General features: G+C 72.7%; 53 protein-coding genes and 1 tRNA gene (1 of these 54 only partly in view). 22 read left to right on the top strand and 32 right to left on the bottom strand.

Translation table 11 applies throughout. From position 1 onward, the window contains the following. The 3 genes in view from ACF1CT_RS21490 to ACF1CT_RS21480 are tightly spaced (at most 27 nt apart) and all read right to left on the bottom strand, a layout consistent with a single transcriptional unit that may run on beyond the window. A protein-coding gene (locus tag ACF1CT_RS21490) for a DMT family transporter (RefSeq protein ID WP_391785504.1) crosses the window boundary here: on the bottom strand, positions 1-792 show its 5' portion. Its footprint begins 198 nt before the window's first position; the window shows 792 of its 990 coding nt (coding positions 1-792); the start codon lies at positions 790-792; the stop codon falls past the left edge of the window. Between the two features lie 27 nt (positions 793-819). Next, positions 820-1533, bottom strand: a complete 714-nt coding sequence (locus tag ACF1CT_RS21485) for an ArsR/SmtB family transcription factor (protein ID WP_391785503.1) — start codon at positions 1531-1533, stop codon at positions 820-822. Between the two features lie 15 nt (positions 1534-1548). Next, positions 1549-2223 (bottom strand): TetR/AcrR family transcriptional regulator, encoded by a 675-nt coding sequence (locus ACF1CT_RS21480; protein WP_391785502.1) that lies wholly within the window; start codon positions 2221-2223, stop codon positions 1549-1551. A 66-nt stretch (positions 2224-2289) separates the two neighbouring features. On the opposite strand from ACF1CT_RS21480, the gene ACF1CT_RS21475 reads away from it, so the two are divergent. The 3 genes from ACF1CT_RS21475 to ACF1CT_RS21465 all read left to right on the top strand — a co-directional run bounded on the left by ACF1CT_RS21475 (position 2290) and on the right by ACF1CT_RS21465 (position 4606). Next, on the top strand, positions 2290-3441 hold the full coding sequence (locus ACF1CT_RS21475) for an acyl-CoA dehydrogenase family protein (RefSeq protein ID WP_391785501.1): 1152 nt from the start codon (positions 2290-2292) through the stop codon (positions 3439-3441). Between the two features lie 112 nt (positions 3442-3553). Next, positions 3554-3844 (top strand): YiaA/YiaB family inner membrane protein, encoded by a 291-nt coding sequence (locus tag ACF1CT_RS21470; RefSeq protein ID WP_391785500.1) that lies wholly within the window; start codon positions 3554-3556, stop codon positions 3842-3844. Between the two features lie 135 nt (positions 3845-3979). Continuing rightward, positions 3980-4606 carry a TetR/AcrR family transcriptional regulator gene (locus ACF1CT_RS21465; protein ID WP_391785499.1) on the top strand — a complete coding sequence of 209 codons (627 nt, stop codon included), beginning with the start codon at positions 3980-3982 and terminating at the stop codon, positions 4604-4606. A gap of 93 nt (positions 4607-4699) precedes the next feature. On the opposite strand, the gene ACF1CT_RS21460 is transcribed toward ACF1CT_RS21465, so the two are convergent. After that, on the bottom strand, positions 4700-5161 hold the full coding sequence (locus tag ACF1CT_RS21460; protein ID WP_391785498.1) for a MaoC family dehydratase: 462 nt from the start codon (positions 5159-5161) through the stop codon (positions 4700-4702). A 372-nt stretch (positions 5162-5533) separates the two neighbouring features. On the opposite strand from ACF1CT_RS21460, the gene soxR reads away from it, so the two are divergent. Continuing rightward, positions 5534-6007, top strand: a complete 474-nt coding sequence (gene soxR / locus ACF1CT_RS21455; RefSeq protein WP_391785497.1) for a redox-sensitive transcriptional activator SoxR — start codon at positions 5534-5536, stop codon at positions 6005-6007. 113 nt (positions 6008-6120) lie between these two features. On the opposite strand, the gene ACF1CT_RS21450 is transcribed toward soxR, so the two are convergent. Beyond that, positions 6121-6732 carry a hypothetical protein gene (locus tag ACF1CT_RS21450; RefSeq protein ID WP_391785496.1) on the bottom strand — a complete coding sequence of 204 codons (612 nt, stop codon included), beginning with the start codon at positions 6730-6732 and terminating at the stop codon, positions 6121-6123. Positions 6733-6959: 227 nt separating this feature from the next. Here ACF1CT_RS21450 and ACF1CT_RS21445 point away from each other — a divergent pair, with 227 nt between their 5' ends. Continuing rightward, entirely contained in the window at positions 6960-9785 is a 2826-nt protein-coding gene (locus ACF1CT_RS21445) for a penicillin acylase family protein (RefSeq protein ID WP_391785495.1), read from the top strand. A 71-nt stretch (positions 9786-9856) separates the two neighbouring features. Here the strand turns inward: ACF1CT_RS21445 and ACF1CT_RS21440 are convergent, their stop codons facing one another. Further along, positions 9857-11131 carry an exo-beta-N-acetylmuramidase NamZ domain-containing protein gene (locus ACF1CT_RS21440; protein ID WP_391785494.1) on the bottom strand — a complete coding sequence of 425 codons (1275 nt, stop codon included), beginning with the start codon at positions 11129-11131 and terminating at the stop codon, positions 9857-9859. A 427-nt stretch (positions 11132-11558) separates the two neighbouring features. Between ACF1CT_RS21440 and ACF1CT_RS21435 the strand changes: the two genes are divergently transcribed. The 5 genes from ACF1CT_RS21435 to ACF1CT_RS21415 all read left to right on the top strand — a co-directional run bounded on the left by ACF1CT_RS21435 (position 11559) and on the right by ACF1CT_RS21415 (position 19224). Then, on the top strand, positions 11559-12218 hold the full coding sequence (locus ACF1CT_RS21435; protein ID WP_391785493.1) for a DUF1707 domain-containing protein: 660 nt from the start codon (positions 11559-11561) through the stop codon (positions 12216-12218). 266 nt (positions 12219-12484) lie between these two features. After that, complete coding sequence (locus ACF1CT_RS21430) at positions 12485-13252, top strand: SDR family oxidoreductase (RefSeq protein WP_391785492.1); 768 nt, start codon at positions 12485-12487, stop codon at positions 13250-13252. A gap of 326 nt (positions 13253-13578) precedes the next feature. After that, the gene (locus tag ACF1CT_RS21425; RefSeq protein ID WP_391785491.1) at positions 13579-14181 is read left to right on the top strand and encodes a TetR/AcrR family transcriptional regulator; all 603 of its coding nucleotides are present in this window, start codon (positions 13579-13581) and stop codon (positions 14179-14181) included. Between the two features lie 109 nt (positions 14182-14290). After that, a complete protein-coding gene (locus ACF1CT_RS21420) occupies positions 14291-14455 on the top strand; it encodes a hypothetical protein (RefSeq protein WP_391785490.1) in 165 nt (54 codons plus the stop codon). A 104-nt stretch (positions 14456-14559) separates the two neighbouring features. After that, positions 14560-19224, top strand: coding sequence for a HEAT repeat domain-containing protein (locus ACF1CT_RS21415; RefSeq protein WP_391785489.1), 4665 nt, complete (start codon positions 14560-14562; stop codon positions 19222-19224). A gap of 61 nt (positions 19225-19285) precedes the next feature. Here the strand turns inward: ACF1CT_RS21415 and ACF1CT_RS21410 are convergent, their stop codons facing one another. From ACF1CT_RS21410 to ACF1CT_RS21375, 8 genes are all read right to left on the bottom strand, one after another. After that, entirely contained in the window at positions 19286-20500 is a 1215-nt protein-coding gene (locus ACF1CT_RS21410; protein WP_391785488.1) for an acyl-CoA dehydrogenase family protein, read from the bottom strand. A gap of 4 nt (positions 20501-20504) precedes the next feature. Next, positions 20505-21527 (bottom strand): phosphotransferase family protein, encoded by a 1023-nt coding sequence (locus tag ACF1CT_RS21405; RefSeq protein WP_391785487.1) that lies wholly within the window; start codon positions 21525-21527, stop codon positions 20505-20507. 118 nt (positions 21528-21645) lie between these two features. Continuing rightward, positions 21646-21957, bottom strand: a complete 312-nt coding sequence (locus ACF1CT_RS21400) for a DUF202 domain-containing protein (RefSeq protein WP_391785486.1) — start codon at positions 21955-21957, stop codon at positions 21646-21648. Continuing rightward, the gene (locus tag ACF1CT_RS21395; protein ID WP_391785485.1) at positions 21954-22349 is read right to left on the bottom strand and encodes a YidH family protein; all 396 of its coding nucleotides are present in this window, start codon (positions 22347-22349) and stop codon (positions 21954-21956) included. The genes ACF1CT_RS21400 and ACF1CT_RS21395 overlap by 4 nt, the downstream gene beginning before the upstream one ends. Before the next feature lie 150 nt (positions 22350-22499). After that, on the bottom strand, positions 22500-23021 hold the full coding sequence (locus tag ACF1CT_RS21390; RefSeq protein WP_391785484.1) for an NUDIX domain-containing protein: 522 nt from the start codon (positions 23019-23021) through the stop codon (positions 22500-22502). 33 nt (positions 23022-23054) lie between these two features. Next, a complete protein-coding gene (locus ACF1CT_RS21385; protein ID WP_391785483.1) occupies positions 23055-23828 on the bottom strand; it encodes a glucose 1-dehydrogenase in 774 nt (257 codons plus the stop codon). A 29-nt stretch (positions 23829-23857) separates the two neighbouring features. Further along, positions 23858-24487, bottom strand: a complete 630-nt coding sequence (locus ACF1CT_RS21380; protein WP_391785482.1) for a TetR/AcrR family transcriptional regulator — start codon at positions 24485-24487, stop codon at positions 23858-23860. 216 nt (positions 24488-24703) lie between these two features. Further along, a complete protein-coding gene (locus ACF1CT_RS21375; protein ID WP_391785481.1) occupies positions 24704-25597 on the bottom strand; it encodes a DMT family transporter in 894 nt (297 codons plus the stop codon). Between the two features lie 296 nt (positions 25598-25893). Here ACF1CT_RS21375 and ACF1CT_RS21370 point away from each other — a divergent pair, with 296 nt between their 5' ends. The 3 genes from ACF1CT_RS21370 (at position 25894) to ACF1CT_RS21360 (ending at position 30546) form a co-directional block, all read left to right on the top strand. Further along, positions 25894-27549, top strand: coding sequence for an FAD-binding dehydrogenase (locus tag ACF1CT_RS21370; RefSeq protein WP_391785480.1), 1656 nt, complete (start codon positions 25894-25896; stop codon positions 27547-27549). 90 nt (positions 27550-27639) lie between these two features. Beyond that, positions 27640-28641, top strand: coding sequence for a LysR substrate-binding domain-containing protein (locus ACF1CT_RS21365; RefSeq protein WP_391785479.1), 1002 nt, complete (start codon positions 27640-27642; stop codon positions 28639-28641). A 132-nt stretch (positions 28642-28773) separates the two neighbouring features. Beyond that, entirely contained in the window at positions 28774-30546 is a 1773-nt protein-coding gene (locus ACF1CT_RS21360; protein ID WP_391785478.1) for a serine/threonine protein kinase, read from the top strand. A gap of 128 nt (positions 30547-30674) precedes the next feature. Here ACF1CT_RS21360 and ACF1CT_RS21355 read toward each other — a convergent pair whose 3' ends face one another. From ACF1CT_RS21355 to ACF1CT_RS21320, 8 genes are read right to left on the bottom strand one after another with little or no spacing between them, the layout of a single operon-like run. After that, a complete protein-coding gene (locus ACF1CT_RS21355) occupies positions 30675-31676 on the bottom strand; it encodes an amidohydrolase family protein (RefSeq protein ID WP_391785477.1) in 1002 nt (333 codons plus the stop codon). A 2-nt stretch (positions 31677-31678) separates the two neighbouring features. Next, complete coding sequence (locus ACF1CT_RS21350; protein WP_391785476.1) at positions 31679-32200, bottom strand: 3-hydroxyanthranilate 3,4-dioxygenase; 522 nt, start codon at positions 32198-32200, stop codon at positions 31679-31681. After that, positions 32197-32652, bottom strand: coding sequence for a RidA family protein (locus tag ACF1CT_RS21345; protein WP_391785475.1), 456 nt, complete (start codon positions 32650-32652; stop codon positions 32197-32199). The genes ACF1CT_RS21350 and ACF1CT_RS21345 overlap by 4 nt, the downstream gene beginning before the upstream one ends. After that, positions 32652-33416, bottom strand: a complete 765-nt coding sequence (locus ACF1CT_RS21340; RefSeq protein ID WP_391785474.1) for a 2-keto-4-pentenoate hydratase — start codon at positions 33414-33416, stop codon at positions 32652-32654. The genes ACF1CT_RS21345 and ACF1CT_RS21340 overlap by 1 nt, the downstream gene beginning before the upstream one ends. Then, entirely contained in the window at positions 33413-34444 is a 1032-nt protein-coding gene (dmpG, locus tag ACF1CT_RS21335) for a 4-hydroxy-2-oxovalerate aldolase (RefSeq protein WP_391785473.1), read from the bottom strand. The genes ACF1CT_RS21340 and dmpG overlap by 4 nt, the downstream gene beginning before the upstream one ends. Beyond that, positions 34441-35469 carry an acetaldehyde dehydrogenase (acetylating) gene (locus ACF1CT_RS21330; RefSeq protein ID WP_391785472.1) on the bottom strand — a complete coding sequence of 343 codons (1029 nt, stop codon included), beginning with the start codon at positions 35467-35469 and terminating at the stop codon, positions 34441-34443. Before ACF1CT_RS21330 ends, dmpG begins: the two co-directional genes overlap by 4 nt. Continuing rightward, positions 35466-36296 (bottom strand): 2-keto-4-pentenoate hydratase, encoded by an 831-nt coding sequence (locus tag ACF1CT_RS21325; protein ID WP_391785471.1) that lies wholly within the window; start codon positions 36294-36296, stop codon positions 35466-35468. Before ACF1CT_RS21325 ends, ACF1CT_RS21330 begins: the two co-directional genes overlap by 4 nt. Next, on the bottom strand, positions 36293-37768 hold the full coding sequence (locus ACF1CT_RS21320; RefSeq protein ID WP_391785470.1) for a 2-hydroxymuconic semialdehyde dehydrogenase: 1476 nt from the start codon (positions 37766-37768) through the stop codon (positions 36293-36295). The genes ACF1CT_RS21325 and ACF1CT_RS21320 overlap by 4 nt, the downstream gene beginning before the upstream one ends. Positions 37769-38045: 277 nt before the next feature. Here ACF1CT_RS21320 and ACF1CT_RS21315 point away from each other — a divergent pair, with 277 nt between their 5' ends. Continuing rightward, entirely contained in the window at positions 38046-39395 is a 1350-nt protein-coding gene (locus ACF1CT_RS21315) for an MFS transporter (protein WP_391785469.1), read from the top strand. Further along, positions 39392-40630 (top strand): carboxylesterase family protein, encoded by a 1239-nt coding sequence (locus ACF1CT_RS21310; RefSeq protein ID WP_391785468.1) that lies wholly within the window; start codon positions 39392-39394, stop codon positions 40628-40630. Before ACF1CT_RS21315 ends, ACF1CT_RS21310 begins: the two co-directional genes overlap by 4 nt. 56 nt (positions 40631-40686) lie before the next feature. Here the strand turns inward: ACF1CT_RS21310 and ACF1CT_RS21305 are convergent, their stop codons facing one another. The 3 genes from ACF1CT_RS21305 to ACF1CT_RS21295 form a co-directional block, all read right to left on the bottom strand. After that, positions 40687-41136: an ASCH domain-containing protein gene (locus ACF1CT_RS21305; RefSeq protein WP_391785467.1), complete on the bottom strand. Its 450-nt coding sequence runs from the start codon at positions 41134-41136 to the stop codon at positions 40687-40689. 273 nt (positions 41137-41409) lie between these two features. Next, positions 41410-42807: a GntP family permease gene (locus tag ACF1CT_RS21300; RefSeq protein ID WP_391785466.1), complete on the bottom strand. Its 1398-nt coding sequence runs from the start codon at positions 42805-42807 to the stop codon at positions 41410-41412. 11 nt (positions 42808-42818) lie between these two features. Continuing rightward, positions 42819-43328, bottom strand: a complete 510-nt coding sequence (locus ACF1CT_RS21295; RefSeq protein WP_391785465.1) for a gluconokinase — start codon at positions 43326-43328, stop codon at positions 42819-42821. 145 nt (positions 43329-43473) lie between these two features. On the opposite strand from ACF1CT_RS21295, the gene ACF1CT_RS21290 reads away from it, so the two are divergent. Further along, positions 43474-44175, top strand: a complete 702-nt coding sequence (locus tag ACF1CT_RS21290; protein WP_391785464.1) for a FadR/GntR family transcriptional regulator — start codon at positions 43474-43476, stop codon at positions 44173-44175. A gap of 130 nt (positions 44176-44305) precedes the next feature. Here the strand turns inward: ACF1CT_RS21290 and phsA are convergent, their stop codons facing one another. After that, positions 44306-46207: an O-aminophenol oxidase PhsA gene (gene phsA / locus ACF1CT_RS21285; protein ID WP_391785463.1), complete on the bottom strand. Its 1902-nt coding sequence runs from the start codon at positions 46205-46207 to the stop codon at positions 44306-44308. Between the two features lie 273 nt (positions 46208-46480). Between phsA and ACF1CT_RS21280 the strand changes: the two genes are divergently transcribed. Both ACF1CT_RS21280 and ACF1CT_RS21275 read left to right on the top strand, forming a co-directional pair. Then, positions 46481-47566: an S-(hydroxymethyl)mycothiol dehydrogenase gene (locus ACF1CT_RS21280; RefSeq protein ID WP_391785462.1), complete on the top strand. Its 1086-nt coding sequence runs from the start codon at positions 46481-46483 to the stop codon at positions 47564-47566. Continuing rightward, positions 47566-48195, top strand: coding sequence for an MBL fold metallo-hydrolase (locus ACF1CT_RS21275; protein WP_391785461.1), 630 nt, complete (start codon positions 47566-47568; stop codon positions 48193-48195). The genes ACF1CT_RS21280 and ACF1CT_RS21275 overlap by 1 nt, the downstream gene beginning before the upstream one ends. Before the next feature lie 66 nt (positions 48196-48261). Here the strand turns inward: ACF1CT_RS21275 and ACF1CT_RS21270 are convergent, their stop codons facing one another. The 5 genes from ACF1CT_RS21270 to ACF1CT_RS21250 form a co-directional block, all read right to left on the bottom strand. After that, the gene (locus tag ACF1CT_RS21270) at positions 48262-49197 is read right to left on the bottom strand and encodes a pseudouridine synthase (protein ID WP_391785460.1); all 936 of its coding nucleotides are present in this window, start codon (positions 49195-49197) and stop codon (positions 48262-48264) included. A gap of 163 nt (positions 49198-49360) precedes the next feature. After that, complete coding sequence (locus ACF1CT_RS21265; RefSeq protein ID WP_391785459.1) at positions 49361-50209, bottom strand: putative RNA methyltransferase; 849 nt, start codon at positions 50207-50209, stop codon at positions 49361-49363. Between the two features lie 657 nt (positions 50210-50866). Beyond that, positions 50867-51865, bottom strand: a complete 999-nt coding sequence (gene gap / locus ACF1CT_RS21260; protein WP_391785458.1) for a type I glyceraldehyde-3-phosphate dehydrogenase — start codon at positions 51863-51865, stop codon at positions 50867-50869. Between the two features lie 104 nt (positions 51866-51969). After that, positions 51970-52926 carry a GlxA family transcriptional regulator gene (locus tag ACF1CT_RS21255; protein WP_391785457.1) on the bottom strand — a complete coding sequence of 319 codons (957 nt, stop codon included), beginning with the start codon at positions 52924-52926 and terminating at the stop codon, positions 51970-51972. A 93-nt stretch (positions 52927-53019) separates the two neighbouring features. Beyond that, a tRNA-Leu gene (locus tag ACF1CT_RS21250) sits at positions 53020-53104 on the bottom strand. Between the two features lie 181 nt (positions 53105-53285). Between ACF1CT_RS21250 and ACF1CT_RS21245 the strand changes: the two genes are divergently transcribed. From ACF1CT_RS21245 to ACF1CT_RS21235, 3 genes are all read left to right on the top strand, one after another. Then, positions 53286-54611 (top strand): M20/M25/M40 family metallo-hydrolase, encoded by a 1326-nt coding sequence (locus ACF1CT_RS21245; RefSeq protein ID WP_391785456.1) that lies wholly within the window; start codon positions 53286-53288, stop codon positions 54609-54611. 185 nt (positions 54612-54796) lie between these two features. Beyond that, positions 54797-55030: a chaplin gene (locus ACF1CT_RS21240; RefSeq protein ID WP_391785455.1), complete on the top strand. Its 234-nt coding sequence runs from the start codon at positions 54797-54799 to the stop codon at positions 55028-55030. 138 nt (positions 55031-55168) lie between these two features. After that, entirely contained in the window at positions 55169-55906 is a 738-nt protein-coding gene (locus ACF1CT_RS21235) for a chaplin (RefSeq protein WP_391785454.1), read from the top strand. Positions 55907-55973: 67 nt separating this feature from the next. Here the strand turns inward: ACF1CT_RS21235 and ACF1CT_RS21230 are convergent, their stop codons facing one another. Continuing rightward, the gene (locus ACF1CT_RS21230; RefSeq protein WP_391785453.1) at positions 55974-56162 is read right to left on the bottom strand and encodes a DUF5703 family protein; all 189 of its coding nucleotides are present in this window, start codon (positions 56160-56162) and stop codon (positions 55974-55976) included. A 47-nt stretch (positions 56163-56209) separates the two neighbouring features. Between ACF1CT_RS21230 and ACF1CT_RS21225 the strand changes: the two genes are divergently transcribed. Further along, complete coding sequence (locus ACF1CT_RS21225; RefSeq protein ID WP_391785452.1) at positions 56210-56869, top strand: hypothetical protein; 660 nt, start codon at positions 56210-56212, stop codon at positions 56867-56869. The last annotated feature ends 129 nt before the right edge of the window (positions 56870-56998 follow it).

Genomic DNA, 56998 nt, shown 5'->3' with positions numbered 1-56998 from the left:
GGGCACCGCGTAGGTGGTGGCGCCCATCCGCCCCGCGGTGGTCCGGGCGAGCGCGTGGGCCCAGGTGGTGAACGCCAGCGCGGTCGGGAAGAGCCCCAGGTAGACCATGTTCAGCGTGGCCGACAGGGGCGCCCCGGCGGCCTCGGAGACCAGCGATCCGGAGAACGGCAGACAGCCCACGGTGCCCACCAGACACCCGAACGTGGTGACCTGCAGGGCCGAGCCGTGCCGCAGCGCGGGCTTCTGGCCGACCACCCCGGCCGCGTACGCCACCGCCGCCAGGACACAGAGCCCCACCCCCGGCACCGAGGCGTCGTCGTTCCCCGACATCGACAGACCGACCACGACGGCCCCCGCGAACGACACCGCCATGCCCGCCAGCAGCCTCCTCGGCAGTGCCTCACCGAGCACGCGGGCACCCAGCAGGGCGATGAGCAACGGGCCGATGTTCACCACCATCGCCGCCGTGCCCGCGTCGACCAGCCGCTCGGCCCGGTTGAGCACCACGGTGTAGAGGCCGAACCAGAGCAGCCCGGACCACAGGATTCCCGGCCACGCGGCCCTCGGCGGAAACCCCTCGCGCCTCAGCAGTACGAGCGTGCCGAGTGCCAGCGAGCCCGCGAGCAGCCGGCCGAGCGCGAGTGCGCCGGGCGAGTAGGCCGCGCCCGCGCTGCGGATGGAGACGAAGGCGGAGGCCCACAGCAGGACGGTGGTGCAGGCGGCGGCGGTGGCCCGCCCGTCACGACGGGGCACGGTCCTGGCCGCCGTCTCGGAGTTCGTCGTCATGGCCATGAACGTAGGGCCGGGACGCTTCGGTCCTCACCGAAGCATGGACGGCTCGATGCCGAGGTGTTCGCGCAGCGCCCGCTCCCCGGCGGCGGTCGCCCGCACCGCTCGTCCCGTCCCGATCCGGACGCACCACCGGGCGTCCAGCGCGTGACGGCACAGCGCGGCACCCGCGAGCCCGGCCAGGTGCGGCCTGCGCTCGGTCCAGTCGAGACAGCCTCGTACCAGCGGACGCCGTGACCGCGGCTCCAGGACGATGCCCAGGTCCGTGAACCAGCCGACGCCGTCGGGGGTGAGCGCGAAACCGGTGTCCCGTTCCAGCAGGCCGCGCGCGGACATGGCGTCCGTGATCGCGATGCCGATCCGGCCGGCGAGGTGGTCGTAACAGGTGCGGCCGCGGGCCAGCGCGCTGTCGGCGCCCGCCGCGCCCAGGGAGCGCGGCGCTCCGGCGCGGGAAGCGGGGACGACCCGGGCCGCCAGGTCCTCGACGAGGTGCGCGGCCCGTTCGTCGGCGAGCCGCAGATAGCGGTGGCGGCCCTGGCGTTCCTCGGCCAGCAGCCCGCCCGCGACGAGCTTGCCGAGATGCTCGCTGGCGGTGGACGGCGCCACCGAGGCGTGCCGGGCCAGCTCGCCCGCGGTCCAGGCGCGGCCGTCGAGCAGGGCCAGGCAGAAGGCCGCACGGGTGTCGTCGGCGAGCAGCGCGGCCAGGGCGGCGAGCCGGGGCGCGGCCGGATCGGGGTGTGCCATACCTTCCAGGATGCGTCAGGGACGCTTCGGCCGCGGCCGAAGCGTCCCCGGCCGCGCGAGCTCCCCGTACTGGAGGGAGAGACCGTCGAGCAGCGCCCGCAACCCGGTCTCGAACGCTCCGTCGTCGACCTGCTGACGGCGTTCGGCGAGCAGATGGGCCTGTCCGAGGTGCGGGTAGTCGGCCGGGTCGTACGCCGTCTCGTCGTCGACGAAGCCGCGGGCGAAGGAGCCGAGGGCCGAGCCGGTGATGAAGTAGCGCATCAGGGCACCGATGTGCGTGGCCCGGGCGGGCGGCCAGCCCGCGTCGACCATCGCGCCGAACACCGCGTCGGCGACCCGCAGACCGGCCGGGCGGCGGCCCGGACCCCGGGCGAGCACCGGAACGATGTGCGGATGCGCGCTGAGCGCCGCGCGGTAGGACACGGCCCAGTCGTGCAGGGCGGCCCGCCAGTCACGGCTGTCCGCCGCGTCGAACATCGACAGGTCGACCTGGGCGGACACCGTGTCCGCGACGGCGTCCAGGATCTCGTCCTTGTTGCGGAAGTGGTTGTACAACGAGGGCCCGCTGACCCCGAGTTCGGCGGCGAGCCGGCGGGTGGAGACGGCGTCGAGCCCCTCGGAGTCCACGAGCGCGCCCGCCGCCCGGACGATGCGGTCTCTGCTGAGGAGGGGCTTGCGCGGTCGTGCCATGCGGCACATAGTAGGGCTGCCAACCAAAAACTAGCAGTGCTAATTAATGAGGGGAGGCGGTGCGGGATGGACCTGGGGCTCAGCGAGGAGCAGGAGGCGGTCCGGCGGCTCGCCCGGGACTTCGTCGCCAGGGAGGTCACCCCCCATGTCGTGGCGTGGGACCGGTCCGAGGACGTCGACAGGTCGATCGTGAGGAAGCTCGCCTCCGTCGGCTTCCTCGGCCTGACCGTCCCCGAGGAGTACGGCGGCTCCGGCGGCGACCACCTCTCCTACTGCCTGGTCACCGAGGAGCTGGGCCGCGGCGACTCCTCGGTCCGCGGCATCGTCTCCGTCTCCCTCGGGCTGGTCGCCAAGACCGTCGCGGCCTGGGGCGACGAGGAGCAGAAGCGGTACTGGCTGCCGAGGCTGACCGCCGGCGAGGCGATCGGCTGCTTCGGCCTCACCGAACCGGGCACGGGCTCGGACGCCGGGAACCTGGCGACGAGGGCCGTTCGCGACGGCGGCTCGTACGTCATCAACGGCAGCAAGATGTTCATCACCAACGGCACCTGGGCCGACGTGGTGCTGCTCTTCGCCCGCACCGGCGACGCCCCCGGTCACCGGGGGGTGTCCGCCTTCCTGGTTCCCGCGGACACCCCGGGCCTCGGCCGTCGCGCCATCCGCGGAAAGCTCGGGCTGCGCGGCCAGGCCACCGCGGAACTGGTCCTGGAGGATGTGCGGGTACCCGCGTCGGCGCTGATGGGCCCGGAGGGCAAGGGCTTCTCCGTCGCCATGTCGGCGCTCACCAAGGGGCGGATGTCGGTCGCGGCGGGCTGCGTCGGCATCGCGCAGGCCGCCCTCGACGCCGCCGTGACGTACGCGGGCGAGCGCGAGCAGTTCGGCAGGCCCATCGCGAGTCACCAGCTCGTCCAGGAACTCATCAGCGACATCTCCGTCGACGTCGACGCCGCCCGGCTGCTGACCTGGCGGGTGGCCGACCTGATCGACCGGGGCGAGGAGTTCGCCACCGCCGCGTCCACGGCGAAGCTCTTCGCCTCCGAGGCCGCCGTCCGCGCCGCCAACAACGCCCTCCAGGTCTTCGGCGGCTACGGCTACATCGACGAGTACCCGGTCGGCAAACTGCTGCGCGACGCCCGCGTGATGACGCTGTGCGAGGGCACCAGCCAGATCCAGAAGCTCATCATCGGCCGTGCTCTCACGGGGATCTCCGCCTTCTGAGTCCCGCCGCGGGGCCTTTCGTGACTCCGCCCGCCTGTCGAACGGGAGTCTGAGTACGAGCTGAGTACGCGGACGGATGTGGCGTACGCCACGTCGTTCGATGCTGGGCGGCATGAGTGACACACCCTCGGTCAAGCAGCAGAGCACCGCCGCCTTCTACGGTCAGGCCGTCGCGTCCTTCGGGGTGGCGATCGCCGCGGTGGCCTTCGGCATCTTCTTCCTGGACGCCGACGCCTGGGTCCGTGGATTCCTCGCGATCGGCGTCCTCTACCTCGTCACCTCCTGCTTCACCCTGGCCAAGGTGGTCCGGGACCGGCAGGAGGCGGGGCAGCTCGTGAGCCGCGTCGACCAGGCCCGGCTGGAGAAGATCCTCGCCGAGCACGACCCCTTCCAGAAGCTCTGAGCCGATCCCGTGCCGCGGGCCCCGGGCGGCACCGGCGCGGGCCCGGAGCCCGGCATGATCCGCGCGCAAGGCCCTAAGCGCTTGCTCAGCTTCGGGGTATGGTGTTCGTCCTGGTGACGAGAGGGGCGAGTGATCATGAGCACGGCGGAGGAGGAGACCGACGGCGACGGTTCGCCGTGGGCCGAGGTGACACCGGAGGCGGCCAGGCGGCTCCTCGTCGCCGCCGTCGACGCCTTCGCCGAGCGCGGCTACCACGCCACCACCACCCGTGACATCGCCGGCCGGGCGGGGATGAGCCCCGCCGCGCTCTACATCCACTACCGGACGAAGGAAGAGCTGCTCCACCGGATCAGCAGGATCGGTCACGACCGCGCCCTGTCCGTGCTCCGGGCCGCGGCCGACGGGGACGGCACCGCCGCCGAGCGGCTGACCGAGGCCGTGCGCTCCTTCGTCCGCTGGCACGCCGAGCGGCACACCACGGCCCGCGTGGTCCAGTACGAGCTCGACGCGCTCGGCGAGGAGCACCGGGCCGAGATCGTCGAGCTGCGCCGCAGGAGCGACGCGGTGGTGCGCCGGATCATCGGCGACGGCGTGCGGACCGGGGAGTTCGACGTCCCCGACGTCCCGGGCACCACGCTCGCGGTGCTCTCGCTCTGCATCGACGTGGCGCGGTGGTTCAACGCGCGGGGCAGCCGGACGCCGGACGAGGTCGGCGAACTCTACGCCGGCCTCGTGCTCCGCATGGTCGCCGCCGAGCGGTAGCGGCGGCCGTTCGCGGCACCCGGTTTGGGGGCGAGCCGCCGGACGGAGTGTCCCGTTCGTGCCGCGCCCGGCGGCGGCCGGGAGCCGCGACGCTCAGAAGTAGTAGCGGGACACCGACTCGGCCACGCACACCGGCTTGTCGCCGCCCTCCCGCTCGACCGTGACGACCGCGGTGACCTGGACACCGCCCCCGGCCTCTTCGACGTCGCGCAGCGCGGCCGTCGCGCGCAGCCGGGAGCCCACGGGCACGATGGAGGGGAAACGGACCTTGTTCGTGCCGTAGTTGATCCCCATCTTCATGCCCTCGACCCGCATGACCTGCGGCACGAGGGCCGGCAGCAGCGAGAGCGTGAGATAGCCGTGCGCGATGGTGGTCCCGAACGGTCCGGTCGCCGCCCGCTCCGGGTCCACGTGGATCCACTGATGGTCACCGGTGGCCTCGGCGAAGAGGTCGATCCTCTTCTGGTCGACCTCCAGCCACTCGCTGTGCCCCAACTGCTCGCCCACCGCGTCGCGCAGCTCCTGCGCGGACGTGAAGATCCTCGGCTCTGCCATGTCCCTGGTTCCTGCCCTTCCCGCTCTCGGCCATCCGGAGTCGTGCGCCCCCGGGCGGGGGTTCCGGCGCGGCGGACGCGCCTCCGCCACGCCCTGACGAGCTGGGGAGCAAGGGAGGGCGGGCTCGCGGCGTCCTGCGGCTCCGCCTCCCGCGTTGCCGCCGGTCGCGAGGACCCCGCCCTCACTCCCTCCGCCGCCTCGGATCAAAGAAGCCGCAGGATGCCGCTCACTGCTCCACCCCTATGGCTCCCCAGCTCGTAAGCGCTTGCTCAGCATGGTTGGCGGGTGCGTCGCTGTCAACGACGGACCGTGTCGGCGGCGGTTCTCGACAACGCCGCCGATGAACGTGGCCCGGGTCGTAGGGTGGGAGGAGTGCCCCAGATTCCACAGACACTTCAGGAACTCACGGTCGGCCAGCTCTCCGCGCGCAGCGGAGCCGCGGTCTCGGCCCTGCACTTCTATGAGGCCAAGGGCCTGATCAGGAGCCGCCGCACCAGCGGCAACCAACGCCGCTACAGCAGGGACGCGCTGCGCAGGGTCGCGTTCGTCCGTGCGGCGCAACGGGTGGGTATTCCGCTCGCCACCATCAGGGACGCCCTTGCCCAGCTCCCCGACGAGCGCACCCCGAACCGTGACGACTGGGCGCGGCTCTCCGCGGCCTGGCGCTCCGAACTGGACGTGAGAATCGCGCAGTTGGGGCTATTGCGGGACCATCTCACCGACTGCATCGGCTGTGGTTGCCTGTCGTTGGAGACCTGTGTGCTCTCCAACCCGAACGATGTGTCCGGCCAGTGGCTCAGCGGATCGCGCCTCCTGCCGGAGCGGCCGACGGCCGACGGCTCGTAGCGCGGCCGGTCGCGGCGGGCCGGCCGTGACGGTCGGTGGCCCGTCCGGCGGCGGTGGCCGGCCCTGAGCACCCGGCCGGGCCGCGATCGCCCCCGGACGTACGGCGTCGTCCGTCACGCCGCCGACGCCAGGTCCCGGCGCCGTGCGTTGCGCGCCCTCGACAGTGCCCCGGTCGTGAGCACCGGGCGCGGGACCAGGATTCCGCACCCCGCGCAGACGGGACCGGCCGGCCGGCCGCACGCCGCGTCCGGCTGCCAGTCGATCTCGGTGCCCGTGCACACCGGGCAGGCGGTGCCCGGCCCCGACTCCAGGGCGTTGATCAGCCGGCCGAGGACCTCGGCGAGCGGGGCCACGGGGTGCACGCGCGGGTCCGCGCAGCGGGCGACCCCGTTCCCGCCCCAGGTGCGCCGGTGCCAGTCGTCGAACGCGGCGGGCCTGCGCAGCCCCGCGTGCTTCTCGCGCCTGCGGCGCGCGGCGAAGGACGCCTCGTAGTCGAGCCAGACGTTCCGCGCCGCCTCCAACTCGTCCAGCGCGCGCACCAGCCGCACCGGATCGGGGGAGCGGTCCTCGGGCTCGATCCCGTGCCGCCTGCACAGATGATCCCAGGTCGCCCGGTGCCCGTAAGGGGCGAACCGCTCCAGGCACTTGCGCAGCGAATACCTTCGCAGCGCCAAGTCGCCCCGCGGATCGCGGACCTGTCTCGCAAGACTTCGGAATCCGGCCATTGCGCCACCACCTCCGTCGCTCGTACTTCGGCGTCACCCGATAGACGAATGGGCACCCGATTCGGATCCCGAGCCGCGCAAGTCTGTCCGGAATGTGAGATGGATCGCCGCGGCGGAAGGCGGGAGCGGCGGCATGTGACGATTCGGAAAAGGTGACTGGTGCTCACCTTACCGACGAGTCATACCGCCAGTAACCTCCGGCCCATCGGCCACTCGGAGGAGCCCGCATGCCCCCACGCACCGTCATGTCCAGAGCCGCCACCGCGGCGGCGGTCCTCGCCCTCGGCACCACCCTGCTGGCCGCGGCGCCCCAGTCCGGCGCCGCGGCGGCGGGGCCTGCCGCCACCGACTACTGCCAGGGACAGTGCGACGACATCCTGCCGCCCGGCGAGAACGGGAACGCCACCCTCGTCGAGATCCTCGGCAACAAGGCGTTCGGCACCCACCCCGCACACAGCGACGACCAACTCGACCGCTACAACGGCCTGGTGGCCGGGCACACCGCCCTCACCGACAAGAAGCTGACCGACTTCTTCAACGACGCCTCGTTCGGCGTCCCCGACAACCAGGTCGAGTCCGTCACCTCGCCGCGCGACGACGTCACCATCACCCGTGACAAGGCCTCCGGCGTCCCGCACATCAAGGGCACCACCCGCTACGGCACCGAGTTCGGCGCCGGATACGCGGCCGGGCAGGACCGGCTGTGGCTGATGGACCTCTTCCGGCACATCGGTCGCGGCGAACTCACCTCGTTCGCGGGCGGCGCGCTCGCCAACCAGGGCCTGGAGCAGCAGTTCTGGCCGCAGGCCCCGTACACCGAGGCGGACCTCGAAGCCCAGGTCGACTACATCCGGACGCACGAGGGTGCCCGCGGCGAACAGGCCATGGCGGACGCACAGGCCTACGTCGACGGCATCAACGCCTACCGCGAGAAGTCCAAGAACGGCCGCTACTTCCCGGGCGAGTACGTGCTCACCGGCAAGATCGACGCCATCACCAACGTCGGCGAGATCAAACCGTTCGAGCTGACCGACCTGATCTCGATCGCCTCCGTGGTCGGCGGTCAGTTCGGCGGCGGTGGCGGCGGGGAGGTGCAGGCGGCGCTCTCGCTGCTCTCCGCCCAGCAGAAGTACGGGGTCGCCGAGGGGACGAAGGTCTGGGAGTCGTTCCGTCAGCGCAACGACCCCGAGACGGTACTGACCGTCCACGACGGCACCGCGTTCCCGTACGCGGGCAAGCCCGACAAGGCCGTCGGCACCGCGCTGCCCGACGCCGGGTCCGTCACGGCCGAACAGCTGATCCACGACCGCACCGGTTCCGCGGGCACCGACCGGAAGACCCCGGTCAAGGCCCCGGCCGCGCTCGAAAAGGCCCAGGGCCTCTTCGACGACGGCGTCATACCCGGGGGATCGCTGCCCGGCTCCGGATCCGGCGCCCAGAAGCGGGGCATGTCCAACGCCCTGCTGGTCTCCGGCAAGCACACGGCGAGCGGGAACCCGATCGCCGTGTTCGGCCCGCAGACCGGGTACTTCGCGCCGCAGCTGATGATGCTCCAGGAGCTCCAGGGCCCCGGCATCAGCGCCCGCGGTGTCTCCTTCGCCGGTGTCGGCATGTACATCCAGATGGGGCGCGGCCAGGACTACGCCTGGAGCGCGACCTCGGCCGGGCAGGACATCACCGACACCTATGCCGTCGAGCTGTGCGAGCCCGACGGATCCGCGCCCACCAAGGAGTCCACGCACTACCTCTACCGGGGCACCTGCACCGCCATGGAGACGCTGGAGCGCACCAACTCCTGGACGCCGACCGTCGCCGACTCCACCGCCAAGGGCTCCTACCGGATGCAGGTCCGGCGCACGAACTACGGCGTCGTGACCCACCGTGCCACCGTGGGCGGCAAGCCCGTCGCGTACACCTCGCTGCGCAGCACCTACCGTCACGAGGCCGACTCGATCATCGGCTTCCAGATGCTCAACGACCCTGACTACGTCACGGACGCCGCCTCGTTCCAGCGCGCGGCGAGCAACATCGACTACGCGTTCAACTGGTTCTACGCCGACTCCCGCACCGCCGCCTACTACAACAGCGGCATGAACCCGGTGCGCGCGGCGGGCGTCGACCCGGCGCTGCCCATCAGGGCCGAGAAGGCCTACGAGTGGAAGGACTTCGACCCGGCCGCCAACACCTCCGCGTACACGCCGTTCGCCGAGCACCCGAACTCCAGCGGCCAGGACTACTACGTCTCCTGGAACAACAAGCAGGCCGAGGGGTACTCCGCCGCCGGCTTCGGCCTCGGCGCGGTGCACCGGGGAGACCTGCTGGACGACCGGGTGGCGAAGCTGGTCGAGGACGGCGGCGTGACCCGGGCCGCGCTGACCCGGGCCATGGCCGAGGCCGCCGTCACCGACCTGCGCGGCGAGCAACTGCTGCCGGAACTGCTGAAGGTGATCCGGTCCGCGCCGGTCACCGACCCCGAGCTGAACGGTGTGGTCCAGCAGCTGGATTCCTGGCGGGCGGCCGGATCGCAGCGCAGGGAGAACAGCGCCGGCTCGCACGCCTACACCTACGCCGACGCGGTACGGATCATGGACGCGTGGTGGCCGGAGCTCGTCGAGGCCGAATTCCGGCCGGGGCTCGGCGACGACCTGTACGGGGCGCTCACCGCCAACCTCGCCACCGACGAGTCCCCGGCGGCCAGCCACGGGCCGAGCGGCGCGCACAGCGGTTCCGCGTTCCAGTACGGCTGGTGGGGCTTCGTGGACAAGGACCTGCGCCAGGTCCTGGGGCAGCAGGTCAAGGGCCCGCTGGCGAGGACCTACTGCGGGGGCGGCGACCTCGCCGGCTGCCGCGACGCGCTGCTGACCTCGCTGAAGCGGGCGGCGGCGAAGCCGGCCGCGGAGGTCTACCCCGGCGACGACAACTGCAAGGCCGGCGACCAGTGGTGCACGGACTCGATCATCCACCGGCCGCTGGGCGGGATCGCGCAGAAGTCCCTGCACTGGCAGAACCGCCCGACCTACCAGCAGGTGGTGGAGTTCCCCGCCCACCGGTAGGCATCACCCCTCCGACGGTGAGGGACGGCATCCGCCGGGCGGGCCCGAATTCCGGGCCCGCCCGGTCCGTCTCACCGGTACTGGAGGTACTTCCTGCGGACGGCCCGGAAGGCGGCGAGATCCTTCGCCCAGGCCGCGACCACCTCGTCCGTGTCCGCCCCGGCGTCGATCATCGTGCGGACCCGGGTGTTGCCGGTGAGCTTGTCGATCCAGTTGTCGGAGCGCCATGCGAACCCGCTCCAGGTCCGCTTCGCCGTCACCAGCAGCCCGATGCCGGTGCGCACCGGATCGAAGGCCGCGCGGTCGTGGACGTGCACCTGCACCCCGCCGACCGTCTTCCCCTCGAACTTGGAGAACGTCGGCGCGAAGTAGGCCTCGCGGAACGCGACCCCCGGAAGCCTCAGCGCGTTCGCCGCGTCCGCCCAGCGGTGGTCGATGCCCTCCGCGCCGAGCAGTTCGAAGGGGCGGGTCGTGCCCCGACCCTCGGAGAGGTTCGTGCCCTCGAACAGGCAGGTGCCGGCGTAGACCAGCGCCGTGTCCGGTGTCGGCATGTTGGGGCTCGGCGGCACCCACGGCAGGCCCGTCGCGTCGAAGAAGTCCGCGCGCCTCCAGCCCGACATCTTCACGATCCGCAGGTCCACCGGCCGGGCGAGGAACTCCTCGTTGAACAGCAGCGCCAGTTCGGTGACCGTCATGCCGTGCGCCTGCGCGATCTCGCGGCGGCCCACGAATGTGGCGAACGCCGGATCGAGGACCGGCCCCAGCGCCGCCCGGCCGGTCACCGGGTTCGGCCGGTCCAGCACCACGAAGCGCTTGCCCGCGAGCGCCGCCGCCTCCATGCAGTCGTACAGGGTCCAGATGTACGTGTAGAAGCGGGCTCCCGCGTCCTGGATGTCGAAGACGACCGTGTCCACGCCGGACGCGGTGAACACGTCGGCGAGCGGCTGTCCGCTCTTCAGGTACGTGTCGTAGACCGGCAGCCCGGTCGCCGGATCGTCGTACCGCCCCTCCGAACCTCCCGCCTGCGCGGTGCCGCGGAAGCCGTGCTCGGGGCCGAAGACCGCGATCAGGTTCACCCGGTCGTCGGGGTGCATCACGTCGACGATGTGCCGCACGTCGGAGGTGATCCCCGTCGGGTTGGTGACCACTCCGACCTTCTGGCCCCTCAGCAGCCGGTAGCCGTCCTCGGCGAGCCGGTCGAAGCCGGTGCGGACCCGGCCGTTCCCGTTGCCGTGCCCCCTGCCGGGCGTCGGCGCGGCGGCCGCGCTCCCGCTCCCGGCGGCCGACGCCGCGAGGGCGCCCACCGCGCCGCCGGCGGCCAGCAAACCACGTCTGGACAGGCTCATTCGGCTACCTCCATGATCGCGCCGTCTGTCATGGTCACGCACGCTAGCGCGCGATCACTCCCCGCGGAACGATCCGGACGCGGTGGGTGTGACGGACCCGAACGGTGCGACGGGTGCGACGGACGCGCGGGACGCGGCGGGTACGAGGGGGCGGGGCGGGTGCGGGGGATGCGGCGGGCGCGAGGGCTCCGCGTATGCCGGACGCGCTGGAGCGGCCCGGGAGTACAGCGTGAACTTGCCCATGAGACAAGGTTGTTGCCGTCATCGGGCCTCGGCATGATGGATGCCGCGCACCACGATCCGCCGTCGGCCGCGGTCTCGCCGCGATGAGGCCCGGCCGGGGCTCATGCCGCGATATGGCGTTGGTCGTCCACTCGCGCCGCCGCCTGCGTCGCGCGGAGACGTTCGACAGGATCAGGACGGAAGCATGTCAGGAGAGATTGCGCCCACCGGGAAGCGTTCCGGCCCCGGCTCGTCGTCCGAGCTGCGAGCCTCGCATGCCGACCGGGACCGGGTGGTGGATGTGCTGCGTATCGCGGCGGGGGACGGCCTGCTGACCGTGGACGAGCTGGACGAGCGCGTGGAAACCGCCCTGTCGGCGCGGACCCTGAGCGAACTCGCCACGCTCACCGCCGACCTGCCGCCCGCATCGGCCACGGTCGGTACGGCCGGAGCGGAGGTCAAGGACGTGGTCCGGATCAAACAGGTCCACAGCGGCGCGGTCGAGCGGGTGGGGCGCTGGGTGGTACCGCGGAGGCTGGAACTCGCGTTGACGTTCTGCGCGGTGACGCTTGACTTCACCGACGCGGTGATCACGCACGACACCTTGCAGATCGACGTGGACATGGCGGGGAAGACCCTGACGCTGGTCACGAGGCCGGGCGTCGTCGTCGACACCGACGGTCTGCAGCTGGCGCACAGCAGGGTCACGAACCGTCAGGCTCCGACGGATCCCGACACGCCGGTCATTCTGCGGGTGGAGCTGGTCGGACGGAAGGCCTACGGCCGCGTGGTGGTGCGGCCCCCGCGCCGGACGTTCGGTCAGTGGCTGCTGCGCGGGCCCGCGTCTCCCCCTGCGGGGAACTGACTCCCCCAGGGCCCTCCCGCCGGGGATCGCCGGACGGCCCTCGGCCCGCGAACCCGAGCGACCCGGACCGCTCGGGCCTCGACGGCAAACGCCCGCTCTTCGCCGCGACCGGTCGGGTGCCGTGCGGCGGCCGTCCCGGTCGGCGGTCTTCCCGGGGACGCCTCCCGGGCGCGCCGGCAGACTCCCCCGGGAGGCGCCGGTCTCTTCCGCTCCCACATACCGACTGGTTAGTCTGCCGGGGGAAGCGGCTGAGAGAGGCGGGACGGATGGGTGACACGGTGCAGGGCGCGGGAGTGGTGGTCACGGGGGCCGGAGGCGGCATCGGCGCCGCACTCGCCCGCCGGTTCGCGGCCGGGGGAGCGCGGGTCGTGGTGAACGACCTCGACGCGGCCCGGACCGAGGCACTCGCCGCGGAGATCGGGGCCGTCGCGGTCGTCGGTGACGCCTCCCTGACCCTGGACGCCGCCCGGGACGCGCTGGACGGCCGCGTCGACGTCTACTGCGCCAACGCCGGCCTCGCCTCGCCCGGCGACGTCTTCGCCGACGAGGACGTCTGGGCCGCCGCCTGGGACGTCAACGTCATGGCCCATGTCCGGGCGGCCAGGGCGCTGCTGCCCGACTGGCTGGAGCGCGGCGGTGGCCGGTTCGTCTCGACCGCCTCGGCCGCCGGGCTGCTGACCATGATCGGCGCCGCGCCGTACAGCGTGACCAAGCACGGTGTCGTCGCCTTCGCCGAATGGCTCTCCCTCACCTACGGACACCGCGGGATCAAGGTGCACGCCGTCTGCCCGCAGGGGGTGCGCACCGACATGCTCACCGCCGCCGGATCGGCCGGTGAGCTCGTCCTCGTCCCCGGCGCGATCGAGCCGGAGGCGGTCGCCGACGCACTCCTCGACGCCATGGCGGAGGACCGCTTCCTCGTGCTGCCGCACCCCGAGGTCGCCGGGTTCTACCGCGCCCGTGCCCAGGACACCGACCGCTGGCTCGGCGGCATGAACCGCCTCCAGCGCGCCTGGGAGAGGAACGGCGCTTGAGCGGGCCGACGGCCTCACCGGCCCCGCCCTCCCACCCCGACACCACCCCGAACACCTCTTCCCCCTCCGGGTGATCTCCTCCGTCGGCGCACCGCCGCCCCGGCGGCCCCGCCCGGCGCACGCCCCCGGTCACCGGCCGCTCCCCGGGCCACCGCCACCGCGTTCCCGGACGGCACGCCCGCGCGCGGGGGCGAGATCCTGGCCGAACCCCCGAGGGCGGCGAGTGGGAAGATCCTCGGGCGGGAACCGCGTTCCCGTCGACAGACCGCGTACTCGATCCCACGCACGGCGGCGGACCGTGCACAGCCGGAAGGAAGGTGGCGGCCATGGCCAAGGCGAAGCACGGGGAACCGGAGGAACCGGCCCCCGTGCCCCGGCGACTGCTGGCCGCCGCCACCCGGCTCTTCGCCGAGCGGGGCTACGACCGGACCTCGGTCCAGGAGATCGTCGAGGCGGCGGGCGTCACCAAGGGCGCGCTGTACCACTACTTCGGTTCCAAGGAGGACCTCCTCCAGGAGGTCTACGCCCGGGTGCTCCGGCTCCAGCAGGAGCGCCTCGACGCCTTCGCCGGAGCCGACGACCCGGTCGAGAAGCGGCTGCGCGACGCCGCCGCGGACGTGGTCGTCACCACCATCGAGAACCTCGACGACGCCTCGATCTTCTTCCGCTCCATGCACCACCTGAGCCCGGAGAAGAACAAGCAGGTCCGGGCGGCGCGGCGCCGCTACCACGAGGGCTTCCGCGCCCTGGTCGAGGAGGGCCAGCGCAGCGGGGTGTTCTCCACCGCCACCCCGGCGGACCTGATCGTCGACTACCACTTCGGCTCCGTCCACCACCTGTCCACCTGGTACCGGCCCGACGGCCCGCTCAGCCGACAGCAGGTGGCCGACCACCTGGCGGACCTGCTGCTGCGCGCGCTGCGACCGTAGGTTCCGCGTCGGCCGCGGCCCCGTCCCGGCCGCCGGCCGCCGGGAAAGCGGCGGCAGCCCGCCGAACCTCCTGTTGGACCGGTCGCCGCTGCCGGGCGAAGCTGGATCCATGCCCCACCTCCAGCCCTCCGCGCGCGTCCCCGCCCTGTGGGCCGCGGCGTACGGGCCGAGCCGCGCGCCGGCCGTACGGCTCCTCGCCCGGTGCCTGCTGCGGTTGCGCGCCTTCGCCCGCGACCTGGCGCTCGCGGACCACGCGCCGTTCGGCGGCTACTGAGGACACCGGGCCGACGCCGGGGACGGGCGGTGCGCTCGTCGCGGGCCCGCGCCCCGGCACGAAACCGTTGGCGACGCCGGGAGCGCCGTCGTTAGCATCCGGTGGTGAGGACGCCGACCGACACACAGATCCACGACGCCGTACGCCGCGTCGACGCCGACCGCCTGTCCGGGCTCCTTGACACCGGGCACCGCGAACCCGCCGTGCTCGGACGCCTGATCCGGCACGAGGACCCGGCCCTTCGCGGGCCGGGACTGGTACTGCTCGACGAGCACGTCACGTCCGGCGGCCCGTTCGACGAGGCGGAGGGGGAACGACTCGCCGCCCTGCTGCCCGCAACGCTGACGGGACAACCGGAGTCGGACCTGCTCCTTGCCGGACTGTACGAGCGCCTCGCCCCCTACCTGCGCGACCGCCCCCGCCCGGCATGGCGCACGGCCGACCCGCCGGCCCGGGTGAGGATCGCGTGGCTGCGCGCCGACCTCCTCCACGACCCGTCCCTGATCCGGGACGAGCCCCGCGGCGAACTCCTCTACCAGGCGATACGCGACACGGACCTCACCCGCGCGCCCCGGCCCGCCCGGCTGGTGGACGAACTCGCCGGGAGCGGCGACCCGGTGCTCCGGGCCGAGGCGCTGCGGCTCGCCCGTCGAGGACTGCGCGCCGGGCTCCTGGCACCCGCCCGGGTCCGGCGCACACTCACCGCCCTGCTCGGCGCGGACGACGACCCGGTCGTCACCGACGCCCTGCGCGAACTCGCCGAGCCCTGGGCGGCGACGGAACCCCTGCCACCGCGACACCTGGCCCCGTTCCTCGCCGCCGGCCCACCGCACCCCCGGCCCGGGACGGCCGACGCCGCCCTGCTGGCCGCCGCACGCCACGGCCACCAGGACCTGCTGTGGCGCGCCCTCGACACCCCGGAACTCGCACCGGGAACGCGCCGACGGGCGATGGAACTGCTCGGCGAATCGGCGGACCGCGACGCCGTCGGCGCGCTGACGGCGCTCGCCGCGAGCGATCCGCTGCTCCTCGGCGGACCCGCAGTGACCTGCCTGCGCGGTCTCCACCGGCGCGGGCACTTCGTGACCGGGCCGCACGTACCGGCGGTCATCGGCCTGGCCCTGGCCGACCACGCGATCCCGGCCGACGAGGTGACGACGATCCTGTACACCTGCCGGGAGGAGGCGCTGCGGGAACTGACGGACGCGGCCCCCGGCGCCCTCTCCTGGCCGCGACGGCTCGACCTGCTGGTGTCGCTGGCACGACAGGGCGTGGGCGAACTCCCGGTCGGGGCGGCGATCACCCGGCTGCTCCCGTCGGCCCCCGCCCCCGGCCCGTTCCTGCACGCGATCCGCGCACTGCGCCACACCCGGGCGGAGGAGGCCGTGCTCGCACTGCTGCCCTCGGCCCCCGCCCCGGCCCTGGACGCGCTGGAGGCCATCGGCGGAAAGCGCACGGTGCGGGTGCTGCGCGCCGCCCTGGGCCCGGCCGGGGCCCCGGCCGCACCCCACCTGCGCGCCGTACGACACCGCGCCGTCGAACTGCTCTGGCAGCTGACCACCGACCCGGAACAACGGCAGGACCTGCTGACCCGGCTCGACCCGCTCGACCTGCCGCCCCGCGTGGCGGCCGGGCTCGGCGGTCCCGACGAACGGGAACTCGCCCTGCTGAGCGCCCGCCCGGACCGGGGCGACCCGGTGGCGGCCCTGTGCCGGACGGCCGCCCACGGCACGGCGGGCTCCCTGCCGGCCGTCGCCGACCTGCTGCTGCGCGTGGTCGCCGATGCGGCGGACGCCCGGGAACATCCCCCGGTCCCCGGGGCCCGGGGCACCGCGTGGCCGGGCGGCCCGGCCGGAACGCACGCCGCGGACCGGCCGGGCGCCGAGCCGGTGGTGCCCCGGAACGTCCTGGACGCCGTCCACGGCCTCGGCCGCCGACTGTACGAACGGGGCGCGATCCGGCCGGTCTGCCTGCTCGACGCGGCGGACGCGGAACAGGCGGGCCACGCCCTCGTCGCGACCACGGTCCTGGACCTGCTGGACCGGCCCGGGCTCACCGACCCGGAACGGGCGATCCTGCTCGAAGCACTGCTCGGAGCACCCTGGCCCGGTACCCGTTCCCGGGTCCACCGGCTGCTGCGCCACCGCGACCGGCACGTGCGCAAGCACGTCATCGCCCTGCTCGCCCGCGACAGCACCGGCGAGGACGCACAGGCGCTGTCCGCCTCCCTGATCGCGCTGACCGGCGCCGGGGACATCCAGACCGTCCGGCAGGCCCTGCTGGCCCTGGGGCACGCCGAGGCCCACTGGGCGTCCGGGGCGATCGCCGCCCGCCTCGACCACCCGAACATGAACATCCGGAAGACCGCCGCCCGGGCACTGGCCCGGGCGGGCACACCGGAGGCCGTGCCCCGCCTCCTGCACCGGCTCGGGCACCACGACAACCCCGGGCTGCGCGACTCGCTGGTCGCCGCCCTGCGCGCCGTCCTCGGCGACGCGTACGCCGCGACCCTCCTCGCCGCCGCGGAGCGGGCCCCGGACGACCGGACCCGCACCCTGCTCCTGGAAGGGCTCCACGGCACCCTCGCGTCAGGCGCCGTCCTCGCCCTGGACGACCAGGAGTCCCCGGTGGCGGCGCCCCTGCTCGCACTGGTGGCGGCCGGCCGTGTGGCCCTGGCCTCCGGAACGGTGGCGGAGCTGGCGGCGGCCCTGGCCCGGCACGGAATCGCCGCCCCGGCCGGCGCCGACGGGCCGCCGACGGACGACACCGCCGAACCCGACGTCGCGGCGCTGGTGGCGCGCGGCTGGGACTCCGCGACCGCGCTGCGCCTCGCCGGGCGCTCCGGCGCGCTCGGTGCCGGGCAACGTGAGCGACTGCGCCCCCTGCTCGGCGACTGGCTCCGGCTGGCCGCCGCGCGACCCGCGTCCCGGTCGCACGTGGTGCGGCTGGTGCTGCGCGTCTGCCCCGCGCCCCGGACGGCCGACGAACGCGTGGTGTGCGCCCGGTCCCTGCCGGTCCTGCTCGACGCGCTCGCCGTCGCGCGGGACGAGCACCGGCACGATCTGATCGCGCTGCTCGAAGAGGTCGCGCCGACACTGCCGGCGGTCCGCGGCCCGGCCGCCGTCGCCGCGGTACGGGCCCTGCGCCCGGCGCCCGCGACACCGCACCGCTCCACGCTGACGCTGCTGCGCCGCCTCGGCGCCGTACTGCTGCGCACCGACCTCGACCACGCGCTCGCGTCGGCCCGGCTCGGCGGCGACCCCTGGGACGCCGTGACCGCGGTGCTCCGCGAGGCGTTCGGAACGCCGGAACCCGCGGCGGCGTCCGCCGCACCCCCGTCCGCCGGACTCCGCGCCTGGCGGGAGGCGTTGCGCGACGCGGTCCGCGGTCCGGACGCGCTGGCGGAGTTCCGGCGGCGCGACGACGGCGCGGTCGGCTCGCGGGAGCGCCTTGCCGCGCTGATCGACGCCCACCACGGCGCCGGCCCCGGGATCCGGGACGCCCTGCTCGACTGGATGGAGGCGCTCCAGCCGCTCGACGCGCCGCCCTGGACCCTCGCCGAGACCGCCCGCACCCCCGCCCCGGAACCCCGGCGGATCCGCCCCGACGACCTCGATCAGCCCCGCTCCGCGCCGCTGCGGAAACGCCTGCTGGCCATGCTGGAATCACCCGCCGCCGACCGCAGGGAGACCGCCGCCCGAGCCCTGGCGACCTGGCCCGGCCACCGGGAGCGGCTGCCGGTGCTGCGCGCGTTCCTCCGCGGACGCGTCGACCTGCCCGTCGAAGCCCGCCTCGCCCACCTGCTGACCTCCATGGAACCGGCGGAACTGAGCGGCGACGACATCCTGCGCGAACGGGTGGCCCGCGTGGCCCGGAAGCTCGATGCGACGGACCGGGAGGGGCTGGTGCCGCTGCTGCTGGAATGGTGGGAGCAGGCCCCGGCCGCGGAGCGGCCCGCGCTCGCCGACACCCTGAGAGCCCATCCCGCCGACGCCCTCGCCGAGTTCGTCCAGGAACGGTTCGCCGCCGGAGCCCGTGGCTGCCTCGACCTGATCCTCGACAGAGAGCTGCTGCGCACCCCCGCGCTGACCCGCACCCGCGAGCGGCTGCGCGCCGAAGGACACGACGCGCTCGCGGACCGGCTCGTGCTCGTCGACGGCCCGCTGCGCGGCCCGGACGCCGCCCGGCGGGACGCGGCGGCGCGCGAGGCCCCGCGCGCCCCGCTCCCCGCGGCGCCCGCGCCAAGACCGCACCGCCCGTCCCGGCGCGCACTGCTGGACCTGGCCCGCACCGGAAGCCAGGAACAGGCATGCCGGGCGCTGACGGAACTCGCCGAGACGCACCCGGGCCCGGAACCGGACCGGGACCCCGCCCTGCGCGCCCTGCTCGACGAACTGCTGCGCCACCCCCGGGCCAGGGTCCGGTTGCGCGCCCACCGGACCTCACGCGCGATGCTGGACCGCGACACCCACCTGGGCCACACCGCGCTGCTGCTGGACGACCCCCGGCCCGATGTGACACGCATGGCCGTCCGCACGCTCTGCCGGGCGGGCTGGGCGCCCGCCGCCCCGGCCGTGACGGCACTGCTCACGCATTCCCACCCCGTCGTGCGCGGGGCGGCCGCCGAAGGACTCGCCGCCCTGGGCGAGGCGGCGGTCCCGGCCCTGCGCCGGGCCGCCGACCACGCCCGTCCCGACCGGCGCGCCCGCTACACCTCCGTGCTCGACCGGATCACCGCCGAACGGGCCCCGGAGCCGCCCGACGACTGAGGACACGCCCCCCGGGCCCGGGCCCGACAGTCCCGGACCGGGGGCGCGCCGTCCCGCGGGCCTACAGGTACCGCTTGATCTCGCGCCGGGCCAACGAGCGCTGGTGCACCTCGTCCGGCCCGTCGGCCAGGCGCAGCGTCCGGGCCGCCGCCCACAGTTCGGCAAGCGGGAAGTCCTGGCTCACCCCGCCCGCTCCGTGCAGCTGCACCGCCCGGTCGAGGATGTCCACCACCGCGCGCGGGGTGGCGATCTTGATGGCCTGGATCTCCGTGTGAGCGCCCCGGTTGCCGACCGTGTCCATCAGCCACGCCGTCTTCAGCACCAGCAGCCGCAACTGCTCCACCGTGACCCGCGCGTCGGCGATCCAGTCCTGCACGACGCCCTGCTGGGCGAGCGGCCTCCCGAAGGCCGTCCTGGACACGGAACGCCGGCACATCAGCTCGATCGCCCGCTCCGCCATCCCGATCAGCCGCATGCAGTGGTGGATGCGGCCCGGTCCCAGCCGCGCCTGGGCGATGGCGAAACCACCGCCCTCCTCGCCGATCAGGTTCGCGGCGGGCACCCGCACGTCGGTGAACACCACCTCGGCGTGGCCGCCGTGGTCATGGTCCTCGTAGCCGTACACCCGCATGGCGCGCCGTACTTCGAGGCCGGGGGTGTCGCGCGGGACCAGGATCATCGACTGCTGGCGGCGGACGTCGGCGCCCTCGGGGTCGGTCTTCCCCATCACGATGAAGATCCGGCAGTCCGGGTTCATCGCGCCGGAGATGTACCACTTGCGGCCGTTGATGACGTAGTCACCGCCGTCGCGCACGATCCGGGTCTCGATGTTGGTCGCGTCCGACGACGCCACGTCGGGTTCCGTCATGGCGAACGCCGAGCGGATCTCCCCGGCGAGCAACGGCTCCAGCCACCGCTTCTTCTGCTCGTCGTCGCCGAACTGGTGGAGCACCTCCATGTTCCCGGTGTCCGGGGCCGCGCAGTTGACCGCGGTCGGCGCGAGCTGCGGCGAGCGGCCGGTGATCTCGGCGAGCGGGGCGTACTGGAGGTTGGTCAGCCCGGCCCCGTACTCGGCGTCGGGGAGGAAGAGGTTCCACAGCCCCTGCCGCCGCGCCTCGGCCTTCAGGTCCTCGACGACCCGCGGCGTGTCCCACGGGGAGGCGAGCCGCGCGCGCTGCTCCTCGGCGATCCGCTCGGCCGGGTGGACGTGCTCGTCCATGAAAGCGAGGAGCCTGCCGCGCAGTTCCTCGGTGCGCGCGTCGAATGCGAAGTCCATGGGGTCAGCCTTCCTGGAGGGCGGTGAGGCCGTGTTCGATGAAGACGGGGACGAGGTCGCCGATCCGTTCGAAGCCGGCGCCGAGGGTCCGGCCGAGGGTGTAGCGGTAGTGGATGCCCTCCAGGATCACGGCAAGCTTGAACCAGGCGAACGCCGTGTACCAGGAGAGGGCGGAGGTGTCCCGGCCGGAGCGGGCGGCGTAGCGCCCGATCAGTTCGGCGGGGGAGGGATGGCCGGGCGCGCCGCTGGTGGTGGAGACCGGGGAGTCCGCCAGGCCGAGATCGGAGCTGTACATCACCAGCAGACCGAGGTCGGTCAGCGGGTCGCCGAGCGTCGACATCTCCCAGTCGAGGACGGCCCTGATCCGGTCGTCCGGGCCGATCAGCACGTTGTCCAGGCGGTAGTCGCCGTGCACGACGGTCGGTGCGGGCGAGTCGGGCAGCGTGCGGCCGAGCGCGGCGTGCAGTTCGTCGATGCCGGGCAGTTCGCGGTCGCGGGAGGCGTCGAGCTGCTTGCCCCAGCGGCGCAGTTGCCGTTCGAGGAAGCCCTCGGGCCGGCCGAAGTCGCCGAGCCCGACGGTCCGCGGGTCCACGGCGTGCAGGTCGACGAGGGTGTCGACGAGTCCGAGGACGGCCGCCCGGGTGCGGGCGGCACCCAGCGGGGCGAGCTGTTCGGCGGTGCGGTACGGGGTGCCCTCGACGTACTCCATGACGTAGAAGGGCGACCCGATCACCGAGTCGTCCTCGCAGAGCAGCACCGGTTCGGGCACCGGAACCGCCGTCGGGTGGAGGGCGCTGATGACCCGGTGCTCGCGCCCCATGTCGTGGGCGGTGGCCAGTACGTGACCCAGTGGGGGCCTGCGGACGACCCAGCGTCCGGAGCCGTCCGTCACGAGGTACGTGAGATTCGAGCGGCCGCCCTCGACGAGCCGGGCTTCGAGTGGTCCGTTCACCAGGCCCGGCAGTTCGTGGTCGAGATGCCCGCGCAGGCGGTCGAGGTCGAGACCTGGCGGGTGGACTGGGCTCATCGTGCGCACCTCCGGGCTGAGAGACGGTTGGAGTTCATGATGCCGACCAGTCGGTATGTCGTCCAGTGGGCTCCCGGAATCCGGTCCGGACCGGGGCGCGCGCCCCGATCCCGCGGGCTCAGAACACCATGGCGGCGGCGAACACCGCGAGCGCGATCACGCACGCCGCCGCGGCCAGCGCACCCCGGGCCGGGAGCGGACCCGGCCGCGCGGCGCCCAGACCGAGTACCCGCCGGTGCGCCACCAGCAGGAAGCCCAGCCAGGCGGTCGCGCTCAGGGCCACGGCGCCGAGCGCGACCGGCCCCGCCCCGCCGTTCAGTGCCTGCCGGACCGCGAGCAGCGCCGCCACCGTGCAGGACAGCGTGGTGCGTCGCCAGGCCAGTCTGGTCCGCTCGGGCTGCAGCCCGGGGTCGCGCGGACCGGACGTCACCGGCCCTCCCAGCCGAAGAAGACCACCAGCACCATCGCGACGGCGACGACGGCCACCGCGAGACCGAGCAGCGTCGGGAATCTGGAGACCGGCAGGTCCTCGCCGCGCCGCATCGCCCGTTCGCACCGCACCCAGTGGTTGATGGCCCGCAGCGCGCAGAGCACACCGGCCGCCAGCAGCGCCAGCGCCAGTCCGGCCCGGACCGCCCACACCAGCTCCGGGAGGAACTGGTCGACAGCGAAACCGCCGCCGATCAACGCGAGAGCGGTCCGGATCCAGGCGAGGAACGTCCGCTCGTTGGCGAGCGAGAACCGGTAGTCGGGGGTGTCGCCCTCCTCGCGGACCCGCTGCGGCGCGAACCACAGCCGCACCCCTCGTACGAATTCGTTCACTCCTGAAACCTGCCCTCGTTCGTCGCGCCGTGCCGCCACCCGTGTCCGCCGCCGGGCCGGTGCCTCCCGGCGTGCGTCCGGCGGACGCGGCGGACCCGGTGTGTTCGTCGTCCGCGGGCGCGCCGCCCGGCCGCCCGTCGCCGCCCGGGCTCAGTGGGCCGGGCCGCCCGCCCGGTGGGAGCGCAGCCGGTGGTAGGTCTCCAGACCGTCCGGCACCCAATCCCAGTCGCCGAGCCGGCGTTCCAGCTCCGCGTCGGTGAGGAAGGTGTGCCAGGCGACCTCCTCGGCCTGCGGGTTCACCGGCAGTTCGCACCGTACCTGGTAGACGCGGCTCCACCAGGAGTGCTCGGCGCTCTCGTAGAGGAACGTGAACAGCGGCTCGGGGCGGGGCAGCCCGCGCACCCCCAGCTCCTCCTCGGCCTCCCGCAGCGCCGCCTCGTCGTACGACTCGCCGGCCCCGACCACCCCGCCGACGAACATGTCGTAGCGGGACGGGAAGACCAGCTTGGTGGGGGTGCGGCGGTGCACGAAGAGCCTCCCCGAGGCGTCCCGGGCCTCGATGAAGACACAGCGATGACGCAGGCCCCGCGCGGTCGCCTCACCGCGCGGGGCCTGCCCCACGACCACGTCGTTCTCGTCGACGATGTCAAGGATCTCTTCCGAGGGAGTCATGCCCCTCATCCAACATCAGACCACCGACGGCGCTCACTGCCCCATGACGTACTTGACGGTCGGGCCGGTGGTCCAGCCGCCGTCCACCGCCAGCTCGGCGCCGGTGACGTACGAGGCCGCGTCCGAGAGCAGGAAGACCACGGCCTCCGCGATCTCCCGGGCCTCGCCGACCCGGCCCATCGGGGTGTTCGGGTAGTTGCCCTCCCCCGGCTGGATGCCGGTGGACGCGGTCATCGGCGTGTAGACCATGCCGGGGTGGACGGAGTTCACCCGTATCCCGGCCGTGCCCAGCTCCACCGCGCCGACCTTGGTGAGCCCGCGCACGCCCCACTTCGAGGCGCCGTAGCTGGAGGTCAGGGCGAGGCCCATCAGCCCCGCGGCCGAGGAGATGTTGACGATCGAACCGCCTCCGTTCTCCCGCATCACCGGGATCACGGTCCGCATGCCGATGAAGACGCCCGTCAGGTTGATGTCGATCACCTTGCGGAAGTGCTCGACCGTCTCCGTCTCCAGCGGCTGGCCGGTCGATATGCCGGCGTTGTTGACGAGGCCGTCGATCCGTCCGAACTCGGCGACGGCGAACTCCGCCACGCGTTGCCAGTCCTGCTCGGAGGTCACGTCGTGGTGCAGGAAGCGGGCGTTCGGCCCGAGCCCGGCGGCGGTGGCGGCGCCCTCGTCGTCGAGCACATCGGTGATCACCACCCGGGCGCCTCCCGCCACGGCGAGGCGGGCGGCCTCGGCGCCCAGGCCCCGGGCGCCGCCGGTGATGACGACGGTCCTGCCGTCGAGCTTGCTGGTTTCGGTCATGGCACTGTCCTTCGTGTGGTGCGGGTGGTTCACGCGCTGCCCGGCACGGGTGCGTGCAGGAACGCGGTGGTGGTCCCGACGAGGTCGGCGAGGAAGAACTCCTCGCCGGTGAGCGGCCGGGTGCCGTCGAGACCCTGGCGGGCGCGGTCGGCGAGCGCCGCGCCGATCAGGGTGAGCGCCAGGTCCATGCGCTCCAGGCGCACCGGTTCGGGCAGTGCGCCCAGACGGTCCCCGACACGGCCGATCAGCCGCCCGTAGGCGGTGCCGTCCAGGGCGGGGTGCGGCCGGCCGGTCCGCAGCCCCGTCTCATGGCTGAGCTGCGCCGAGATCCGCAGGCAGCGACGGCCGCGGTCGTCGGCGAGCAGACTCGCCTCGGCCGTCACCAGCGCGGTCAGGAGCTCCCGTACGCCGCAGTCCGGACCCAGTCCGTCCAGCAGCGGCGCGACCACCCGTTCGGTACGGGCCTGGCGTCCCTCCATCACCGCGTCGAGCAGTCCCGCACGGGAGCCGAAGTGGTACTGGACCGCGGAGGGGTTGGCCTGTCCGGCCAGCCGGACGATGTCCCGCAGCTGCGCGCCGTCGGTTCCCTGCGCGGCGAAGATCTCCTCGGCCGCGCGGATCAGCTTGTCCCTGGTCTCTTGTCCTGACGTTCTCGTCACGCCGATACTTTAATGCTGGCCATTATTAATAGCCAGGGCGGGTGGGTCCATGTGACCGGAAAGACGCCGCACCGTCCCGGGCGGCGGGGCGTGGGCGCGGGGTGCCGACGCGGTGTCCGGGATCGGGCCGGACGCGCGCCGGCGAGGCGGGGGAGCGGGCCGGAGGCGTGCCCCCGGGGCACGACCGTACGACCGGTCGCGCCCCGGGGGCGTCGTTCAGTTCGGCTGGAGGCTCTTGTGCCGGTGTCTGCCCACCGGCCCCTCCGGCATGGCCGGATGCAGTCCCAGCAGCACGATGCCGACGACGATCGCCACAAGGCCGGAGGCCTGCCAGGTCAGCGCGACCGCGTCGGTGCGCAGCCGGTCGCCGAGGAAGCCGACCCCGCAGGCGATCCCGGCCAACGGCTGGGCGGCGGTCAGCGGGGGCAGCGAGACCCGCAGCGGCCCCGTCTCGAAAGCGCTCTGCACCAGGAGCAGCCCGGTCACCCCGAGCACCACCACGCCGTACGGCTGCCACGTCGTCCACAGCGCCGCGAAGCCGTCGTCGGAGATCCGCTGGCCGGTGAGTCGGGTGAGCGCGTCCTGCAATCCGTACAGCAGCCCCGCGGCCACCGCGAGGAGGGCCGGGGCGGCCCCGGAGCGGTGGCGTTTGGCGATGGTGGTGAGCAGCAGGGCGACGCCCACGACCACGCCGATGACCAGCCAGTGCCGCAGCGGATCGGTCACCGCCTCGCCGCCCTTCGGTTCGCCCGCCAGCAGGAAGGCGGTGACGCCGCCGGCCAGCAGCCACAGCCCGGCCCAGCCCTGATGCCCCAGCCGCTGCCCGGTGCGATGGCGTGACAGGGCCATGGCGAAGAGCAGATTGGTGGCGAGCAGGGGTTCGACGAGGGAGACCTCGCCCTTGCCCAGTGCCAGCGCGCCCAGCACCATGCCGCAGACCATCAGGCCGATTCCGGCCAGCCAGCTCCGCACCCGCATCAGGTCCAGCAGCAGCCGGGGTGAGAGGTAGTCGCTTCTCGGAGCGTGCGAAGCGGCGGCCTGTTGGAGGACGAAGCCGAACCCCAGGCAACAGGCGGCACTCACGGCGAGCACGACGACCAGCACCGACACGCTTCTACCCTCAAGTAAGGCCAGAAATGGGTGATTTGTTTCGACGATAGCGCTTCCGGGCGGCGAACGCGGCCGGAGTACCGCCGACCGGGCTGTTGACGTCGCGGCGGGCGGTGCAGAGGATCTGACGCACGAGTAACTTCCCTGCGCGGACCGGACCGCCACCCGGTACGGCCGAGTGGCCGACGGGCGGGGCCCGACGGATCCCACCGCCTCTCCCCGACCTCCCCGGCTCTCCCCGCCCCTTCTCGACTCTCCTCGACTCTCCTCGACTCTCCTCGACAAGGATGGAACCCATGGCGTACGACGCTGACGTGATCGTGATCGGGGCAGGACTCGCGGGTCTGGTGGCCGCCGCCGAGCTGGTCGACGCGGGCCGCTCGGTGATCCTCCTCGACCAGGAGCCCGAGCAGTCGATCGGCGGTCAGGCGCACTGGTCCTTCGGCGGGCTCTTCCTCGTCGACTCGCCCGAACAGCGCAGGCTGCGGGTCCGCGACAGCCACGAGCTGGCCCTCCAGGACTGGCTGGGCACGGCCGGTTTCGACCGCGAGGAGGACCACTGGCCGCGGAAGTGGGCCGAGGCGTACGTCGACTTCGCGGCCGGGGAGAAGCGGTCCTGGCTGCACGCCCGGGGGCTGCGGCTCTTCCCCGTCGTCGGCTGGGCGGAGCGCGGAGGCTACGACGCGAACGGCCACGGCAACTCCGTACCCCGCTTCCACATCACCTGGGGCACCGGCCCCGGCGTCGTCGCCCCCTTCGAGCGCCGGGTGCGGGAAGGCGCGGCCAAGGGCCTCGTCCGGTTCCGCTTCCGCCACCGGGTCACCGGTCTCGGCAGCACCGCGGGCACCGTCGACACGGTGACCGGTGAGATCCTGGAGCCGAGCGCCGCGGCCCGCGGCACCGCGAGCGGCCGGACGGTGACCGGCACCTTCGAGCTGCGGGCCCAGGCGGTGATCGTCACCTCCGGCGGCATCGGCGGCAACCACGACCTGGTGCGCAAGCAGTGGCCCCGGCGGCTCGGCACCCCGCCCACGAAGCTGCTCTCCGGCGTCCCCGCCCACGTCGACGGTCTGATGCTGGGCATCGCCGAGGAGGCGGGTGCCCACCACATCAACCGCGACCGGATGTGGCACTACACCGAGGGCATCGAGAACTGGAACCCGATCTGGGACAAGCACGCCATCCGGATCCTCCCCGGCCCGTCCTCGCTCTGGCTCGACGCCCGCGGCCGACGGCTGCCGGTTCCGCTCTTCCCGGGATTCGACACCCTCGGCACCCTCGAACACATCATGGGATCCGGCTACGAGTACACCTGGTTCGTCCTCGACCGGAAGATCATCGGCAAGGAGTTCGCGCTCTCCGGCTCCGAGCAGAACCCCGACCTGACCGGGAAGTCGGTGCGCGGGGTGATCGGCCGGGCCCGCGCGGACGTACCGGCACCGGTGCGGGCGTTCATGGACAACGGAGTGGACTTCGTCGTCGAGAAGGACCTCTCCGCCCTGGTCCGCGGGATGAACGCGCTGACCGGCGAGAAGCTGATCGACGAGGCCGAGCTGCGCCGCGAGATCACCGCACGGGACCGCGAGATCGCCAATCCCTTCACCAAGGACCTCCAGATCACCGCCATCCGCGGGGCCCGCGCCTACCTCGGAGACCGGCTGATCCGGACGGCCGCCCCGCACCGCATCCTCGACCCCGCGGCCGGCCCGCTGATCGCCGTGCGGCTCAACATCCTCACCCGCAAATCGCTCGGCGGGCTGGAGACGGACCTGTCCTCCCGGGTGCTCACCGAGGGCGGCTCCCCGTTGCCCGGCGTGTACGCGGCGGGGGAGGCGGCCGGCTTCGGCGGCGGCGGGATGCACGGCTACCGTTCGCTGGAGGGGACCTTCCTCGGCGGCTGCATGTTCTCCGGCCGGGCGGCCGGCCGGGCGGCGGCGAAGGCGGTCGGGTAGGCCCGGCGGCGGTCCGGGTCCCGCGCCGCCGTCCCGTGCGCGGCCCGGCCCGTCCAGACCGGCGGCACGCACCGCGGATAGAGTCGGGGAGTGAAGATCCCGCGTCTGCTCGACGGGCGGCTGAAGTTCCGCCATCTGGTCCTCGTCGACGCGCTGTCCCGGCAGGGGAGCGTCGTCGGTGCCGCCGCGGAGCTGCACGTCACCCAGCCGGCCGCCACCCGCAGCCTGCACGAGCTGGAGGACATCCTCGGCGTCCCGCTGTACGAGCGCGGGCCCCGGGGCGTCACCCCCACCGTCTTCGGCGAGGCGTTCACCGAGCACGCGCGGGCCGTACTTGCCCAGCTCGCCCAGGCGGGCCGTCATGTGGTGGAACTCGCCGACGCCGACCGCGGCACCGTGATCGTCGGCACCCATCTGGCCGGGTCGAACGTCCTCCTCCCGCGGGCCATCGCCGAGATCAAGAAGGAACGCCCCTACCTGACCGTGGTCGTCCGGGAGGCCTCGCCGGAAGCACTGCTCCTGGAGCTGGAGGCGGGCCGCATCGACTTCGTCGTCGGCCGGCTCACCGTTCCCTCCGACGAGCGGATCGCGCGCCGCAAGCTCTACGACGAGTCGGTCGAACTCGTCGTCAGGGCCGGGCACCCGCTCGCCGGGCGGATCGCGGTGGAACTCGCCGATCTCGCGGACTACCCGTGGATCCTGCCGGGCGCCGAGACCGCGCTGCGAAGGGAGATCGAGGAGTTCTTCGCCCGGCGCGGAATGCCGCTCCCGATGAACCGGGTCGAGACCACCTCCTTCCTGACGATCCGCCAGCTGCTGCTGGAGACCGATGTCGTCGCGGCGCTTCCCGGCCTGATCGTCCGGGACGACGCACGACTCGTCCGGCTTGCCGTGCCGTTGGACCCGATCGGCCACAGCGTCGGGCTCACCCTGTCGGCCGCCCGCGCACTCGGTCCCTCGGCGCAGGCGCTGATCCGGAGCCTGGAGGAGATCGCCGCCCACATGGCCCCGGAGACCGGGCCCTCCGCGCCGGACACCGGAACAGCCGCCCCGGACGACGGCATCCCCGACCGGGGCCCCCGCCCGGACTGAGCGCCGACGGACCTGCATGTGCCGGGCGCGGGCCCGGGCGGCCGGGAGTGCGGACGCGACACCCCGGGGCAGGGCCCCCGCGGTCGTATGCTGTGCGCGGTCGGATTCGCTGGGGGGCGCATGAGGCGAGGCGTGGTTCTGAACGGCCGTTACCGGCTGGACGAGAGGCTGGGTTCCGGCGGGTTCGGCGTGGTCTGGAAGGCGTACGACCCGCAGGTGCAGCGGGCCGTGGCCGTCAAGATCGGGACACACCGGTCGGCCGAGGCGAGCCTGAGGATGATCCAGGAGGCCCGGCTCAACGGCAGTCTTCCCCACCCGCACGTCGCCACCGTGTACGACTTCGGGCAGGCGGATCTCGACGGAGAACCCTGCCACTACCTCGTCATGGAACTCATCGACGGTGAGCCGTTGTCGAGTGTGCTGGAGCGGGGGCTGCCGCCCCTGGCGTCCGCGATCGAGTGGGCCGCGCAGATCTGCGCGGCCCTGGCCGCCGCGCACGACGCGGGGGTCGTGCACCGGGACATAAAGCCCGCCAACGTGATGATCACCCGGACCGGCACGGTCAAGGTGCTCGACTTCGGGATCGCCCGGGAACTGGCCGGTGGCGCACGGTTGACCGGTGAGCACGCGATCATCGGCTCCCTGCCCTACATGGCGCCCGAGCGCTGGACCGACGACGGCGTCGACGGGCGGTCCGACCTCTACGCGCTGGGCTGCGTGCTGATGCAACTGTGCACCGGTCGACTGCCGTTCACGGGGGAGGAGTGGCAGGAGCTCTGCGTCCAGCACACCGGCGTCGAGCCCCCGGTGCCGAGCGCCCTGCGGCCCGGACTGCCGGGTGCGCTGGACGTGCTCGTCGGGGAGCTGCTGGCCAAGCGTCCGGAAGAACGCCCGGAGTCCGCGAGGGAGGTGGAGCAGCGGCTGCGCGGCATTCCGGGCGCTCCCGGGACGGGGGCCGGGGCCGCGCCCGCCGCGGTGCCCGCAGTGTCCTCGGCACCCCGGACGCCCGCAGCACCCGCAGTGCCCGCAGCATCCGCCGAACCCGAGGCGTCCGCCGCGCGCCCGGTGCCGAAGGCCTCCGCCGTCTCCGAGGAGTCCGGGGCGTCCGAGGCTGGCCGGGGAGGCCGGGGGAAGCGGCTGCGGGGAAAGCGGTGGGCGGCGGGTCTGGGCGCGGCCGGAGCCGTGAGCGCGGTCGGTGTGGCCGTCTGGGCGGTACTTCCTCCCGGCGGTGGCGCGGCGGGGGACCGGGCGGCCGGGGCATCCAGCAGTTCTCCGGGGGGCGGTCCCGGGAGCGACGCGTCCGGGGCACGGAGCCCCGCCGCGTCCGCCCCCGAGCCCTCGCCCACGACGACTCCCGGACCGACCACCCCACCCACGCGCTCGGCGGGACCGCCGGAGCCGGAGCCGACGGACGGTTCCGCCGCCCCGCGACGCACCGTCGCGCCGAGAACGCCTCCGCTGCCGACCGGATGGTTCCGGTTCACCAACGCGTCCACCCGGATGTGCCTGACCGTGCCCGACGACAGCACGACCGCCGCCGAGGGACTGGTCCAGGCCGAATGCACGGGTGAAGTCGCCCAGTTCTGGCAGCTCACGAAGGAGGGGAACAGTTCCGGGGGCGGCGAGCTGTACTCCGTCCGCAACGGCAACAGCGGTCTGTGCCTGTCCGTGGACGCCGCGCGCAAGGAGGAGGGGGTCGTCGTGACGCAGTACCTGTGCGGCGACGACGACGGACTGTTCCCCGACCAGTACTGGCGGTTCCGGTACGACGCCGCGCACCGCGCCTGGCGGCTGATCAGCGCCAACAGCGGCAGATGCGCCTCCGTGCGGGAGGGCGCCGCGCGACGTGAACAGGTGCTCCAGCTCGACTGCGGGGACGCGCCCTGGCTTCTCTGGCGCACCTGAGCAAAACACCTGCCCCGCGCGGGCGTCCGCCCTGCCGCACCCGCGCGCACCCGCACCCCCGGAGTCGTCCGGGGCGTACGGGTGCGCGCGGTGCGGGGGAAAAAACGGCACCCCTGGCCGGGCGGCCCTCAGGAGGCCGCGAGCCCCAGGAACCGCTCCGCGTTGCCGTGCGTGATCAGTTCACGGCCGCGTTCGTCCAGGAACGTGCTCCGGCGGACCACCTCGCCGACCGGCCGTTCCCCCAGCGGGTACGGGTAGTCGCTGCCCACCATCACCCGGTCCGCGCCCACCGTGTCGACAAGGAGCCGCAGTGCCCGTTCGTCGAAGACCACCGAGTCGACGTAGAACCGGCCCAGGTAGTGCGAGGGCGGGTGCTCCGAGGTGCCGATCACGTCGTTCCGGCCGTGCCAGGCGTTCTCCATCCGGCCGAGCCAGAAGGCGAACGACCCGCCGCCGTGCGCGAAACAGATCTTCAGCCGCTCGTCGATCCGGTCGAAGACGCCGCCCAGGATCAGGGCGAGGATCGACAGGTGGGTCTCGGCGGGCATCGCCGTCAGCCACTGCGCCATCCACCGGTCCAGACGCGGTGAACTCGCCATGTCCCAGGGGTGCACGAACACCGGCACGTCGAGCGAGGCGCAGTGCTGGAGGAACGTCACGACGCCCTCGCTGTCCAGGTCCTGGTCACCGACGTGGTTGCCGATCTCCACGCCCCGGTGCCCGTTGGCGACGGACCGTTCCAGTTCGCGGCAGGCCGCGTCGGGGTCCTGCAACGGCACCTGGCAGAACGGGATCAGCCGGTCCGGGGCCGGGGCGACGATCTCCAGCGCGAGGTCGTTGAAGATCCGCGCTATCTTCGCCGCCTCCGCGCCGTCGCGCCCGTAGGTGAAGAACGCGGGGGTGGGGGAGACCACCTGACGGCGCACCCCGTCCGCGTCCATGTCCCGCAGCCGCGTCTGCGCGTCCCAGGCGTCGGAGCGGATCCGGCGGAACTCCTTCGACCCCATCATGATCACGGCGTCGGACTCGGACTCGATCCGCAGCCAGGGAGCGTCCGGGCCGGCCTCGGCCGTCAGGTCCGGCCAGCCGCGCGGGACGTAGTGCGTGTGGATGTCGATCGTGCGGTCCACGCTCAGCCCTTCCCGGGATGCAGGACACCGCACCGCGGGCAGGTCCGCGCCTTCTCGTCGGCGTAGAACTCGGTGAAGACGGGCGGCAGATCCGCCACGATGTCCCGCACCTGGAGCTCGACCTCGTGGATCCTCGCCGCGCAGCCGGGGCAGTACCACTGGAACCTCTCCAGGGTGCCCTCCTCCCGGACCCGCTCGATGACCAGCCCGATCGAACCGGCGTCGGGCCGCTGCGGGGAGTGCGGCACGTTGCCGGGAAGCAGCCAGGCCTCGCCCTGCCGGATGTGCACGGTCCGCGGTCCCTCCTCGGTCATCAGGTCGACGTGCATGTCGCCCTTGACCTGGTAGAACCACTCCTCGTACGGGTCGACGTGGAAGTCCGTCCGCTGGTTGGGGCCGCCGACGACCTGGACGATGAAGTCCTGCCCGAGGGACATGGTGCGGTTGTTCACCGGCGGCTTGAGCAGGTGCTCGTGCTCGGCGATCCAGCCCTGGAAATCGATGACCGGGGGAATGACGGTCATGAGGACACCTCCGTGCTGTGTGTGTCGTCGGACGTACGGGGCCGCGGCAACCGGGCGACGGCCTGGATCTCGATCAGCAGATGGGGATGCGGCAGCTGGTGCACCGCGACGGTCGTACGGGTCGGCCCGCGCTCGTCGAAGAACTCGCCGTAGACCTCGTTGTATCCGCCGAAGTCGTTCATGGACACCAGATAGGTGGTGATCTGCGCGACGTCGGGGAGTCCGGAGCCCACCTCGGCGAGGATGTCGCGGATGTTCTCGATCACCGCCCGGGTCTGCGCCCGGATGTCCAGGGTCGTGGTGCCGAACTCGTCGGCCTCCACCCCCACGAACGTGTTGTCGGGCCGGCGCGAGCTGGTGCCGGAGACGAACACCAGGTCCCCGACGACCTTCACGTGCGGGAACCGCCCGCGCGGCTTCGCCTTGCCCTCGACGACGCGTGAGCCGTTCATCAGCACCCCTTCACCGTGACGGAACCGATGCCCGCCACCTCGCACTCGGTCACCCCGGCGACCAGCGGCAGCGCCGCCGTGGCCGCCCCCGCCAGCACCACCTGGCCCGCCGTCAGCGGGATGCGGCGGCGTCGGCACTTGTCCAGCAGCGCGTGCAGCGCCCGCACCGGATCGCCGAGGATCGCCGCCGTGGAGCCCACCGCCTCCGCAGCTCCGGTGCGCAGCAGCACCGCGCGGTTCGACGCGCTCACCACCGGCCGCCACGGGCCGATCGCGTACCCGGCCGCCGAGGTGTTGTCCGCGACGACATCGGTGTAGGTGAACCGGAAGTCCCGGTACCGGGAGTCGATGATCTCGACGGCCGGGGCCATCGCGTCCACACAGGACTCGATGTCCGTCGTCGGGTCGTCCGGGTCCACGTCCCGGCGGATCCGGTACGCCACCTCCGGCTCGACCTTCGGATGGATGAAGCGCGCCAGGTCCACCTCGCCCCCGTCCGCGATCCGCATCGCGTCGGTCAGCCGGCCCACGATCACCTCCGAGACGCCCATCTGGGCCATCTTGGCCTTGCTGGTGAAGCCCAGCTTCACGCCCGTGATCCGCTCGCCGCGGGCCTCCCGCAGCGCCAGCAGCGCGGACTGCACCGCGTACGCGTCGTCGATGTCCAGCTCGTGGTCGTCGGCGAGGCTCGGTGTGTCCCTGCGGGACGTCTGTGCCGTGTCCAGCCGTTCGGCGAGGACGCCGGTGAGTTCCGCCGCGATCATGTGCCGCTCCCTTCCGTCGGGGCCCCGCGCCCAGCGGCGAGGTCCAGTGCGATGTCCACGATCAAATCCTCCTGACCGCCCACCATCTGCCGCCGCCCGACCTCCAGCAGGATCTGCCGGGCGTCGACCCCGTACCGCTTCGCCGCACGCTCGGCGTGCAGCAGGAAGCTGGAGTACACACCGGCGTAGCCCAGGGTCAGGGTCTCCCGGTCCACCTGGACCGGCCGGGTGCGCAGCGGGCGGACGATGTCGTCGGCCGCGTCCTGGAGCGCGAACAGGTCGCAGCCGTGCTCCCAGCCCAGCAGGTCGGCGACGGCGACGAACGGCTCGGCCGGGCAGTTCCCGGCCCCGGCGCCCTGGCCCGCCAGCGCCACGTCGACGCGGTACGCGCCGTGTTCCACGGCGGTCACACTGTTGGCGACCGACAGCGACAGGTTCTCGTGGGCGTGGATGCCGATCTCGGTGCCCTCGTCCAGCACCTCGCGGTACGCGTCGACCCGGGCGGCGACGTCACTCATCGTCAGGCGGCCCCCGGAGTCGGTGACGTAGACGCAGTGCGCGCCGTACGACTCCATCAGCTTGGCCTGCCGGGCCAGCCCCTCGGGGGAGTTGAGGTGGCTCATCATCAGGAACCCGGAGACGTCCATGCCGTTCTCCCGGGCCCAGGAGATGTGCTGGGCGCTGACGTCGGCCTCGGTGCAGTGGGTGGCGACGCGCACGCTGCGCACCCCGAGCGCGTGGGCGCGGCGCAGATGGTCGATCGTGCCGATGCCGGGCAGCAGCAGTGTGGTCAGCTTCGCGTGTTCGAGGACGTCCGCGGCGGCCTCGATCCACTCCTCGTCGCTGTGCGCGCCGAAGCCGTAGTTGGCGCTGGAACCGCCGAGCCCGTCGCCGTGCGCGACCTCGACGGCCGCCACCCCGGCCCGGTCGAGCGCGGAGACGATCCGGCGCACCTGGTCGACGGTGTACATGTGCCCCATGGCGTGCATGCCGTCGCGCAGGGTCACGTCCTGGACGTACAGCTTCATGAGGTCACCCATCCCCGGAGTGCGGCGACCTTCTCCGCGGTGCGTACCGCGGCGGAGGTCATGATGTCGAGATTGCCCGCGTAGTCGGGCAGGTAGTGGCCGGCGCCGAGCACCTCCAGGAACACCGAGATCCTTACCCCGGTGACCCGTCGGCCCAGGGCCGGGACGACGGTGTCCTCGACCGGGTCGAACTGCACCCGCTGCTTGAGCCGGTAGCCCGGCACGTACTCCCGCACGTCCCGCGCCATCCGCTCCACGGATTCCGTGATCCGGTCCCGGTCGGCGTCGGACAGTTCGCCCTCGACGAGGCAGAAGACGGTGTCGCGCATGGCGAGCGGCGGCTCGGCGGGGTTGAGCACGATGATGGCCTTGCCGACCTCGGCGCCGCCGACCCGCCGGATCGCCTCGCCGGTGGTCTCGGTGAACTCGTCGATGTTGGCGCGGGTGCCGGGGCCCGCCGACCGCGACGCGATGGAGGCGACGATCTCCGCGTACGCGACCGGGGCGATCCGGGAGACCGCAGCCACCACCGGAATGGTCGCCTGGCCGCCGCAGGTCACCATGTTGACGTCGGGGGCGTCCAGGTGCTCGTCCAGATTGACCGACGGGACCACGAACGGGCCGAGCGCCGCCGGGGTGAGGTCGATCATCAGCTTCCCGTGCTCCGCGGCAAGCCGCGCGTTGCGCACATGGGCCTTGGCGGAGGTCGCGTCGAAGATCACCCGGATGTCGGCGAACCCCGGCATCTCCGCGAGCCCCTCGATGCCGCGGTGCGTGGTGGCGATGCCCAGCCGGGCGGCGCGGGCCAGCCCGTCGGAGTCCGGGTCGATGCCCACCATCGCGCCCATGCGCAGCGTCTTCGAGAGCCGCAGCACCTTGATCATGAGGTCGGTGCCGATGTTCCCGGACCCGATGACGGCGACCGGGACGGTGCCGGGCGACACTCCCGACCCGGTGCCGGAGGGAGCGGGGGAGGGCGTGCCGGGCACGGCGCCGGTCGCCGTGCCGTCCGTGGGGGAACTCATGTCGTCTCCTTCTCGATGACTGCCTCGACCTCGCCGAGCCCGTCCAGCGCCAGCCGGTAGCGGCCGGGCCCGCCGACCGGCACCATCGGGCCGAGCGCCCCGGACATGACCACGTCCCCGGCCCGCAACGGCCTTCCGCGCGCGGCGAGTTCGCGGGCCAGCCAGGCGACGGCGACGACCGGTGAACCGAGGCAGGCGTGGCCCGCGCCGAACGAGACCGGCTCGCCGTCCCGGTGCAGCACCATGCCGACCCGGGAGAGGTCGAGCCCGGCGAGCGGGTACGGGGTGGTGCCGAGCACGATCGCTCCGCTGGAGGCGTTGTCGGCGACGGTGTCCGTGATGGCCAGGTCCCAGCCGGTGATCCGGGAGTCGACGATCTCGATGGCCGGCAGCACGAATTCGGTGGCCCGCAGCACGTCGGCGACGCCCGCACCGGGCCGGTCGATGTCCCGGCCGAGCACGAAGGCGATCTCGCCCTCCACGCGCGGCTGGAGGAACCGCTCCAGCGGCACCGGCTCGGTGTGCGCGTACGTCATGTCGTCGAAGAGCACCCCGAAGTCCGGCCGGAACACGTCGAACTGCTGCTGCACGGCGGGGGCGGTGAGGCCGATCTTGGCACCCACCACCCGGGCGCCGGCCGCGCTCCGGGCGGCGGCGAGACGGCGTTGCGTCTCATAGGCGGCGTCGATGTCGTCGCGGCCCAGGAACTCCCGGACGGGGGCGCAGGGGGTGCCGGTCGCGGCGGCGGCCGTCAGCCGCGTCACGGCCGCGTCGATCCGCGCGGACAGGCCGGAGTCGTGCTCGGTCACATCGGTCGTGTCGGTCACAGCTGTACGCACACATTCGTCGGCTCGGTGTAGAAGTGCAGGGAGGACTCGCCGCCCTCGCGGCCGAGGCCGGAGAGCCCGACCCCGCCGAACGGCGAGCGCAGATCGCGCAGGAACCAGGTGTTGACCCAGGCCATCCCCACGTTCATCGCCTGCGCCACCCGGTGGCCGCGACGCAGGTCGTCGGTCCACACGGAGGCCGCGAGGCCGTACTCGGTGTCGTTGGCCAGACCGATCGCCTCCTCCTCGGTGTCGAAGGGGATCAGCGCGGCCACCGGCCCGAAGATCTCCTCGCGGACCGGGCGGTGCGCGTTGGTCAGGCCGGTCCACAGCGTCGGTTCGATCCAGGAACCACCCGCGAGGCCCGGCCCGAGCTCGGGCACGCCCCCGCCGGTGAGCACCTGCGCCCCGGCCCGTTCGGCAAGGTCGAAGTAGCCGAGTACCTTCTCGCGGTGGGTTTGCGAGATCAGCGGGCCGGTGGTCGTCCCCTCGTCCGACGGGTCGCCCAGCCGCAGACCCCGGGCCCGCTCCGCGAGCCCCTGCGCGATGTCGTCGAAGACCGCTCGCTGGACGTAGACCCGCTCGGTGCACAGGCAGACCTGGCCGGTGTTGGTGAAGACCGACTTGGTCAGCCCGGTCAGCGCCTCGTCCACGTCCACGTCGTCGAAGACCACGGCGGCGTTCTTCCCGCCGAGTTCCAACGACACCGGGCGGACCCGGGGCGCCACCGTCCGCATGACCCGGGTCCCGGTCGCGGACGAACCGGTGAAGGTCACGCCGTCGATGTCCGGGTGCGAGGTCAGGTACTCACCGGCGGAGTCGCCGCCGAAGCCGTGGACCACGTTGTACACCCCGGCGGGGAGCCCGGCCTCGGCCAGCACCTCGGCCAGCAGCGAGGCGGTGGCCGGGGTCTCCTCGCTGGGCTTGACGACCACGGCGTTCCCGCAGGCCAGGGCCGGGGCGACCTTCCAGGTCAGCAGGAGGAGGGGCAGGTTCCACGGGACGACGACCGCGACCACGCCGAGCGGCTTGCGGACCGCGTAGTTGAGCGCCTGCCGGCCGCCCGGGAGATCGGTGAGGAAGGACTCCTGTCCGGCGGCGGCGGCCACGTCGGCGAAGGTGCGGAAGTTGGCCGGCGCCCGCGCGACATCGAGCCGCCGCGCCTGGGAGACGGGCTTTCCGGTGTCGGCGACCTCCGCGGCGACGAACTCCTCGAAGCGTTCCTCGATGCGGTCCGCGGCGCGTCGCAGCAGCGCCGCGCGCTCGCGCACCGGCGTGGCGGCCCACCCGTCGCGCAGGGCCCGCCGGGCCGCGCTCACGGCGCGGTCGACGAGGTCCCGGTCCGCCTCGTGCACCCGGGCGAACGCCCGGCCGGTGGCCGGGTCGATGTTCTCGAAGCTGCGGTTCTCGTCGGGCTCCACGAACCGCCCGTCCACGAAGTTGCGGATCCACCGCCCTGTCTCTGCCGTCATGCGTCCCACTCTGATCCGCGTCGCCATACCGGACAAATGCGAATCCTGCGGTGAGGCATATCCAGATTGATATACCGAGGGAGGTTCGTCCGCTCCGGAGGTGAGGAAGGATTCCCTCCGTTATATCGAAATGGGTATGACAGGTCCCGGATTCGTTATTTGTGTGTCATGTCTCAGGGCATCAGGATCCACGGTTAACGGCGGGTGGAGTCCGGCCGTCGTAGCGGCTGTCCGGAGCGAACCGCCCCAGCCCGCCATCCAAGTGATTGGTCACGCCGTGAACACTTCAGCTCACGAAGAAAACTCGGGCGCCGCCCGAGCCACCGCCGCCAGAACCGCCGTCGCCACGCTCGCGGGCACCACCCTGGAGTGGTACGACTTCTTTCTCTACGGCACGGCCGCGGCGCTCATCTTCAACCAGCAGTTCTTCCCGTCGCTGAGCCCCGCCGCGGGCACCCTCGCCGCGTTCAGCACCTTCGCCGTCGGCTTCATCGCGCGCCCGCTCGGCGGCCTGGTCTTCGGCCACTACGGGGACCGCATCGGCCGCAAGGCGACGCTGGTCGTCTCCCTCGTCCTGATGGGCGTCGGATCCACCCTCATCGGTGCCATCCCGAGCTACGACAGCATCGGCTTCTGGGCCCCGGTCCTCCTGGTCGCCCTGCGCATCGTCCAGGGCATCGGACTCGGGGGCGAGGGCGCCGGTGCCACACTGATGTCGATGGAACACGCGCCGCAGGGCAAGAAGAACCTCTACGCCGGCTTCCCGCAGATGGGCACGCCCGGCGGCCTGGTCCTTGCCAACGTCGTCTTCCTGACCACCAACACGGTCCTCGGCGACCACGCCTTCACCTCATGGGGCTGGCGCATCCCGTTCCTGCTCAGCTTCGTCCTCGTCGCCGTGGGGCTGCTGATCCGGCTGCGGGTGACCGAGTCGCCGTCCTTCGACCGCGCACGCGCCCGGGACGAAGTGGTCCGCTTCCCGCTGGCCGAATCCTTCAAGGTCGGCTTCCCCCGGCTGGCGCTGACCCTGCTCGCCGTCGTGGCCAACTCCGCCGTGGCCTACGTGTTCATGGTCTTCACGCTGTCCTACGGCTCCCAGCACCTCGACTACGACAAGCAGTTCCTCATCGTGAGCGTCACCGTGTCGGCCGCCCTGTGGTTCGCGACCATCCCGGTGTGGACGAAGATCGCCGACCGGCACGGCCGACGCACCATGTTCATCGCCGGGTCCGCCGCCATCCTCGTCTGGTGCGTCGCCTTCTTCCCGCTCCTGGACACCGGCAGCCCGGTACTCGCGGTGGTGGCCCTGCTCGGCATGGGCCTCATCATCCCGGTCACCCACTGCGTGCAGGGCAGCATCATCGTCGACACCTTCCCCGTCAACGTCCGCTACTCGGGCTCCTCGGTCATCCTCCAGGGCGGCGCGATCCTCGGCGGCGGCCTCGCCCCCATGATCTCCACGGCGCTGCTCAACTCGGGCGGTTCCTCGACGGGGGTGACGTGGTACCTCGTCGCGATCTGCGCCGTGAGCCTGGTGGGCGCCGTCGCCCTGTTCCGCCTGGTGCCGGAGGGCGCGCCCGAACCGGTGAGGGCCCCGGCGGGTCCGCTTCCCGGGAGCGGCGCGTGACGGGCCCGGAGGTGTACCGCTCCGGACCGATCCGCTACGCCGTGGCCGAACGCTTCGCACGGCCCCGGCCGGTACCGGCCCACGACACCCGCCCGTCCAGCGGTGAGATCTGCCCGCAGCCGCCGTCCAGGCTCGACGCGGTCATGGGGCCGCCGCTCGACCGGCACCCGCAGGGCGAGGACTGCCTCAACCTCACGGTCACCACACCCGCCCGGGACGCCGGGGCGCGCCCGGTGATGGTGTGGTTCCACGGCGGCGGGTTCAGCAGCGGGGCCGGCCTCATGGACTGGTACGACGGCGGTGCGCTCGCCGCCGAGGGCGACGTCGTCGTGGTGGCCGTCAACTACCGGCTCGGCGCCCTCGGCTACCTCTGCCTCGACGGGCTCGGCGAGGGCAACTCGGGCCTGTACGACCAGCTGGAGGCGCTCCGCTGGGTGCGCACGCACATCGCCGGGTACGGCGGCGACCCCGACGACGTGACCGTCTTCGGACAGTCCGCCGGGGCCCTGTCCGTCCGGCTGCTGCTGGAACTGCCCGAGGCCCGGGGACTGTTCCACCGGGCGATCCTGCAGAGCGCCCCACTCGCGATCACGAGCCGCCCGCGGGCCGAGGCCGCCGTTCTCGGCCGGATCCTCCTCGAACGGCTCGCGGTCCACGCCCCCGGCGCCGACCCGCGCACCGTGTCCCCCGCCGCCCTGCTCGCGGCGCAGCGCGACACCGCCCTCGCCCATCGCGCACGTTCCGGCTCCCCCCTGGAACCCCCGTTCGGCCCGGTCCCGACGGCCGAACCCGCCCCCGAGCCGTACGTGCGCGGCATGGACCTCATGTACGGCTGGAACGCGGACGACATGACCGCCTTCACCGACGGACGCGACGGCGGACCCGGGGGAGGAGGACGCGACGAGGACGCGGACCCGGCCGGGCCGACCCGCCGGATGTACGCCGATCCGCTGACCGGCCTCGGAAAGGCACTCGTACGGGCCGGGGCCCGGGTCCACGCCTACCGGCTGGACTGGCGTCCGGCGGGATCGGAGTACGGCGCCACCCACTGCCTGGAACTGCCGCTGCTCCTGGGCACCCGCGCCGCCTGGCGGACGTCCCCGATGCTCGGGGACACCCCGTGGGAGGAGGTGGACGAACTGGGCCGGACGGTGCGCGCGGCCTGGGCCGCGTTCGCCCGCACCGGCCACCCCGGCCCCGTCCCGCCGCCCCTGGTCCACCACGAGGTGCGCTGACCCGCGACGCCCGCCGGGCCGGGGCCTGCCGTCCGGATCGTGCCGGGCCCGCGCGCCTACCGTTGTGCCGCGCCCACCACGGGATCCAGCAGCTCGACGACCCGGAAGCGTTCGGCGACGACCATGGTGTCGTCGTCCGTGGTGAACTCCGGGTCGCCGAGGGCCTCGCGCATCTCCGCCCCGTGCCAGAACTTCTCGTGGTCCGCCCGCCACTCGGCGACCGAGGCATGGCCCTCGCCCTCGTCGACCGCGTGCCGGAGATCGACGTCGCCGAGGCGCAGCACCCGCACCTCCGTCACCTCCAGCACCGCGATCTCCCGGCCGTCCGAGTCGATCAGCGCGGACCGCTCGCCCACCGGGGGCAGTTCCTCCCGCTCCGCCTCGTACTCGGCGAGCAGCCCCGTCGTCGACACCTTGGCCCCGTCGAGCACCGCCCGCACCAGCCGGTCGCGCAACGGGCCGGGAAAGGCGAGGAGGAAGGGCTTGAGCGGTTCACGGTTCGGCATGGGGACAAGTCTGACATGCGCCACCGGATGCGCCGCCGAGACGCCTCCCCGCCCGTGGCCGGTCAACCGCGCACGAACGGAGAGGGGTTCTGCGCCGTGCGCGGGAAAGGGAGCCCCGGGCCCCGGCCGGGACACGGCGACGGCGCCCGGTGGGCCCGGGGCACGCCGTGGCGTGCGCACCGGACCGGCCGGGCGCCGTCGGGCACGGCCCCCGCGGACATGTGGGGGGAGGGCCGTGGGAGGAGGGCTGCCGCGCTGGTGCCGCTCCCGGCACTAGACGATCAGCGACAGCAGCAGGACGAAGACGAGCGAGACCACGGAGATGATGGTCTCCATCACCGACCAGGTCTTGACCGTCTGGCCGATGTCCATGCCGAAGTACTCCTTCACCAGCCAGAACCCGGCGTCGTTGACATGGCTGAAGAAGAGCGAGCCGGCGCCCACGGCGAGCACCAGCAGGGCCGCGTGCGGGGTCGACATGCCGGCGGCGAGCGGGGCGACCAGACCGGCCGCCGAGATGGTGGCCACGGTCGCCGAGCCGGTCGCGAGCCGGATCGCTACGGCGATCAGCCAGCCCAGCAGCAGCGCCGGGATCGACCAGCTCTCGGAGAGGTCCAGAATCATCTGTCCCACCCCGGCGTCGATGAGGGTCTGCTTGAAACCGCCGCCCGCGCCCACGATCAGCAGCACGCCCGCGATCGGGGCGAGCGACTTCTCGACCGTGGTGGAGAGCCGTCCCTTGGAGAACCCCGCCGCCCGGCCCAGCGTGAACATGCCGACGACGACGGCCGCCAGGAGCGCGATCAGCGGTGAACCGATCACGTCGGTGACCTTCTGCACACCCTGTTCCGGATCGTCGACGACGATGTCGACGAGGGCCTTGACCAGCATCAGCACGACCGGCAGCAGAATCGTCGCCAGGGTGGCGCCGAAGCTCGGACGCCGGTCCAGGTCCTCCGAGGGGCGCTGCGGAATCATCTTCTCCGGAGCCTGGATGTCCACCCACCGGGCGGCGTGACGGGAGAAGACCGGGCCGGCGATGATCACGGTCGGGATCGCCACCAGTACGCCCAGCGCCAGCGTGACGCCGAGGTTGGCGCCGAGGGCGTCGATCGCCACCAGCGGTCCGGGGTGCGGCGGGATCAGCCCGTGCATCACGGACAGACCGGCAAGGGCCGGAATGCCTATCCGCATCAGCGAGTAGTTCCCGCGCTTGGCGACGAGCAGCACCACCGGGATCAGCAGCACGATCCCGACCTCGAAGAACAGTGGCAGGCCGATGATCGAGGCGATGAGCACCATGGCCCACGGCATCGCGCGACCGCTGGACTTCGCGAGGATGGTGTCGACGATCTGGTCCGCCCCACCGGAGTCCGCGAGCAGCTTGCCCAGAACGGCGCCGAGCGCGATGAGGACGCCGACGCCCGCGACGGTCGAACCGAGACCGGCGGTGAAACTGGCGATCGTCTTCGCCGGCGCGGCACCGGCGAACGAGCCGAGCGCCAGCGAGCCGACGGTCAGCGCGAGGAACGCGTGCATCTTGAACTTGGTGATGAGCAGAACGATGACGGCGATGCCCGCCAGGACGGCGATGCCCAACTGCGCGTTGCCTGCCGAAGTGATCGGTTCGACGGCGTCCGCTGCCAGCATCTCGACGCTGAGACTGGTCACGGTGGTGATCCTTAGATGTCGAGCCGGCGCAACGAGGCGACGGCCCGCTGGGTGATTTCCTCCGGGGTGCCGGACACATCGACCGAGACGCCGGCCTCGTCCTCCCGCAGCGGCTGAAGGGTGGCGAACTGGGAGTCGAGCAGCGCGGTGGGCATGAAGTGGCCCCGGCGGTCCGCCATGCGCCGCTCGATCAGCTTCCGGTCACCGGTCAGATGCAGGAAGACGGCACCGGGGGCCTCGGCCCGCAGCCGGTCCCGGTAGACGCGCTTGAGCGCCGAACTGCTCACCACCCCGCCGAGCCCCGCCCGGCCGTGCGCCCACCTGCCGATGGCATCGAGCCAGGGCCACCGGTCCGCGTCCTGCAGCGGGACGCCGGCCGACATCTTGGCGATGTTCGCCTCGGGGTGGAAGTCGTCGCCCTCGGCGTACGGAACGCCCAGTTCGGCGGCGAGCAGGGGCCCGATCGTGGTCTTGCCGGTCCCTGCCACGCCCATCACCACGACGACGTGGGGGGTGCTCATTGGTGGTGCCTCGCTGTCCTCTTCGACGTCTTCCTCGACATCGGTCCGTCGCGCTACTGAAACCTATACGTACGACTTATTCAAGATGTTGTGACGTAAACGTCGTACTTTTTGTTCCGGAGGGGCGCCCCGTAGTCTGGTGCCCATGACCACACCGGGCCCCGGGCTGCATACCCATGTGCTGGACACCCTGGGTCTGGAGATCACCGCGGGGGTGCACCTGCCGGGTCAGGTGCTGCGCACCGACGAGCTGGCCCGGCGCTTCGACGTCTCCCGGACGGTCGTGCGCGAAGTGGTCCGCGTCCTGGAATCCATGCACCTCGTCGAGTCCCGGCGCCGGGTCGGCGTGACCGTGCGGCCGACCGAGGCGTGGAACGTCTACGACCCGCGGGTCATCCGGTGGCGGCTGGCGGGGGCCGACCGGCCGCGCCAGCTGCGCTCGCTGACCGTACTGCGCTCCGCGATCGAACCCGTCGCCGCCGGTCTCGCCGCCCGCCACGCGACCCCGGAACAGTGCGCGGCCCTCACCGACTGCGCGCTCGGCATGGTCGCCACCTCGCGAGGCCGGCAGCTGGAGGGCTACCTGGAGCACGACATCGCGTTCCACCGGATCGTGCTCGACGCCTCCGGGAACGAGATGTTCGCCCGGCTCGGGGACGTCGTCGCCGAGGTCCTCGCGGGACGCACCCACCACCAGGTGATGTTCGAGGACCCGGACCCTGCCGCGGTCACGCTCCATGTCCGGCTCGCCGAGGCGGTGCGCGAGGGCGAGGCCGCCGAGGCGGAGCGCCTGACGAAGGAGATCGCCGTCGGCGCCCTGCACGAACTCGACGTGCTCGCGCCCTGACGTACACGGGCGGCGGGCCGGCCCACCGGGCCCGGGACCGGTTCGCGGCCGCCGCGCGACGACGCCGGCCCCCGCGGGACGATCCCACGGGGGCCGGCGTCCGGCCCGTCGTCCGGCGAACCGGCCCGGATCAGCCGCCGTGCCCGCCGTGCCCGGCGCCGTGATCGAACTTCATCGCCCCGGGCGGCATCACCACGAACGGCCGCATCATGCCCATGTCCTCGTGCTCCAGCAGGTGGCAGTGGTACATGAACCGCCCGTACCCGCCGTCGAACGTGCCGAGCACCTTCACCAGCTGCCCCCGCGGCACCCGGAACACATCCTTCCAGCCCTGTTCGTTCGGCGCCGTCGGGATCTTGGTGCCGTGGTCGAACTCCACCGGGGTACGGGTGCCGCCGAGCGCGGTGTCGAACCCGTCCAGCGTGTACGCCTCCCGGCCGAGCACCTGGAAGTCCGCCAGGTGGATGTGCATCGGATGCGTCGGCGCGCCCAGGTTGAGGAAGGACCACTGCTCGAAGGTGTTCTCGCCGACGGTGAACCCGAGCCCGTCGTTGAAGGTCCGTGCGATCCGGCGGTACGTGCGCAGCGTGCCGTCCTCGCCCCGCACCTGGATCACACCCTCCGACGGCACCCGGACGCCGGAGGCGTCCTCGACCTCCGCCATCTCCCAGATCTCCGGGTGGCCGCCGCCCCCGACCGTGCCCGGCTGCGTCAGCACGACGAGCCGGTGCCCGTGCTCCACCAGACCGTGCTCGTACCGGCGGAACGAACCGGACAGCACCTCGGGCAGTTCGAACGCGTCCGGCCGCCCCGTCGCCCGCACCCGGAACTCCATCACCTGGGGGAACGGCACGTCCGACGCCGGGTCCGGCAGTCCCGCCACGAAGCCGCCCTTGTTGACCAGACGGACCCGCCGACCGGCCAGCGACGAGAAGTCGATCAGCAGATCCATCCGCTCGGCGGGCGCGATCGTCAGCGTCGGCAGCGCCTCGTCGAAGTCGACCGGAACCGGCCGCGGCATCAGCCCGCCGTCGCTGCCGATCTGCCGGATCACGCCCGGCACCGGGTTGTTCTCGTCGTCGACCAGCACCAGGTCGTAGATCCGGGCGTTGGACGCGTTGACGAGCCGGAACCGGTACCAGGCGTCGTCCACGTCGGCGTACGGCCAGATACGGCCGTTGACCGTCGTGTACGGGCCGAGGAACGGCAGGGACACCGGTTTGCCGGTCTCCGGGTCGGCCTCGACGACCACCGTCGTCTTGTGCAGCAGCCGCCCGTTGAGCCGTCCGTCCCCGTCGGTGTCCAGATTGCGGTCGGCGAGGATCAGCGGCACCTCCCGGTCGCCGGACGGCAGACCGAGCGCGTCCTCCTCGTCGTCCCGCACCAGATACGTGCCGACGAGCCCGGCGTACACGTTCCAGCGGGTGATGTTCATGGCGTGGTCGTGGTACCACCAATGGGCGGCCTGATGGTCGTTCGGATACTCCGACAACTGCGCGTCGCCGAAACCGACGGCGTTGTCCGCCCAGCCGTCGTTCCCGCCGCCGGTCTGCGCCCCGTGCAGATGGGTCACCGTCCAGGCGGGCAGCGCGGCCACGTCCGCGTTCGGTTCGACGCCGTCGCGACCCGGCCGGTTGTGCGGGGCGAGCTCGCCCGGCTTCACCGGACCTACCTCCACGGCAGTGACCGGGTACTCGCTCCCCCTCGGGACACGGTTGGTCCAGGCGATCCTGATCCGCTCCCCGCGCCGCACCTCGATGGTCGGCCCGGGCACCATGCCGTCGTACCCCCACATCAGCGTCGGCGGCAGCTGCGAGTGCAGCCGCACCCAGGTGGGCGAGACCGCGATCTCGGTCTCGCGCAGCACGTCCCCGCCCCGCGGACGCAGCACCGGCGGGACCGGCAGCTCGTCGGTGTACGGCACGAGGCCGCCCACCCGCGCCCTCGCCTCGGCGCCGATCCGCGACGCGTCGGGCTGCGCCCCGTCCGTCGTGCGGTCGGTCCTCTCCGTGAAATCGATGATCTCGGTCAAGGTACTTCCCCCCGTGAATCCGTCAATCCTCTGTTCGCGGACCTCGAAACCCCTGCCCCCGCAGGTATCGGCGCCGAGCCCCACCGCACCAAAGGACCGGGCCAAGCCCGGCGTAGTTCACCATGACGCACCATCTGACCGAAACCGGTGCATCTCACCAGGTGTACGCCAGTCGTTTCGCGCCAACGCGGCGCGCCGTCGTGACACCCTTTCGGGGCGTACGGTTGTTCGCGTTCGATCTTCACGAAATGACGGAAACAGGGAGACCGCGGTATGTCGCAGCAGGTGCAAGGGGTCATCGCGCCGGGGAAGAACGAGCCGGTACGGGTCGAGACCATCGTCGTCCCCGACCCCGGCCCCGGCGAGGCCGTGGTGAAGATCCAGGCGTGCGGCGTCTGCCACACCGATCTGCACTACAAGCAGGGCGGCATCAACGACGACTTCCCCTTCCTGCTCGGCCACGAGGCCGCGGGCGTGGTGGAGTCCGTCGGCGAGGGCGTCACGGACGTCGCCCCCGGCGACTTCGTCGTCCTCAACTGGCGCGCGGTGTGCGGCCAGTGCCGGGCATGCCTGCGCGGCCGCCCGTGGTACTGCTTCGACACCCACAACGCGAAGCAGAAGATGACCCTGCTCGACGGCACGGAGCTGTCACCGGCGCTCGGCATCGGCGCGTTCGCGGAGAAGACCCTGGTCGCCGCCGGACAGTGCACCAAGGTCGACCCCGAGGTCTCCCCGGCCGTCGCCGGGCTGCTCGGCTGCGGCGTGATGGCGGGCATCGGCGCCGCGATCAACACCGGACAGGTCGGCCGCGGCGACTCGGTCGCGGTGATCGGCTGCGGCGGCGTCGGCGACGCCGCGATCGTCGGCGCCCGGCTGGCCGGGGCCGCGAAGATCATCGCGGTGGATGTCGACGACCGCAAGCTGGAGACGGCGAGGACGATGGGCGCCACCCACACCGTCAACTCCCGCACCACCGAACCGGTCGAGGCGATCCGCTCGCTGACCGACGGCAACGGAGCCGACGTGGTCATCGAGGCGGTCGGCCGCCCGGAGACGTACCAGCAGGCGTTCTACGCCCGCGACCTCGCGGGCACGGTCGTCCTGGTCGGCGTCCCCACCCCCGAGATGCGGCTGGAACTGCCGCTGCTCGACGTCTTCGGCCGCGGCGGCGCGCTCAAGTCCTCCTGGTACGGAGACTGCCTGCCCTCGCGCGACTTCCCGATGCTCATCGACCTGCACCAGCAGGGCCGCATCGACCTCGCGGCGTTCGTCACCGAGACCATCGGACTCGGCGACGTCGAGCAGGCCTTCGCCCGGATGCACGACGGCGACGTGCTGCGCTCGGTGGTGATCCTCTGATGGCCGCCCGCATCGACCACCTCGTCACCTCCGGCACCTTCGCCCTCGACGGCGGGGAATGGGACGTCGACAACAACGTCTGGATCGTCGGCGACGACACCGAGGCGATCGTCATCGACGCCGCGCACGACGCCGCCGCCATCGAGGCGGCGCTGAACGGCCGCACCCTGCGCGCCATCGTCTGCACCCACGCGCACAACGACCACATCGACGCGGCCCCGGCCCTCGCCGACGCCACCGGCGCGCCGATCCTGCTGCACCCCGACGACCTGCCGCTGTGGCGGCGGACCCACCCCGACCGCGCCCCGGACGGCGAACTCTCCGACGGCCAGGAACTGGAGGTCGCCGGGACGACGCTCCGGGTCCTGCACACCCCCGGCCACGCCCCGGGCGCCGTCTGCCTGTACGCCCCCGGGCTGTCCACCGTCTTCACCGGCGACACCCTCTTCCGGGGCGGGCCCGGAGCCACCGGACGGTCCTTCTCCCACTTCCCGACGATCGTCGAGTCGATCAGGGACCGGCTGCTCACCCTGGACCCGGGGACCACCGTCCGCACCGGACACGGCGACTCCACGACCGTCGGAGCGGAGTCCCCGCACCTCGACGAGTGGATCGCCCGCGGTCACTGAGACCGGTCACCACCCGGTGCTGCGACCGGGAAGGTTCACCGGCCCGCGAACCTTCCCGGCCGCCGCTCACCGGTCCGGCCACGCCGAGAGCCTCAGCCCGCTCTCGAAGCGGTGCGCTGCACCGGTGACCGGATCGGTGAACTCCAGTACCCGGGCCAGCAGTTGGAGCGGACGCGACAAGTCTTCGGCAGCCTCCTGCGGCCGGACCACCGGGTAGAGCGGATCGTCGACGATCGGCAGCCCCAGGGCGCTCATGTGGACCCGCAGCTGATGGGTGCGCCCGGTGGCGGGCAGCAGCCGGTAACGGCCGAGGCCCGCCCGGTGCTCCACCAGCTCGATCCGGCTCTCGCTGTTCGGCTCGCCCGGCTCCTCGCGGGCGGCGACGACCCCGCGCTCCTTCACGATCCGGCTGCGCACGGTCCGCGGCAGGTCCAGGCCGGGGTCGAACGGCGCCACCGCCTCGTACTCCTTGCTCACCCGGCGGTCCCGGAACAGTGTCTGGTACGCGCCGCGCTCCTCGGGCCGCACGACGAAGAGGACCAGACCGGCGGTCAGCCGGTCCAGCCGGTGCGCGGGTTGCAGCGCGGGCAGCTCCAGCTCGCGGCGCAACCGGGCCACCGCCGTCTCGGTGACATGACGCCCGCGCGGCGTCGTCGCCAGGAAGTGCGGCTTGTCCGCGACGACCAGATGCGCGTCGCGGTGCACGACGCCCACCGGGAACGGCACCGGTACCTCCGGCGCGAAATCCCGGTGGAACCAGATGTACCGGCCCGCCGCGTACGGCTCGTCCGCCGACACCGGACCCCGCACGGAGACGAACCGGCCCCCGTCGACCATGGCATCCACCCGCGCCGCCCCGATCGCGTCCACGAACCGTGCCCGCAGATGGTCGCGGACCGTCTCCCACCGGCCGTCCGGGTCCTCGGGAAGCCGCAGCCGCACCGGATCGATCCCGTACCGCTGCGGCAGCGGCGCCGCCGGAGGCCTCGCGCGCCCCCTCACCGGGAGACGCCGACCGGAACGGTGGTGCGCATGGTGCGGGCTCCTCGTGTCTGCTCCTGGGCTGCCCACCCAGTATCCCCGCCCCGCCCACCGGGCGCCCCCGCCCGCACGCGGGATCGCACCGGCGCGCGGGGCGTCGGCGGACCGACGGGCCCGCCCCCGCTCACCGGGGCCGGTAGGCGGTGGCCAGCACGGAGACGGTGACCCGGTCGAGCGGCGGACCGGACTCCGCCGGGTCGGCACGGTTCATGTGGCGGGCGCTCGGTGACATTCCCATCAGGTCGAGGGCCTCCGCCCCGGTCAGCGACATCGGGTACTCGATCCGCTCGGTGGCGACGGCCTCGAAGCAGGGGCCGAGCGTCCGGTGCAGACGCTGTTCCTTGACCGGGTCGACCGTGAGCATCGAGGGCACCCGGCCCCGCAACTCGCGCAGGTGCCGCCCGGTGGGACGCGCCACGACCAGTCGGCCGGACGGGCGCAGCACGCGGTGGAACTCGGACGCGTTGCGCGGGGCGAACACGTCCAGCACGAGGTCGGCCACCCCGTCGGCCAGCGGAAAGGGGCGGAAGACGTCCCAGGCCGCCGCGGCGGCCCGCGCATGGGCCCGGGCCGCCGCGCGCAGCGCCCGCGCCGAGGTGTCCAGGCCCAGGCCGCGGGCGCCCGGCACCCTGTCGAGCACCTCCGCCAGGTAGTGGCCCGTGCCGCACCCCACGTCGACGACCGTCGCCCGCCCGGGCGCGGTGCGGGCGGCCAGCTGGGCCACCGTCCGCAGGACGGGCCCGTATCTCCCGGTGGACAGGAAACGGTCCCGGGCCCGGACCATGGCCGCGTCGTCGCCGCTGGTGGCGCGGTTGCCCGTCAGCAGGCCGACGTAGCCGTGACGGGCGATGTCGAAGGTGTGGCCCGCCGGGCAGCGCAGCGCGCCGGTCCCGGGGTGGAGGCGGGCGCGGCACGTCGGGCAGCGCAAGAGGCCGAGAAGCGGTTCGAGGGCAGGCGGAAGCGGCACGGGCACAGAGTTCTCCTGTGTACGGGGGAGGGAAGGGACCGTGCCCGCGTGCGCTCAAGGGCCGCCGTCCCGGAACGGCACGGGCCGGCCGTTCGGCCACCCGGCGCCGGGGACGTGCTCCACGCAGCAGGCACGCCGAGGAGGGCGGTGCCGTCCGGCAGCGCCCTCAGTGCCTTCCGGTCACAGGAAGCAGTAGTACGGAACGCTCGTGAACGCCATGCCGGGATTCTACGAGTCACGGCGGAAGCCGCTCGCACGGGACGAGGACCGGGACGTCGGCGCACGTTGGCGGAAGCACCCGCCTGTGCGAAGAGCCCTCGGCCCCACCACCGGCCGGCCGGTCGCCCACGGCACCGAGCCGAACGCCGACGCCCCGCCAGGAAACAGAAAGACCCCAGATCAACTGGGGTTTCTGCGGAGGTGGATCACCTGGGGTCCCCGCTGCCGTACCGCGAGGGAACTCGACTCCACCCCCGGACACCGGCCGCCGACCGGACCGGCCCGGCCCGGAACGCCCGTCCGCCACGGATACCGCGGCCGGGCGCCTCCGCCCCGTCCACCGCGCGTTGTCCCCCGCGGTTCCGGGGCGTCGCCGGCCACGCGCCGGTCATGCGGCCCGCCGCCCTCCGCGGCCCGCGGAGGAGGGGGTCGTCCGGCGGCCGGTCAGTGGCCGGCGAGGAGTCCGAGCGTGTCGATCACGCGGTTCGAGAAGCCCCACTCGTTGTCGTACCAGGCGACCACCTTGATGTGGCGCCCGTCGACACGGGTCAGGGCCGAGTCGAAGATCGACGAGGCCGGATTGCCCGTGATGTCGGACGACACGAGCGGGTCGTCCGAGTACTCCAGCACACCGGCGAGCGGTCCCTCCGCCGCGGCGCGGTAGGCCGCCAGCACCTCGTCGCGCGTCACGTCGCGGCTGACGGTCGTGTTGAGCTCGACGATCGAGCCCACCGGAACCGGCACCCGGATCGAGTCCCCCGACAGCTTGCCGTCGAGGTTCGGCAGCACGAGGCCGATCGCCTTGGCCGCGCCCGTCGTGGTCGGCACGATGTTGACGGCGGCGGCACGGGCCCGGCGGGCGTCGCGGTGCGGACCGTCGTGCAGGTTCTGCTCCTGCGTGTAGGCGTGCACCGTCGTCATGAAGCCGTGCTCGATCCCCGCGAGGTCGTCGAGCACCGCGGCCAGCGGCGCCAGCGCGTTGGTCGTGCACGAGGCGTTCGAGACGACGGTGTGCGCGCCGGGGTCGTACGCGTCCGTGTTGACCCCGAACGCGAGCGTGACGTCGGCACCGTCCGACGGGGCGCTGACGAGCACCTTCTTCGCGCCCGCGTCGAGGTGGCCGCGGGCGGCCCCGGCCGACGTGAAGCGTCCGGTCGCCTCCAGCACGATGTCCACGCCGAGCTCGGCCCACGGCAGCCGCGCCGGTTCCCGTTCGGCGAGCACCGCGATGCGACGGCCGTCCACGACGAGGGTGTTCCCGTCGACACCCACCGGCCGACCGAGCCGACCGGCCGTCGTGTCGTAGGCGAGCAGCCGCGCCAGCGTGGCGGGCTCGGTGAGGTCGTTCACGGCGACGACCTCAAGGTCGCTGTCGCGTTCGAGCAGCGCGCGGAGCACGTTGCGCCCGATGCGGCCGAATCCGTTGATGGCGATACGAGTCATGAATGGCGTCCCTTCGGTTCGCCACCAATGTCGCGTGCCGGGTCCCGTCCACGACAGCGGCATGATCGCCACGGTTCACAAGGATCCCGCCACACGGCAGCGGGCTACTCGCCCCTGGTGAAGGTGCGCCGGTACTCGCTCGGCGTCGTGCCCAGGATCCGCTGGAAGTGCAACCGCAGATTGGCACCGGTGCCGAGACCGGTATCGGTGGCGATCTGCTCGACGCCCCGTTCCGAACGTTCGAGCAGTTCGCGGGCCAGGTCCACGCGGGCGCGCATGACCCACTGCATCGGCGTGTACCCCGTGTCCTCGACGAAGCGCCGCGAGAACGTGCGCGGCGACACCGCCGCGTGCCGGGCGAGCGTTTCGAGGGTGAGGGGTTCGCCGAGCCGGTGCAGCGCCCATTCGCGAGTGGCGGCGAACCGCTCGCCGAGCGGCTCGGGCACGCTGCGCGGTACGTACTGTGCCTGACCGCCGCTGCGGTAGGGGGCCGCGACGAGACGCCGGGCCGCGTGGTTCGACGCGGCCACCCCGAGGTCGCCGCGCAGGATGTGCAGGCACAGGTCGATGCCCGAGGCGGCGCCGGCCGACGTCAGCACGCTGCCCTCGTCGACGAAGAGGACGTTCTCGTCGACCCGGACGAGCGGATGCCGTGCCGCCAGTGCCCGCGCGTAGTGCCAGTGCGTGGTGGCGCGCCTGCCGTCGAGCAACCCCGTGGCGGCGAGCGCGAAGGCGCCCGTCGAGATGGCGGCGAGCCGCGCGCCGCGGTCATGGGCGGCGATCAGGGCGTCGAGGACGGCCCGCGGGGGGTCCTCACGGTCGGGGAACCGATAGCCGGGGACGAAGACGATGTCGGCCCACGCGAGTGCGTCGAGGCCGTGGGCGACGCCGTACGACAGGCCGTCGCCGCCGGTCACGAGGCCGGGCGCCGCCCCGCACACCCGCACCTCGTACGGCATGCTCGCGCGGGTCGCGAAGACCTGTGCGGGAATTCCGACATCGAGCGGTTTCGCACCTTCGAGCACGAGGACGGCGACGCGATACAGGCGGGAGGCTGACACGGGAGAGAGGCTACGTGGAGTACGACGGTGCCCCGGGGGCCGCCATGGCCCGGAAAACAGAAGAACCCCAGATCAACTGGGGTTCTTCTACGGTGTCCGAGGGGGGACTTGAACCCCCACGCCCGATAAAGGGCACTAGCACCTCAAGCTAGCGCGTCTGCCATTCCGCCACCCGGACAAGGTGTCTGTCGTGCGGGCCCTGCCCGTTCCGACGTGGAAAACAATAGCAAACATCCGGAGGTCCTCGATCACCCCGGGGAGTGTGACGGGCGGATGACGAGAGGTGGGGGGCCTTGGGCGGGCGTGCGGAGAGCGGGAGGATGGGAGGGAGCACCTCAGCGACAGTGGAAGGAACCAGTGTGAGCGAGACCAACACGGCCCGGACCGTCTCGGGCGAGGACGAGGTCGTGGACCTCTGTCGTGAGCTGATCCGGATCGACACCAGCAACTACGGGGACCACTCGGGTCCGGGGGAGCGGGTCGCCGCCGAGTACGTGGCGGAGAAGCTCGCCGAGGTCGGGCTGGAGCCGCAGATCCTGGAGTCCCACAAGGGCAGGGCCTCGACCGTGGCCCGGATCGAGGGCGAGGACCCGTCGAGGCCCGCGCTGCTGATCCATGGCCACACCGACGTGGTTCCGGCCAATGCCCACGACTGGACGCACCACCCGTTCTCGGGCGAGGTGGCTGACGGCTGCGTGTGGGGCCGCGGCGCGGTCGACATGAAGGACATGGACGCGATGACCCTCGCGGTCGTCCGCGACCGGCTGCGCGGCGGTCGCAAGCCCCCGCGCGACATCGTGCTGGCCTTCGTCGCCGACGAGGAGGCGGGCGGCACGTACGGGGCTCGGTACCTGGTGGACAAGCACCCCGGCCTGTTCGACGGTGTCACCGAGGCGATCGGCGAGGTCGGCGGCTTCTCCTTCACGGTGAACGAGAAGCTGCGGCTCTACCTCGTCGAGACGGCCCAGAAGGGCATGCACTGGATGCGGCTGACCGTGGACGGCACGGCCGGGCACGGCTCGATGACCAACGACGACAACGCGATCACCGAACTCTGCGAGGCGGTCGGACGGCTCGGACGGCACAACTGGCCGGTCCGGGTGACCAAGACCGTGCGGTCCTTCCTCGACGAGCTCTCCGACGCGCTCGGTGTCCCGCTCGACCCGGACAACATGGAGGAGACGCTCCCCAAGCTCAACGGCATCGCCAAGATGGTCGGCGCCACGCTCCGCAACTCCGCGGCCCCCACCATGCTCGGCGCCGGCTACAAGGTGAACGTCATCCCCGGACAGGCGGTCGCGCACGTCGACGGGCGCTTCCTGCCGGGCTTCGAGCAGGAGTTCCTCGCCGACCTGGACCGGATCCTCGGGCCGCGGGTGAAGCGGGAGGACGTGCACGCGGACAAGGCGCTGGAGACCGGCTTCGACGGCGCGCTCGTCGACGCGATGCAGGTCGCCCTCAAGGCGGAGGACCCGATCGCGCGGGCGGTCCCCTACATGCTCTCGGGCGGTACCGACGCCAAGTCCTTCGACGACCTCGGCATCCGGTGCTTCGGGTTCGCGCCGTTGAAGCTGCCGCCGGAGCTCGACTTCGCGGGCATGTTCCACGGCGTGGACGAGCGGGTGCCGGTGGACGGTCTGAAGTTCGGTGTGCGGGTGCTCGACCGGTTCATCGACAACTGCTGAGCCGCCGCCGCTCCCGGCGCAGGTCGGGCGGCTTCCCGTGCTGTTTCCGCGTCAGGAATCGCCAGCGTGTGCGTATTTGACCGGAACGAGTGAAAGGAACCATACGCTCGTAGCCCGATTAGCTCTTCCTCGTTACAAGTGATGCGGTCCGCGGCTGGGACCGCATTGCCAACAAGGAGGAAACAATGATCAAGAAGGTCGTCGCTGCTGCGGCTGTGACCGGTGGTCTGGTGCTCGCGGGTGCGGGCATGGCCGTCGCCGACTCGGGCGCCGGGGGCGCTGCCTTCGGCAGCCCCGGCGTGATCTCGGGCAACGTCATCCAGGTGCCCATCCACATCCCGGTGAACGTGTGCGGCAACACGATCGATGTGGTCGGGGTGCTGAACCCGGCTTTCGGTAACACCTGCGTCAACGCCTGACGTTGTGGGTCAACCCGTAAGGGTTTGAATCCGGTCGGCCCCGGAGCGCACACCATGCGCTTCGGGGCTGCTGGGTACTCCGCCCCCGCACGATCGAGTCCGGGGGTTTTCCGTGAGGTAGAAGGCAGGAAACAAGCTATGCGACAGGTCACGCGCAAGGGCCTGATCTCCGTTGCGGCCGCAGGCGGCGTGCTCGCCATGGGCGGCGGATACGCGCACGCCGACGCGGGAGCGTCCGGCGGCGCGGCGGATTCCCCGGGGGTGCTTTCCGGGAATTCGGTGCAGATCCCGGTCCACGTACCGGTCAACGTCTGCGGCAACTCCGTGGACGTCGTGGCGCTGCTCAACCCGGCGTTCGGAAACACCTGCGGAAACGGTTCGCAGGACGCCTCCCCGGGCAAGCACGCTTCCGGCAGCCAGGTCTCCGGCGACCTGACCCACGCGAGCCGGCCGGGCACGGGCAAGCACCGGGCCCCGCTCGGCGGCGGGGCTTCCGCCCAGGGCGTCACGAAGGGCTCGCCCGGCGTGCTGTCGGGCAACAACATCGCGGTGCCCATCGACATTCCCGTGAACGCCTGCGGGAACAGCATCACCATCGGCGGTCTGCTCAACCCCACCTTCGGCAACGACTGCGGAAACGACACGGACGTCGTCACGCCGCCGGTCACCCCGGTCACCCCGGTCACCCCGGTCACCGAGCACAAGCCGCCGACGCCGGAGAAGCCGACCGTGCCCAACGTGCCCGAGGAGCAGAACGTTCCTCAGCTCGCCCACACCGGGGCGGGCGGCCTCGGACTCCTGGCCCCGGCGAGCGCGGGTCTGCTGCTGGCAGGGGCGGGCACGCTCCTCTACCGACGCGCACGGATGTCCGCGTAACGGACCCGCCCGGCCACCCGGCCGGGACGAAGACAGCGGGCCCCGCCACGGCGGGGCCCGCTCCGTCTCACCAGGTGGCGCGGATCTGGCGGATGATCCGCCGTCGCAGCCGTACCCTGCGGCTGCCGTCGCGGCGCAGTGTCAGTCGGTCCAATTCCCAGTGTCCGTACTCGGCATGGTCGGTCAGCAGGCGGGCTGTCTCCTTCCGGGACATCCCGCGTGGCACGTACACATCGGCAAATTCGTATTCCGGCATCGCATCTATTGTGCGGGCAGAGCCCCGGTACGGATAGCGTCTGCACTATGTCTGATGCTGCGCAGCCCGCCGCTGCCGAGGTACGTGCCGCCGCCGAAGCGATCAAAGCCGCGCTCGACCGTCACCTCGATGCGGTCGAGCGCCGGACGGGGGACGACGATCCCGCCGTCTACGACGCGTTCAACGCACTGGCCGCCGCCGCCGAGTTCTACGACGAACTGCTCTACGACCGCTACGACGAGGTCACCCCCTTCGAGATCCCGGGGGCGGACGATTCGCTGCCCCCGTACACCGGCCCCGGGGAGCCGAACGCGCTGAGCGTTCTGATCCGGCGGGACTACGCGGTGGTGGAGCCGCCGCGGCTGTTCGCGCAGGCACAACGGATCGCCGACCTCGATCCGGACGACCGGGGCGGTGGCAGCGCCGCGGTCGTCGGCAGCAGCGTGCACGCCGCGCTCGGGGTGCTCTTCGGGGAGTACGAACCCGACGAGATCGCCTCCCGGCACACCGAGTTCGGCCTGGAGGAGGGCGACTCCACGCTCTGGGTCACGGCCGCGGAGGAACTTCCCGAGGCGGGGGAGTGGCTCGGGGCGCCGTTCGACGACGCCGATCCGCAGCGGGTGGTCTGCCGCTTCGACGTCAGCGCCGTCTTCGACGAGGACGACGCCGAGGAGGAACCGGCCGGTCTGGTGCCGGACGGCTCCTGACCCGGCACGCCCCGTGGGGGGGGGGGGGGGGGGGGGGGCGGCGCGGGCGGGGGGGGGGCGCCGCCGGGGGGGGGGGGGGGGGGGGCGGGGGGCGGGCGGGGGGGGGGGGGGGGGGCGGGGGCGGGCGCG

The organism is Streptomyces sp. NPDC014734 (assembly GCF_043083325.1).
Taxonomy (GTDB): Bacteria; Actinomycetota; Actinomycetes; order Streptomycetales; family Streptomycetaceae; genus Streptomyces.
The sequence above is the reverse complement of the archived record's forward strand: the minus strand, read 5'-3'. Positions and strand labels throughout refer to the sequence as shown.

Bases quoted from the DNA above. Each gene is read 5' to 3' on its own strand.
- ACF1CT_RS21405 (WP_391785487.1), bottom strand. From the start codon at position 21,527: ATGAGCCCAGTCCACCCGCCAGGTCTCGACCTCGACCGCCTGCGCGGG.
- ACF1CT_RS21370 (WP_391785480.1), top strand. From the start codon at position 25,894: ATGGCGTACGACGCTGACGTGATCGTGATCGGGGCAGGACTCGCGGGT.
- ACF1CT_RS21330 (WP_391785472.1), bottom strand. From the start codon at position 35,469: ATGAGTTCCCCCACGGACGGCACGGCGACCGGCGCCGTGCCCGGCACG.
- ACF1CT_RS21230 (WP_391785453.1), bottom strand. From the start codon at position 56,162: ATGCCGGAATACGAATTTGCCGATGTGTACGTGCCACGCGGGATGTCC.
- ACF1CT_RS21390 (WP_391785484.1), bottom strand. From the start codon at position 23,021: ATGACTCCCTCGGAAGAGATCCTTGACATCGTCGACGAGAACGACGTG.
- ACF1CT_RS21295 (WP_391785465.1), bottom strand. From the start codon at position 43,328: ATGAGCACCCCCCACGTCGTCGTGGTGATGGGCGTGGCAGGGACCGGC.
- ACF1CT_RS21275 (WP_391785461.1), top strand. From the start codon at position 47,566: ATGGCCGCCCGCATCGACCACCTCGTCACCTCCGGCACCTTCGCCCTC.
- ACF1CT_RS21445 (WP_391785495.1), top strand. From the start codon at position 6,960: ATGCCCCCACGCACCGTCATGTCCAGAGCCGCCACCGCGGCGGCGGTC.
- ACF1CT_RS21475 (WP_391785501.1), top strand. From the start codon at position 2,290: ATGGACCTGGGGCTCAGCGAGGAGCAGGAGGCGGTCCGGCGGCTCGCC.
- ACF1CT_RS21425 (WP_391785491.1), top strand. From the start codon at position 13,579: ATGGCCAAGGCGAAGCACGGGGAACCGGAGGAACCGGCCCCCGTGCCC.
- ACF1CT_RS21280 (WP_391785462.1), top strand. From the start codon at position 46,481: ATGTCGCAGCAGGTGCAAGGGGTCATCGCGCCGGGGAAGAACGAGCCG.
- ACF1CT_RS21350 (WP_391785476.1), bottom strand. From the start codon at position 32,200: ATGACCGTCATTCCCCCGGTCATCGATTTCCAGGGCTGGATCGCCGAG.
- ACF1CT_RS21290 (WP_391785464.1), top strand. From the start codon at position 43,474: ATGACCACACCGGGCCCCGGGCTGCATACCCATGTGCTGGACACCCTG.
- ACF1CT_RS21435 (WP_391785493.1), top strand. From the start codon at position 11,559: ATGTCAGGAGAGATTGCGCCCACCGGGAAGCGTTCCGGCCCCGGCTCG.
- ACF1CT_RS21440 (WP_391785494.1), bottom strand. From the start codon at position 11,131: ATGAGCCTGTCCAGACGTGGTTTGCTGGCCGCCGGCGGCGCGGTGGGC.
- ACF1CT_RS21345 (WP_391785475.1), bottom strand. From the start codon at position 32,652: ATGAACGGCTCACGCGTCGTCGAGGGCAAGGCGAAGCCGCGCGGGCGG.
- gap (WP_391785458.1), bottom strand. From the start codon at position 51,865: ATGACTCGTATCGCCATCAACGGATTCGGCCGCATCGGGCGCAACGTG.
- ACF1CT_RS21420 (WP_391785490.1), top strand. From the start codon at position 14,291: ATGCCCCACCTCCAGCCCTCCGCGCGCGTCCCCGCCCTGTGGGCCGCG.
- ACF1CT_RS21430 (WP_391785492.1), top strand. From the start codon at position 12,485: ATGGGTGACACGGTGCAGGGCGCGGGAGTGGTGGTCACGGGGGCCGGA.
- ACF1CT_RS21305 (WP_391785467.1), bottom strand. From the start codon at position 41,136: ATGCCGAACCGTGAACCGCTCAAGCCCTTCCTCCTCGCCTTTCCCGGC.
- dmpG (WP_391785473.1), bottom strand. From the start codon at position 34,444: ATGAAGCTGTACGTCCAGGACGTGACCCTGCGCGACGGCATGCACGCC.
- ACF1CT_RS21340 (WP_391785474.1), bottom strand. From the start codon at position 33,416: ATGATCGCGGCGGAACTCACCGGCGTCCTCGCCGAACGGCTGGACACG.
- ACF1CT_RS21235 (WP_391785454.1), top strand. From the start codon at position 55,169: ATGCGACAGGTCACGCGCAAGGGCCTGATCTCCGTTGCGGCCGCAGGC.
- ACF1CT_RS21385 (WP_391785483.1), bottom strand. From the start codon at position 23,828: ATGACCGAAACCAGCAAGCTCGACGGCAGGACCGTCGTCATCACCGGC.
- ACF1CT_RS21225 (WP_391785452.1), top strand. From the start codon at position 56,210: ATGTCTGATGCTGCGCAGCCCGCCGCTGCCGAGGTACGTGCCGCCGCC.
- ACF1CT_RS21480 (WP_391785502.1), bottom strand. From the start codon at position 2,223: ATGGCACGACCGCGCAAGCCCCTCCTCAGCAGAGACCGCATCGTCCGG.
- ACF1CT_RS21320 (WP_391785470.1), bottom strand. From the start codon at position 37,768: ATGACGGCAGAGACAGGGCGGTGGATCCGCAACTTCGTGGACGGGCGG.
- ACF1CT_RS21470 (WP_391785500.1), top strand. From the start codon at position 3,554: ATGAGTGACACACCCTCGGTCAAGCAGCAGAGCACCGCCGCCTTCTAC.
- ACF1CT_RS21450 (WP_391785496.1), bottom strand. From the start codon at position 6,732: ATGGCCGGATTCCGAAGTCTTGCGAGACAGGTCCGCGATCCGCGGGGC.
- ACF1CT_RS21485 (WP_391785503.1), bottom strand. From the start codon at position 1,533: ATGGCACACCCCGATCCGGCCGCGCCCCGGCTCGCCGCCCTGGCCGCG.
- ACF1CT_RS21460 (WP_391785498.1), bottom strand. From the start codon at position 5,161: ATGGCAGAGCCGAGGATCTTCACGTCCGCGCAGGAGCTGCGCGACGCG.
- ACF1CT_RS21240 (WP_391785455.1), top strand. From the start codon at position 54,797: ATGATCAAGAAGGTCGTCGCTGCTGCGGCTGTGACCGGTGGTCTGGTG.
- ACF1CT_RS21410 (WP_391785488.1), bottom strand. From the start codon at position 20,500: ATGGACTTCGCATTCGACGCGCGCACCGAGGAACTGCGCGGCAGGCTC.
- ACF1CT_RS21465 (WP_391785499.1), top strand. From the start codon at position 3,980: ATGAGCACGGCGGAGGAGGAGACCGACGGCGACGGTTCGCCGTGGGCC.